The organism is Paenibacillus sp. FSL H3-0302, assembly GCF_037982245.1.
Lineage (GTDB): Bacteria > Bacillota > Bacilli > Paenibacillales > Paenibacillaceae > Paenibacillus_AQ > Paenibacillus_AQ odorifer.
Window position 1 is genome coordinate 3,690,971 of record NZ_CP150284.1, and the last position, 57,671, is coordinate 3,748,641.

Below are 57,671 nucleotides of genomic sequence, written 5' to 3' on the forward strand. Positions count from 1 at the left end.
ATTGAATTCTGCCTTCCACTCTGGGTTATACGGGACAACCTCTATAACTTTCGTCTTCTCAGCGATGATCAAACACCTCCCGGGTATAATAAAAGGTACTGTAATCCGTTTCTAGCTAGTCTCTGGTATATCCTCTTTCTCGATCACTCTATATACGATCCATATGCATAAAGCGGCTACAACTAGCGTTCCCCCCATTAAGCAGACACCACTCCAGCCCCAATGCTGCCATGCAAAACTTCCCAGCGTGGATCCAATCGCTCCACCTGTAAAAGTGCTGACCATAAAAACAGTATTAATACGACTGCGAGCCGCTGGTTCAAGTGCATATATCCGTGTTTGGTTACTGACCTGTGACCCCTGTACCCCAAGATCCAGAATAATAACTCCAGCAATCAAACTCCAGATCGTAAATCCGGCTAAACCAAAAAATCCGTAAGCAATTAAGGTAATTAATAGTAGGATTCCTACAATCTTTTTAGGAGCAATTCTGTCTGCTAACCTCCCGATAAATGGAGCACCAGCAGCACCTGCTACACCAATAAGACCAAACAATCCTGTAATAGAGCTACTGTAGTGATAAGGTTCTCCTTCCAGAAAGAAAGCTAGAGAAGTCCAGAACACACTAAAGCCGCCAAACATGCAGGCCCCAATTAAAGATGACTCACGAAGCGTCGAATATCTGCGAATCAGTTGCCCCATTGATTTCAGCAGATCTGAGTACGAGGAATTATTGTCTGGTTTCGTTGCCGGGATTAGCCGATAAAGAATAAGGGATAACAATAACATGACTACTGCGGCAATCCAGTACATCGCTCTCCAGCCAAACATATCCCCTATAATTCCGGATATTGTTCTTGCTAGCAAAATACCAAAAAACAATCCGCTCATTACAGTGCCTATAACCTTCCCCCGCTCCTCCGGTAAAGCTAACTCAGCCGAGAGAGGAATGATGACCTGCGGCACCACCGTAGTTATGCCGATAGCAAAGCTGGCGATATACATCCAAGTGAGGTTTTGTGCGGTAGCGAAACCAATTAGTGACAGTGATACAGCAATAAGAAGTCCTGATATCAGTGTTCTGCGTTCACGAATGTCACCTAGTGGAACAAAAAATAACATTCCCAGCGCGTAGCCGATTTGAGTAAGCATCGATACATATCCCACTGCGTTAGAGGAAGCATTAAATGTGCGTCCTATCTCAGCTAGGAGCGGCTGATTATAATACATATTTGCCACGCTTAGTCCTGATGCAATGGCTAGAATTAGGATGAATTGCTTAGATAGACCTTCTCCTACACGAACAGCAGCGCCTGTGATAGATTGTGTCATGAAATTATGTGCCTCCGTTCACGTATGCTGCTTCAAACAGCGAGCTTTATTTTCCCTAATATATTATAACAGCCAATGTCAACCTTCCTTCTTCAATAGATTAATGATTAGTAAAGGAAAAAATATAAATATCTGCATAAGTACAATTTATAGTAAAATATATAAATCTGAGCTAGGAGTGGATGGACGTGCACCAGAACGAACGAATCATAAACAAATTACAAACGAATCCCTTAAAGAATGTAAGCTTGTTAAAAATGTTAAACTCCTTCCACGAAGTCATGGAAACACATCTAGTTGAGCATGGTGATCAGTGGGGTATTGTATTACTTCTTCCAGCCACAGCATACGCATATGATCATAGGGTATATCCTCAAGCGGATTACATCGTATTTTTGGATTACAGCTGCCCCGATATATTTCCAGCTTTACTACCACTGCTCCCAGCACAGGCGAAGCTTGTTTTTAAACTACAGGATGTGAAGTACCAAGAGGCACTGTCTGCGCATTTTTCTTTAGAAAAAACTCGGGGGTTTTTCTCTTACAGCACAACTGAGGGGTTAAGGTATAGTAAGGACAAAGAGGTGTCAATCAATCATTCATTTGACGACAGACTACTTCCACTTTGGGCTGCTAACCATTACAATAAGGAAGAAATTGAGGAATATTTCCAAAAAGGAGCGTTTTCCGTTTCAATCTTTCAGGGCGACAATCCGGTTAGTACCTGCCTAGCGTTCCGAAATGAAGAGCAGATTTGGGAAATCGGCGCTGTTCATACTTTAGAAGCATTTCAAAGATACGGATACGCGAAAATGGTAGTTCGCACAGCCATACAAGAAACGTTAGAACGAGGCTTTATTCCACGCTATCACGTCCTTGAAAGAAATCAAGCGTCCATTCGTCTAGCTGAATCTATTGGACTTGTCCCTTGTGTGCAGCTAGAGCACTGGATTAACTACATTCAATAACAAACTCTATTGGAGGTGATTTTAATGAGCTATCCACCAAACGACAATTTGAACTATTATCAGCCTCCACCCCCTCCGGCACCGACGAATGGCAAATCAATCGCTGGTTTTGTCTTGGGAATCCTCTCTATTGTTGTGCCTTATATTGGTTTTCTGTTAGGAATTATTGCGATTATTCTATCCGCCTTATCGCTGAAGGAAATCCGTAATCGTTATGAACAAGGCAAAGGCCTAGCGATTGCAGGCCTGGTATGTGGAATTGTGGGCACGCTGATGTACGCAATTATTATATTATTCGTCGTTGTGTTTGTTTTTGCAGCTTCTACTTACTAACCACGAAAAGGATCTCAATAGCCATCATCGGCTGCTGAGATCCTTTTCGAGTTAACACGCTATCAAGTGAACCCTTCATTCAGTCGTGGAACCAAAATCGGTGATTTTAAGCTTAACATCAAAGGTCAATGGCATCCGAATAAATTCCTCGTCCCAATGATCCTTGATCTTTTTCCAAACCTGCGGTTTTTCTATGCTGAACCAATTTCCGAACCCTGCCACATCTACTTTATAGGTGGAATGCATTTTGTGAATAAGAGCATTGATTTTTTCGGTTAATCTCTCCTCGAATATCTTCTCCAATTCTTTGAAATAGGCAACTTCCGCGGAATGCTCATTATCATCCCAATTCTCAATAAGACGTCCATCAGACTCAATGGCTACATGAATAGAGAACTTCTCATCCGCAGTCTCCTTCAGCGTAATCTTGCTCTTAACTGATTTAATTTCATAAGTAATCGCTTCATTCAACTGATTATAGGTTTTAATGCTCCCACCTTTTATGTCCCCTTTGATCCAGGCTATACTCTCCACATCCTGTTGATCAATATTGCCAATCCACTGTCCTGTGTCTCCCTTGATAATACCTGCTCCGGAAAATTCCACCTCACCCTGTGCCTCCACGATGTTTTGTAAAACAAAGCTTTGCCTGGAGTACATAAGTGCATCTAGATTAGACAACGTTATGCCCTTCATAACTTTACTGGTTCTGAAGTGGTTATGAATCATGTCTGCCAGACGAAAAGATGGAATCTCCTCCGAGGTTGTTTTAAGTGTGTCGGACGCAGGCCCTTGGCTAAGAAATATAAGACAGCTAGGGCGGATATCATTATCTCGCAGTAAAAAGTCCATTAGCCGTCTGATCTTCTCCTGTTGCACCAGTTTCTCAGATATGACAACAACCTTGAGGTGATGACCTATAATCGGACGGTTCTTACGTATTGAGATTTGGCGGAATATCTCAAGCAGAGAATCCCCTGTCTCAGAAATATTGTGATAATGAGTTTTGGGTGTTGCGCCATCTTTGCCAGTGTTTCCGAGTATTTTTTCAGGCACAATTTGTACCGTAGCCGTCAATTTATTTTTCTTAAAATAGCTTCCTCCGAGTTCCTCAAACTCCCGTTCGACTCCTTTCGGCTCCCCCTTGTCAAGCGCCAATCCCGTATAAACACTCAAGTCTTCAATCTCCTTACTGCTCCAGCAGCCAGACTGCGTAAGCAGAATCACGATTACCAATAGTAGGCGAATACCCCGCTGTCTAAACATTCTGCTTGAGTCCTTTCTTCCTAATGATTAATACAATCGACAATAACAGTGGCAGCATTATAAAGATCAGCACACCCATATAGCCAATCGCATCACCAAGACTAAAGACATCATTGATGCGCTGAGGGATCATCGTACAGATGAAGATGATGGGCATTAAAGCGAACATAACCGGATGGATCTTTAGGTGGAATACCTGGGAGATGCCAAGTGATGCATTAAAGAAAAAGCTGCAAAAATTACAGAACATCTGCATCAGCCAAATGACGAGCAACGGAAATTCAAATCGTTCAAAAAAGAACCCTGATATTTCAAAGCTCCGTACCAAATCTATCGTAGGCCAGGTGCTGGTGATTACAGAATTGATGGATAGGCCGCCGATAACCATCACAACAGTAACCAGATACAGTACCAGCGGGATACTTAAACCGACCATCATTCCTTTGACCGCTTGCTGCGGATGTTCCATAAAGGCCGTCATTGTCATCACAACCTCACAACCGGTAAAGATCAGGATGCTCGACTTCATGCCTCGGATCACCGGCATCAGCCCTTCACTCAAAAAAGGACGTAAATGCTGGATATCAAATATTCTGGCACTTAAGATATAACAAATAATCAGGATAAAAATACTGATCGGAAATACAATCTGAAACACGCGGGCCATGGAATTAATCCCACCATAGACCAAATAAGTGCCCACCCAGATGAACGGCATTACAATTGCCCAGATCGGAGTTCCTTCCAGAAGAAAGAACAATGTTACTTCCGCCAGAACGCGGATTTCGAAACCCGCAATCACAATAAAGTAAAGAATCAATATTGTACTCATTACACTGCCTGGAAGATTCCCAACAATTCTTTTAGAATACTGAAAGACAGTCTTCCCTGGAAATTGCTGGCTAAGCTTCACCATAACCAATATGACCAAAGATACGATGACACCTCCCAGCACTACTGAAATCCAGGCATCGGGAGTTTGCACAGCCTTAACAACATTTCTGGGCAAAGTCAAAATTCCCGCACCTAGCATTGAATTGGTCAAGATTATAGAGGCCTGCGAGGTTGTGATCTTATCATCAGTTCGTTTAAACACTGTGGTCTCCCCTCTGCTCCTGCTAAGAATACATTCTCTAGGACCTGCGCTTTTTCTTCTGGGTCTTCAGCATCTCCGGTCTTCGCTTCATGATCGATAACGGTGCACGAACGAACAAATCCTTCCAGTCACTTAAGCGGAAAGGGGAAATAGGGGTGACGTAAGGAACTCCAAAGCTTGAAAGCCGAGTCAGATGACTGCAAATAAGCAGGAAGAAAAGGATGGTTCCGAACATGCCCAGGACCGCCGCAAATAACATGCCTGCGAATCGTAAGATCCGGAGAGTAATTCCCGCACTGTACATCGGTATGGAAAACGAAGAGATCGCTGTCACGGCTACAACAATTACCAGAAACGGACTCACAATACCAGCCTGTACCGCGGCATCTCCAATGATTAGACCTCCGACAATCCCCATTGCCGGACCTATGGGCTTCGGCAGCCGGATCCCAGCTTCACGCAAGATTTCAATGGAAATTTCCAGAATCAACACTTCAATTAATGCAGGAAAGGGTACACCTTGGCGTGTTTCGATAATGGAGATCGCCAGTTGTGTAGGAATCAGTCCCGGATGAAAAGAGATAAAGGAAATATACAGCGCCGGAGCCAACAGAGCCAGAAATGATGCGCAAAACCGGAGTATCCGCAAAAGTGTACCCGGAATCCAGCGCTCATAATAATCCTCAGGAGACTGCAAAAGCATACTGAACGTCACTGGAACAACGAGTGCAAACGGTGTGCCATCCAGCAAAATCGCGACTCTTCCCTCTAACAAGGAAGCAATTACCCGATCGGGTCTTTCCGTATTCTGTGTCTGCTGAAACGGGCTTAAATAATCATCCTCGATCAACTGTTCCACATAGCCGGATTCCAGAATAAAGTCCATATCAATTTTGGAGATACGTTCCTTCACTTCCTGGAGCAGATCAGGATTTACAATGTTTTTCATATAAGCGATAACCAGGTTCTTCTTGATTTCGCTGCCTACTTCAACCATTTTCATTTCTAGATTCTTATTAAGCCCTTGGCGCCGCAGCATAGAGGTATTCTCACTAAGCACCTCGGTAAAGCCAATCCGAGGCCCACGCAGTAAAGCCTCCGAGGTTGGCTCAGTAATCGCGCGCACGGATCCATGCGGAGAACCCACCAGCAACATCTCACGCATGCCTTCGACAATCAGCGCAGTGTATCCGAATAGGACAAACTCCTGCAGTTGGTCTAAATCCTTGGCTTCACTAAGCTGAGCTAAGGGGAGCATATTCTGTTTCAAGTAGTTGTATATTCCTTCTGAAGCCTGCGTTTCGCCGGCATACATCAGATTCTGCAGCACCTGCTGATTGATTAGCTCCTCGTGCTGCATCCCCTCTACATAGACCAATGCGGCACGTGCCTGTACACCTTTAACTGAGAATTCACGAAAATGTACATCACTGTTTTCCCCCAACGCCGTTTTTATCGCTGTCAGGTCGGCATCATAGTCCTGGGTAAAAGCAGTAGACACAGGAGGCTGCGGATTTACTTCCCGATTGTCATTCTTCTTCAGTTCCGCATCCTGTGATTTGGCCTCTGTTTCCTTGGAGCGTCCGCTTCCAACATAAAAATACAAATGCCTGTAAAGATAAAAAATCCCTACGGGAAAGAGCAGCGTAATCGCCGCCTGCATAAAAATTGTCCAGTCCGGAATATAAGAGACTATTTTAGGCCACATCGCAATCATCCTCTATAGGAATCTGTTAGTACTATTCTCCTTCCACCCTATTCTTATGCAACATTTGAAACTTAAGGAAAGTTCATATATCAGCATTGGTCCGGACATAACAAAACGCCCGCATAAGCGGACGTCTGCAATTTAGAGTATTTTCAACAGGTACTGCTTAAGGTTAATTAGGTTGCTGCCACTGCTTTAAAACTTCAATCAGACCCGGGACATCTAATCCATCCAAGGAAAAAGCTTTGCGCAGCAGCTCATGCGGTATGAACTCATCGTATTTTCCGAGGTAGGGTGCTTCATCTGGGGATAACAATGATAATGGATCTGTGGCAGCCATACTTTCGGCAATGATCTCTGCTTCCAGCGTTTCTGCATCTGTTTTACCCGCAACGACCATATAATAAGGTTCCATGGGAACGATAGAACGCAGTCCCAGAGAGCTCTTCAGGTTGTTCTTCAGAAGGCGCTCCAGCGTACGGAATTGCCGACTACCGGCCCAGGGCAGAATAAACATGGAATCTCCACCCGCCGGCATAACGGACCGCACAAGCATTCCGCTTTCCTTCGCTAAACGACGGGCTCGTTCGAGCCGCGCAGCCGCACTCGGAGCTAAATACGGATACAATGAAGTGGCTCCTAAGATTTCACGGATCTTATTCATAATGCGTGTATGTACATCCCCACCCGCACCAAGCCACAACGTATCTACTTTGCCGCGTGAGGTTTTCACATAAACGGCTTTATGGCGATTATCCACCTCTTCTACCTTCCAAAGCTTACCTGCCAGAGTAAAACAGTAGCCTGGTGGTGGAACCGTTGTGATCGATCCGATTTCCTCAGTCCCGTTATAGACCACATGCTCTTCATCATCTTTGAAGACCGCGTAGAAGCGGAAGTTATTCACGATCTTCTCTCCCGCCATCCCGATGATCAAGCTGCCTTCGTCCATCTTCTCAATTTGTCCCATGCCTAACATATAGGTCATGAAAATATCATAATCAGTAGGATCTATGGTTTTAAACGAAGGCAAACTCAGAACCGCTTCTTTTAAATCATCCGGTTCGGCCTCACCCATACTTTTCAAAATGCTCATCGTCTGATGGTACAGCAGTCCAACTGGCAGCTGACGCACGACCAGGGGTTCCACCCATTTCTCGCGCACATATAGCTCAATTACCGCTATCGCTCGAAGCAGTGTCCACGGCATCCGCGCCGGAAGCTGAGCTTCCTCGTCCTCTTCCTCGGGCGTGACAAAGATCATCTCGGATGCAGCGTCTCCACGCCTGCCCGAGCGGCCTAACCGCTGCACAAAGCTTGCGCAGCTATAGGGAGCGCCGACCTGTAGCACTCGCTCCAGCTCGCCCAGATCAATACCCAGCTCCAGCGTCAATGTCGCTGCGGCAACAGCCGGTCCGGTGCCTTGCCGCAGCGCGGCTTCCGTCTCTTCACGCAGCATCGCGGAGATGCTGCCATGGTGAACGTGAAATACATCCCGTTCACCACGCTTCGCGGCCGTTCTCCGCATCTCTAGGGTCGCCGTCTCCGCATCTGAACGGCTGTTGGTGAAGATCAACGCCTTCTTCAGATGCGTATGATCATAAATAAAATCGTAATAAGACTGCTTCGCACGTTCTAAATGCTCCGCCTGCACCTCATCCCGTGCATCCGGGAAAGAGAAATGCTCCACACTTAAACGGAGCTTACGCCCGCCTTGTGGAGCGGACACTTCAACGCTCTCCCGCGTGCCCGCCGCCAGCCACTCTGAGACAGAAGCGTAGTCACTCAGCGTAGCTGATAGACCGATTCTGCGAGGATGACATCCCGCCATTCGTGAGATTCTCGCCAGCTGGCTTAACACCTGGATCCCCCGGTCAGCTCCCATAAAGGCATGCACCTCGTCAATGACAATAAAACGTAGATCATGGAACAACGCTGGTATAGCATTCGGGCGGTTCATCAACAATCCTTCAAGCGATTCAGGGGTGATTTGCAGCACGCCTGAAGGATTCTGCACCAGTTTTGTTTTATCGGCTTGTGGTACATCTCCATGCCAGTGCCACACCGGAATGTTGCCTTCACGAAGCAAATCATTCAAACGTGTAAATTGATCGTTGATCAAAGCTTTCAAAGGGGCGATATACAAAATGCCAACCGAACCGGAAGGACGTTCATACAGCTCAGTAAGCGCAGGGAAAAAAGCTGCCTCTGTCTTACCTGAAGCGGTACCTGAGGCAATCAGCAGATGATGCGGGGTATCAAAAAGCACCCGGCAGGCATCCACCTGTGCCTCACGCAAAGTCTCCCAGCGGTTCTTATAAATAAACTCTTTAATGAAGGGAGCCAGCCTATAGAACGGATTATCACTCATAATTCAAACTCCGCCAGGAATCCATCCAGTTCATTTTGCTCAGTCTCAGCTGGCTTAGCCGTTTTTTCGCCCACTAGCTGTTCAAAAGTAATCTCCGGATGCTGGTGGAGCGTATGCAGCAGATCCATGAAATCACGAACTACCTCCCGTGGAGTCAAGAGTTCTTCAGCCCCTAATCTTCCAACCGCTTCCTCCATAAAATGAACCAATTGTTCCTGTGATAAACGCGCTTCATAACCATAATGTAGGGCGTGAATCTCTTTAAGCTTTTGCAGCAGTACCAGAATTTCCTCGTGTGATAACATGTCCAGTGCAATGATAGGTCCAGTATAATTGTTCAGACCCGCCGCCCCGTACCGGCCAGCAACCAATCGCGATCGCAGTGCCTCATAACTAAATAATCCACGCCGTCCATCTTCCACAAATTGCGGTGTTCCCCCTATAAAAATCCCAAGGTTCTCTGCCTTCCCCTGCATCGTATCATTGAACATGGTAAGCAGCTTTTCATAGTTGCTCTGGCGGGAAATACTGTTCGTAATTTTATAGAGATTGACACCTTCATCAATAAACAGCAGCAGACCTTTATAGCCTATAGCCGCAGTAAATTCCGCCCAAAGCTTCATATAGTCATACCAATTATCATCATCAATAATTACGCCAACTCCAAGCGCTTTGCGGGCTTCTGTCCGAGTTGCAAATTCTCCTCGCAACCAGCGAAGCGAATCCTGTTTCTGGTCATCATCGGCCAGCTTGTGTGCATTCCAATAAGAGGCGAGCACTTTGGCAAAATCAAAACCATGCACCAAACCACGCATTTCAGAGGCTACAGCGTAAATTCGCTTCTCTACTTCTTCACCAAGCTGAGGGTGATCAGGCCCATATTCCTTCTCCTGCATCACGGACTGCTGTAGCGTAATAATCCATTTCTGCAGGATGATCTCCAATGCTCCACCATCTGGACGTGTGCGGGTCGATAAATGGCTCATTAGCTCCCGGTAAGTCGCTAGGCCTTGTCCTTTAGTTCCTACTAACCTACGCTCAGGGGACAGGTCAGCATCTGCTACTACAAAATCCCGATCCATCGCGTAATTACGGATCATCTGAAGCAGAAAGCTTTTACCGCTGCCGAATTTGCCTGTAATCAGCTTAAAAGCTGCTCCACCCTCTGCAATGTTCTCCATATCTCTTAATATGGCTTCAATCTCCGGCCGACGGCCAACGGCTATGTGCTCTAGTCCGATACGCGGAACAACACCAGCCGTCAACGAATTGACTAGCGCAGTTGTCATTCGTTTAGGTATTTTTAATTCACTCATCCAAAGTTCACCTCATTAAATATTGCGCAGCATAGAGATATATTCCTCAACAATGTCTTCCCCCTCAATGATCAGATCACCAAGAATGTCCATTGCGATTTCATTAATCTCATCAATTAGAAGCTCTGACATCGTGCCATTAGCAGCTGCCAGCTTCAGTAAAGCTTGACTTCCATCCTCATCCAAAAGAGCAAGCAGTGCTTCCCGTTGTAGTGGACTTAAAGCATTGGCAAACTGTTCTGCCTCCGATCCTATGCTAACCGCTTGAGCTTCTTCAATCACCTCTACAGGCAACAATTCTTCCTTACTATCTTGTATTGGATCGATTTCACCGATAGTTGCTTCGAGCTCGCTAGCCTCGTAATCTTGCTCGTCCATATTCTCAACCGTAAGCATCGTCCGTACAATTTCAGAATCACTTTGCAGGCGTTCTAGCTTCTCAGGATCTATGACGACTGTCGGCCCTTTGTCTTCCTGTGTCTCTTTAAGGTACTCACGCTTTAGAAAACGAGTGATCAAATCGTCCATATCGGCATCTACATTAATACCTTTAAGTCGTCCGCGGTAGCCCATCAGTTCCCGGAGTTTATTCTCAGTCAGACGAAATAGCCTTGTAATCAGACTGCGAAGTGGTGGAGATTTACTAATACGTACAACCGGTATAAGAACAGAATAGCCATATAATGAAATATCATATACGGCACTTCGGAATAAATAACGCTCCCGCATCACCGCTGGTCCAGGCGGAAACATTTCAACTAGATTGGAGCCGTGTTTCCGGGTGACATAAGCATTAATTAACGCCACGACCTGCGGAATGTATTGTTCAAGAGCCTCATTGCCTTCTCCGATGTAGAACTTGGATTTACTAATATCATAGTCCGACATTGCCGTTAATACTGCGAAGGTTAGCTGCTCAGGAGCAGTCGTCAGTCCTCTCATTAATTCAAGCTCCGCCAGATCCCCAGCAAGACCACGTGAACGAGCCACAATGATAGAAAGCGGGACATCCAAATGATGTACAAAAGAGAAGTCCGCGATCCAGCCGCCAAGATATTGATCCAAACGTTTATAACTTTCCCGGTAAGCTTCCCAGATCAGATTTAGCTGCCTATAGCCATCATTAGGGTCAGTCCACCCCACGCCATTAATAAGCTCATATACATGCAGAAAAATATAAGAAAGATCTGTTTTCAGATATCTGCCTTGTCTAACTTCATTCCGCCAATAAAAATACCATCTGCTTTGCGTGCCTGTCATATGGCCATATGTAGGCCAGTAACTCTTAAAAGGAACAAAAAGCGCTGAGTCCTCAGTTTTTTCAACTAATTCCTTCGCTCTTGTTACGAACTGCCCTTCGGTGGTAGTCACAGGCTCCGGCGTTTCCATCTCTGTATCCCAAAGCTGCAGCTGTAATGAAGGTTCAGGGGTTGAATTTGTTTTGCCATTATTCTTAGAAGATGACTTAGGCAGCGCAGGTTCAGGGGAATTTCGCGGTGGAATCGGTACATTTTGTTCCGTACTTTCCCAGACTAATTCTGTGAAATGCGGTTGCTTCCTATCATTACTCATGTGCGATCGCTCCGTCCTTATAAATAAGGATTAATGTAAAAAAACGGTCCTGTTCACAACTGTGAAGGAACCGTTTTGTTCTTACGTGAATAGTGGTCATCCATAAGGACGACAACATCGTTTCTTCTTGATATTTTAGCATTGTTGATAGATTAACATCAAGTATGTAATGCAGAATCACACTTTAGAGAAGCTCGGTTCCCTTTGTTTCTTTGCCAAGGAACAATACCGCTAATGCACCGATAATAATCGTTACAAAAAATAGCATAAAGATCGAGCCAATCGCCATAGATTTACCTACTAGAACCCCTACCAGCAAAGGTGCGATAATGCCCCCAATCCGGCCAAAGGAAGTTGCTAAACCAGCGCCTGTGGAACGAATAGCCGTTGGATACAGCTCTGGTGTATAAGCATACATGCCACCCCAAGCGCCAAGATTGAAGAAGGATAAACAAATTCCGGCAGCCATCAGCATGCCTTCAGTAGTCGCATTTCCGAACCATGCAGCGCTAACTGCAGTGAACAGCATATAGATGACTAGGACAAATTTACGTCCGAACTTTTCAATAAAGTAAGCGGCAGTAAAATATCCAGGCAGCTGAGCGAGCGTCATAATAAGCACATACTCGAAGCTTTTGACCAAGCTGAAGCCTTTAAGTACCATAACTGTAGGCAGCCATAGAAACATGCCATAATACGAGAACACCACCGTAAACCATAAAATCCACAACATAATTGTAGAACGGCGATATTCTGGCGACCATACGGTAGCGATTCGTTTCTTTAAGGAAACGGGTGCCTTTTTAATCTCAGCAAATTTCGGTGAATCATCAATCGCCCGTCTTAGATATAAAGCGTAGAGTGCAGGTACAGCCCCAATTCCGAAAGCTATACGCCAGCCATAATCAGGGATAATGAAGAACGCGATTAATGCCGAAGCAATCCAACCGACTGCCCAAAAGCTCTCCAAAAGCACAACCGCACGGCCTCTCTCCTGAGCAGGCATGCTCTCTGAGACCAAGGTAGAAGCGACAGGCAGCTCTCCGCCAAGACCAAACCCAGCAATAAAACGAAGCACACAGAGGATCGCAAAGCCTGTTGCAAATGCAGATAATCCGCTTGCCGCCGAGAAAATAAGGAGTGTCCACAGCAATACCGGTTTACGGCCAAAGCGGTCTGCTAATATCCCTGCCGCTGCAGCACCTACTGCCATACCGACGGAATTAATACTAGTCAATATACCGATCTGCTCCGGTCCCAGATTCCAATCCTTAGCTAAAGCTGCTACAACAAAAGAAATCATTCCGACGTCCATCGCATCGAACATCCAGCTCAAGCCAGCGCTGAAGAGTAATTTCCTTTGTTTCGGATTCCGCAGCAGTGTCATTTGATTCACTTCGAAGCCCCCTTATTTCAACCTGTTAACCAATAAACTTACTTTTGATTGTTTCACTTATACATTTTAAAATTGAAGTGCTCAAAAATCAAGAAATAAAGCAGCATTAAAGTATTGCCTAGCCAGCGATTGAAAATAACAGGTCTGCACAGAAATTGTGGCGATAAGCAGCATATTACGAACGGATTCTCTCTGCGCTCTCGACAAATGTGTCAGCCGGTTAATTACACGATCTATAGAGCTTTTTAACGAGGTATCTTCTTTCCAAGAGAACTCCTTGTGCAACACTTGATCTACTTTACATTGCGTCTGAATCGATGGATTGCTTTTGATCTCCTCAAAAAGCCCTGCATAGGCGTAATACAGCTTGGCCGGTTCAATTAGATCATCATCATCCCGATCCGGCTTTAGGAACATTAGCTGGAACAGTTGGCGGATACTTTCAAAGTTAAGAGCGGATTTGAGATCATCGATAATAAACAAAAGCGCCGCCTGATTAACCGAATATTTCTTTCCTTCTTTAGGCGAACCGAGATATTCCTTGAAGTCGCGCTTGACCCAATTTTGCATAGCTGTGACGGTCAATGTGGAATACTCTATAAGATGGCCCAATGAAGCAATTTCACCAAGTGAAAAGCCTTTTACATGGCCGCCTTTAATGATCTTTTGTAATATGGGTGGAACATTGGTTGATAAAAAAGCGGGCAACGAAGTCCCCTTTTGTAATTCTTCACGGTGAAACTTTGCCCATGCCTCTTGGAGGATATTCAGCGGTTTCCGGTCTGACAATCCGGTCAATGAGAGCAGTAGACTGGACATCTCCACACGAGTCAATGCAAATGATTCCATATCTGTTTCCCTCCACCATTTGATATTTTACTGAAAAGTTCGTAGAATAGTTCATAAGAACTCATAATAATAAGTATAACCTATTTTAGGAACGAAAGGGATGGTAAAGATTATATGGGTATAGGACTTAGTTTGACGTTGGTGGTTATTTTGATTATTTTAACCGCTTTTTTTGTAGCAACAGAATTTGCATTGGTGAGACTTAGAGGTAGCCAGATCAGTCAAATGGTGCTTGACGGAAAGAAGAATGCCTTGGCAGTACAGAAGGTATCCGCTAATCTCGATGGCTATTTATCCGCTTGTCAGCTCGGGATTACCATCACTGCGCTGGGTATTGGTGCACTGGCAGAGCCTGCATTCGAACAGTTATTGCTTCCTATTTTCGACTGGGCCAATATCAGTTCTAGTGTGAGTCACCCTCTTGCGTTTTTACTCGCATTCATCATTGCAACATTCTTGCACGTCGTTGTCGGAGAACTTGCTCCGAAGACGGCAGCTATAAACATTCCGGAAAAAATCGGTCAAATTACTTCACCGCTGATTATTTGGTTCTACAGAATTTTGTACCCTCTCATTTGGTTCATGAACGGTTCCGCTAATATGCTTGTTCGTCTTTTTGGGATGAAACCAGCTAGTGAGCATGGAGACGCGCATAGTGAAGATGAGATTCGTTTGATCCTGTCCGAGAGTTACGAAAGCGGGAAAATCAATAAAGCCGAATATGGCTATGTTAACCGAATCTTTACTTTTGATGAGATGCTCGCCAAAGAAATCATGGTTCCGCGAACCGATATGGTATGTCTTTTCACCAATCATTCGTTGAAAGAAAATTTCGAAATTATCCGCAAGGAGCAATATACTCGTTTCCCTGTGGCACAAGGCAGCAAGGATAATATTATCGGAATGATCAACACGAAACAGCTCTATTTGCAGTATGATAACAATCCTGATTTTGATTTCCATAGCTTAATTCAACCCGTACTGACAGTATCTGAGGTGACACCGGTCAAGAATCTTCTAACTCGTATGCAGTTGGAGCGTGTGCATATTGCCTTGCTGCTTGATGAATATGGCGGAACATCCGGTCTCATCACGATTGAAGATATTTTGGAAGAAATCGTTGGTGAAATCCGTGACGAGTTTGACGGTGATGAACGCAGAGAAGTCGAAAAAATAAGCGATACTAACTATCTGTTCGACGGTAAGGTATCTCTGTTAGAGGTCAAGGATCTTACAGGGCTTGATTTCGAAGATGAAGAAGTGACCACAGTTGGAGGCTGGGTATACAGTCATATCGCAGATCCAGCCATTGGCAAAAGTATTGTTCGTGACCATGTAACATTGACCATCCGCGAGATGAACAGATACCGTGTCCGCAAGGTTGAAGTTGTTATCGAACAATCAAGCAACACTGAATCATCATAAATCACGAAATCATAACCTTTATTCATAAAAAAAAGGATAGGGTCATCAGATTAAATCTGACACTCTATCCTTTTTTCTTTTTGGAGAATTTTGCTCATATAATACTCATCCACCCACTCACCATCGACAATAAGAGATTTCCGCTTCGTCCCTTCGATTTCAAACCCGCTCTTGGTATACAGCCCCAAAGCAGCTTGATTATGGGTCATGACGGATAACTCAAGACGAACAATCCCATTGTTCATAGCCCAGATGTCCATCTCCCGGAACAGGCCAGCCCCAATCCCATTCCCCTGATATTGTTTCTGAATCCCAATCACTATGTACGCGCTATGTCTATTGCGTCTAACACTTCCACCTCTAACAGACAAGTAACCTGCCAAATGATCGTCAACCTCTGCCCCTATAAGAATTGAAGTTTCTGCTGCCAGAAAGCTTTCGAGCATTTCTTTGACCTGACAAAGACTAGCTTGTCTTTCATCCGGTTCCAATAACATAAATTTGGACTCTTGGTCTAACTGATGCTGAAGTCGAAGCAGTTCACCTGCATCCTCCGGCACCAGTTCTCTAAGTGTAACCATCATATCATCACTTCCAATCGTAAATAACTATAAATACTTCTTGAATACCTTACTGGAGCTGCTATCATAACCAAGAATTTCGTAGAAACGATGCGCTTCTTCTCTCTTTGCAGCACTTGATAACATAATCTTAAGGGCTCCCTTGGAGATTGCTACATTCTCGGCATGTCTCATTAGCATTGCGCCATACCCTTTTCCTCGTACTTTTTCAGCCACAATGACTCTTTCTATGACAGCAAAGGGCCTATCGTCACACAAAGCATCCATACAAAAATGAAGATGTAACGACCCGACAATTGTTTCTTGTTCTTCGCACACATATAGAAAACTCTCCGGATGATCTGCGATCTGCTTCAGCCGCTCAGGAGATACATGAATAGCTGGATGCTCAGGCAGCAAAATCCGATAAAGTTCTTCAATGAAGGTAGCGTCTTCGGGCACTGCTTCTCTTATCATTCGTCTACTCCCTTCTATACAACGATTAACAACGACAGACCATGATCACATTTCCATCGGGATCTTTAAAATTAAACCAATGATCATGCTCAATATCCGTGAGAATCTCTCCTCCGTTGGCCTTTACATAATCATAAGCAGCATCAATATCCTCGGTGTTAAGATGAAACGAAGGGATGTTTAGAACAGATTCAGCGGTGTAAATCTTACTGTCCAAAACGATGCCCGGTCCCTGCATAGGGACTACATATAAATGACCGAATAATACCTCTCCATCTAATGGGAGTCCAAGCAATTGGCAATACCATTGTTTTGATTTCTCAATATCCTTTACCGGAATAAAAACAGCACCAATCTGATTCAGAATCGGACTTATCATCATTAAGAAAGCCTCCTCTTTTAAGTTGACGGATAGGGTGTTATTCTAGAATAATTCGATAAAATATGTCAATTACCTCCCTCCATTTAGGGAAGGGCTGGTAAGTTGTGTTATAATTCTGTGAGCATTACTCCAATATCACGTACGTCAGGAGAATTACATTGGCTAACCTGAACTTCGGTGGTTTTAAAATGACCCCGCCCAAAGTTTTATCACTAGGATTCTTAATCCTTATCACTGCCGGGACTTTTCTGCTTAGTCTCCCGGTCTCCTCAACATCCGGACAAATATCCTTTATCGATGCCTTGTTTATGGCGACTTCAGCCACTTGTGTAACAGGCCTTGCGGTCATTGATACGGGGACTCAGCTAACTACCTTCGGACAAGTTGTTCTACTCATTTTATTTCAAATCGGAGGATTAGGCTTTGTAACGATGGCTACTTTGATTACCTTGGTCCTTAATAAACGGATATCCTTGAAAGAGCGAATCCTTTTGCAAGAATCCATGAACCAAAATTCGATGCAGGGAATTGTACTCTTAATCCGTAGAGTCCTGATCTATTCTCTTGTTATTCAGCTGTCGGGGGCCGTGTTGTTTGCTGGAAGGTTTATGATGGATATGCCCTTTGGGAAAGCAGCATATTATGGGATTTTTCACAGTATATCTATCTTTAATAATGCAGGCTTTGATCTGTTCGGAGATATTCATGGGCCGTTTAGCGGACTTACTCGTTTTGTAAATGATCCCATTGTTAACTTCACCTCAATGAGTCTCATATTTCTTGGAGGGATTGGTTTTATCGTTCTGTCTGATCTTATGGACTTTCCTAAACGCAGAAGACTCACTCTTCATTCAAAGGTTGTTCTATGGACTTCTCTTATATTGATTGTTATTGGTGCGGGGCTGTTTTTTTTACTGGAGTTTAATTCTACGCTGAAGCCCTTGAGTGCAAGCGGAAAGTTTTGGGCGACCTTTTTACAAGCGGTAACTCCGCGATCTGGTGGTGTCACCACCATTGAAGTTCCACTTTTACGGCAATCCACACAATTTCTAATGATTCTATTGATGTTTATCGGAGCTGCACCTGGGTCGACGGGTGGAGGTATCAAGATCACTACATTCGCCGTACTGGTTACTGCAGTAGCTGCGCGATTACGGGGGAAAGAAGATATTGTAATGTTTCGCCACCGGATCGCTAAAGAAAATGTATATAGAGCCCTCACCATCACATTAATGTCTCTTATGCTGCTTGTCATCGCTACGATGTTATTATCCTTAACCGAGAGCGCTGAATTTCTAACTGTACTTTTTGAAGCTGTATCTGCTTTTGGAACCTCAGGCTTATCTATGGGCCTTACTCCGGAACTGACTACGGCAGGAAAGGTTCTAGTAATTATCCTGATGTTTATGGGCCGGACCGGACCACTTACACTTGCTTATGCTTTGAAACCAAAAGGTAGTAAAGAACTGTACCGTTACCCAGAAGGTAAGATAACGATTGGATAATCATGATATGGCCAGCGGCTACCAGATAATGCCGCTGGCGTCATATCAATAAAAGTATTATTCTTCCACGATTTCTTGTTGATCAAGTGCAGCATCCAGCAACTGATTGTACACATCATCGTTATTCTCCAGCAATGCATCCGTTTCTAAGAACTGTTCCTCGCTCCCAGGCTCACCCGCAAAGCTTAGACTGTAATCCCATTCCGTTCCTCTTGTACTGAAGAAAGTAATTTCATATGGAGCCTTATGATTTTCGAGAGTGAATACAGTCCTCCCTACATAACTTTTATCTTCTTTACGGCTCATTTCAGCACTTACGATCTCTAAATTCATCCACTATCTTCCTTCCTATCATCAAATCAGCTACCCTTTCAGTATATCATTGAAATGAATGTAATTCCTTCTCTTTGCACTGTAAATTCCACGTAATTGACTTTTTTCATCCGGCGGTTAATAATTTAGTACAATGCTTGTAAAGTACTAAACTATTAGTAAATGGAGGAAATTACAATGACTGATTTTCAGGCTAAGCTTAGTAAATATGCAGATTTAGCTGTACAAATAGGTGTTAATGTTCAACCCGGGCAAATTCTAGTGGTGAATGCACCGATTCTTGCCGCTGATTTCGTACGTCTAATTACCGCTAAGGCATATGCTATCGGAGCAAGTTTAGTTAAGGTGAACTGGAGTGATGCAAGCATTACACGCCAACAGTTTGAACACGCTGCACCAGAGGTATTCACTCAGCCTCCTACTTGGTACGCAGGTGAAATGACTGAATTCGCCGAAAAAGGTGCGGCTATCCTTAACGTGATCGCTGAAGATCCTGATGCACTTAAAGGTATTGATCCAGTACGTATCTCCAATTTCCAAAAAGTTCGCGGAGCTGCCCTCACCAAATATCGTGAAATGCAAATGTCCGACAAAGTGAGCTGGAGTATTGTAGCTGTTCCTTGTCAAGCTTGGGCGGATAAAGTATTCCCTGAGGTTCCAACCGAAGAACGTGTAGATAAACTCTGGGAAGCCATTTTCCACACCGTGCGTCTTGACCGTGAAGATCCAGTAGCTGCATGGCAGGAGCATCTTGACACCTTGGAGCAAAAAGCGAATGTACTCAATGCAAAAAAATATAAAAAGCTGCATTACATAGCACCTGGCACTGACCTTAGCATCGAGCTTCCTGAAGGCCATATCTGGGCACAAGGAGACAGCATTAATGCAAAAGGTCATTCTTTTGTAGCCAATATGCCTACCGAAGAAGTCTTCACTGCACCACTAAAGACTGGTGTTAATGGCACTGTAAGAAGTACAAAGCCACTTAGTCATGGCGGCAACATCATCGATGGCTTCTCTATTAGCTTTGAGAACGGCCGTATTATAAGTGTTACTGCTGAGCAAGGTCAAGAAGCGCTAGAGCACCTCATTAGCATGGATGAAGGAGCGAAATACTTAGGGGAGGTTGCCTTGGTTCCTCATAAATCCCCTATTTCTGAATCCAACATTCTTTATTACAACACATTGTTTGACGAAAATGCTTCTAATCACCTTGCTATAGGTATGGCTTATGCCTTCTGTTTAGAAGGCGGTAAAGACATGAATCCAGAGCAGTTAATTGAGCATGGCCTCAACAATAGTGTAACCCATGTGGATTTCATGATCGGGTCAGCTGAGATGAACATTTACGGGATAACTGCTGATGGAACTGAAGAACCTGTCTTCCTGAATGGAAACTGGGCGTTCTAATTTAAGCACACAAGAGATACAGGATATTGGGAGGAATAGAAACTATGTTGGATTTCAAGCAAAAGCTGGAGAATTACGCATTGCTGGCCGTGAAGATTGGCGTTAATATTCAACCGGGTCAGACACTCGTTGTGAATGCAGATATTGTATCCGCAGAGCTTGTGCGACTTGTGGTTCGTAAAGCCTATGAAGCCGGCGCGAGACTTGTAAAGGTAAATTATAGTGATGAAGTTGTATTACGTACACGTTATGATCTTGCTCCATCCGATTCCTTCCTGGAGCCGCCGCAGTGGCAAGCCGATGAATTAGAGGATCTTGCTAAAAAGGGAGCCGCATTTCTAACCATTATCTCCGCTGACCCAGATCTTTTAAAAGGCGTTGAACCGGGAAGAATTGCCGATAATCAACGTATCTCTGGGCAGACCCTAGCACCTTATCGTGAGTACTTAATGGGGAATCATGCGAGCTGGAGCGGCCTTGCCTTCCCATCAGCCTCTTGGGCAGCAAAAGTGTTTCCTGACGCTCCATCAGAGCAGCAGGTTGAACTATTATGGGACGCCATCTTTAAAGCCACACGTGCGGATCAGGAAGATCCTATTGAAGCATGGAGCCGCCATTTAGATGGACTCAAAACTCGTTGCGCTTCCTTGAATGAAAGTAAGTTTCGCAAGCTGCACTATACAGCACCTGGTACAGATTTAACTATTGAGTTGCCGGAAGGACACATCTGGTGTCAGGCAGGAGCTGTGAACGGTAAGGGCGTCCCTTTCCTAGCCAACATTCCAACGGAAGAAGTGTTTACTGCCCCTCTGAAGTCTGGTATTAATGGTAAAGTGAGCAGCACTAAGCCACTTAGCTACGGCGGCAATCTAATCAATAACTTCACGCTGACCTTTGAGAACGGTAAAGTGATTGATTTTACTGCTGAAGAAGGCGCAGAAACTCTGGCATCACTAATCGCACTGGATGAAGGCTCTTCCTATCTTGGTGAAGTTGCTTTGGTGCCTTTCCACTCTCCGATTTCTGAGAGCGGTATTCTTTATTACACTACGTTGTATGATGAGAATGCCTCCTGTCATTTGGCTTTAGGTGCAGCTTATGCCTTCACAATTCAAGAAGGAATTACGATGACTAAAGAACAGCTGTTGGAAAAAGGAATGAATCAAAGCCATACCCATGTTGACTTTATGATGGGCTCACCTGAAATGAATATTGACGGAATTAACGATGATGGAACAACAGTACCTATCTTCCGTAATGGGGATTGGGCTTAAGGCTTAAACAACACCCGTTAGATCCTAGATAGAACCAACTTCAAACAACCCGCTTAGCTCTCTAATTAGAGAGTAAGCGGGTTGTTTTTGTTTTAACAGCAACATTTCAGGTGGTAAAATGCCCAAATTTGAATAAAAGTTCAATATTTGTTCACACTATTGTTGATTTCCGTTCACAAATATGTCACAATACAGTTAAGGATTGAATTTCCAAGGAGGGGATTATCATGTTGAGAGACCCAGTATCCAAAGAAGTTGACAGCCTCGAAGAAGAACAGCTAGAAATTCAACCACCGGTAGATTCAAGAATTGTTGCATCTAATGCTATTAAATACACTGCCTATGTTATGCTGCTTTTTGGATTCTTGTATTTCCTGATTGCTTACTTGGCGCCTATGTTGGAACCTTAATGTGATGGATATAATTTTATTGGAAAACGCTTACGGTTAATCACTCTCTATGGAGCAGTGATTAACCGTTTTTATTAATTCCATGAGAATGCTTTGTTTGTCCAAGCTATTGCTGTTGGCGACCATACCCCGTTCATCTTCGTTTGTATCCAAGCTATGGCCTCTTCTCTATCCCCTTCAAAAGCGGATAAACCGTTATCTGACATCCAGTGACTGACCGTCTCGAACGAGGTGCTGCTCCAGCCATTTACTTCACCTTCATCATTCAGGCGTTGCTTGATGCCTGAGATCACCATATCTAACGATCCTTGAAGCTCAGTAACCGCGTTATCGAAGGCTGTTTTCTTTTCTTTTGCCTTCATATCAGCCTCTGCCCGAAGTTTACGTGTATCAATGCCTTCATGTTCACGAACAATCTGCAGTAAGGTCACAGCTTCTTTACTAGCCAACCCATCCTTATACCGCTCTTCAATAGATTTGGTACTGCCTACTGCTGCTACAAATGCCGGAAACCACTCCCTTGAGACCAAAATAGCCTTTTTCTTAATAAACTTTCCGTATCCTGCAAGACCCTCACCTGGAAACTGCGCACGCCATGACCACGGATCTAAATCTGTTCCAGTATGCCAATTCTCGGGCTTAGTTAAGCCGTTTAAAGACGGGTGCCCGGGAATCAGCGCAGCAAGCGGTAAAATCCCCAATTTCGCAATAATCTCTGCTGTTTCCCCATAAGTGGTGACACTACCTTGTTCGTATTCCTGACCCATTTGTTCATCATCTCCTAGATCTAATTTAATCTGATTTCATATTTCCAATTCCGGTTATAAAAGTGCTAATCAAGCGGGTTAGACTCTCGTTAGTATCGAGCGCCATACCAAATCCACCCTTTTGATCCAATGAGGCGAATCCATGTAGAATACTCCGTAATCCCCTTACGGCATGAAGTTCTCCTTCTTCACCTAATTGATAACTCTTCATCACCTGAATTATAAACTGCAAAATATGCTCACTAGCCGCTTCAAGCTCCGTGTTCTCCTGTTCAGGCGCTCGTAGTGTAGTCTCATACAAACCTGGTCTACTTCTAGCAAAATCCACATATGCTCGGCCCATCGCGTGTACAGCAGCATCTCCATTTAATCCCTCAGCTGCGTTCGACATGCATGTAAATAATAACTCTAAACCGTAAATGGCGAGCCCGGTCCGCAAATCCTGCAGGCCATTTATATGGTTATATAGTGACGGGGAACGAACACCTAGTTTAGCTGCTAGTGCAGCCAAGGTAACAGCTTCTATACCTTCAGCATCGGCAATTTCTGCTGCTCTAATCACTAGCGTGTGACGATCTAATCCTGCTCTAGGTGACATTTAATTACTCCTATCCTGAATCATTTGTGCCTTACGTATGGCTTTCTCCATCTCTTGCTTTGGCGCTTTAAGTAAGTTGCCGTGACCCACAGCAAGTAAAGCTGGAGATAACTCTAGAAGCTTAATCGCACTATTCAGAGCTTGAGCTTTATTCCATGTAGCCATTGCTGGAAAAGGAAACAGGGGGATGATGGTTCCAGCCACCGCAGTTCCCCGGAAGGTCTGAAGAGCATCCCCCACGATTACAGCACCGCTGCGTGAATCAAGGAAAGACATAGAGCCGGGGGTATGTCCTGGAGTGTGAATCGCTGATAATGAGCCAATGGTATCCCCTTCGTGGAGAAGGACATCTGGCTTGGTAGCTATCTTCTTCGGCACGCCTCCCTTAATAGGGGTTTGAGGTTCTCCTTCCCGAAGTGAACGATCTCCACGTAGTAATGCCGAATCTCGCTCAGAGATGTACACCTGAGCCTCTGGACGTTGCTTTTTCAGTCCATCCAGTGCCCCAATATGATCATCATGCGCATGCGTTAAGATTATGCGTGTAAGCTTCTTATTTAGCTTCGCTTCAGTCTCCATAATTCCTTTTAGACTAAATGGCATAGCCGCATCTATTAAAGTCAATCCATCATTTTCCTCAATAATGTAACAATTCACTGGAAAAAAATTAGGCATCCAAGTCAACTGCAATAAATGACCTTCACGTGTTACTCTCATCCTTACCCCTCCGATAAACTAATGGTATTAGCTTAAATATAAACTAATAACATTAGTTTTGCAAGAGGTGGTTATCTTTAATATTTAATATTTAATTCTCAATGTTCTTGTCAGCATTTTTGTTGGATTTATTAATTATGTACCACATCGCCCAAGTGACCCCTATGAAAAATACAACCGCCCCCACGAGAGTACTCGATATATTTTTTCTAATATCCACTTCTCCCGCTTCTCTAAAATCAAGCAAAAATGTTAGCGTGGCCCAAATAATCGTGCTGATAACTCCCGATATTAAATGAATCTTCTTAAACCGTTTGAGTTCTCCTTCCTTACTTGGCAGCAGGTATATCCCATCTTTGACACAACGAACGGTAACATACAAGCAACCTAACAGCATAATCCCAAAAGTATCAACCCAATATTTGATGTCCCACTCCAGGATAAATACTTTTACCAAAAGGCTAATCATAAATCCCACTAACACAATCAACAATCCGTGCGTACTAAACTTCTGAATTTCTGTGATAATTCGTTCGTCTTTAATCTTTGGCCCTTTCACAACTAATCCTCCCAAAAAATATCGTTTAATGACGTATCTAACGCCTTGCAGATGGCTATGCACAGCTTAATCGTTGGATTATAGTTACCAGCTTCAATCAGGCCGATCGTCTGCCGTGTAACCCCTACAACTTCCGCTAACTGTTCTTGGGAAAGATTCTTTTGGATCCTAGCCAGCTTCAACTTGATGTTTTTGTTCTCTCCCACTCCATAACCCCTTTTAATGTTTGTCATGCATTCCATTTTCCACCATTGTAATCTATATCGGTCATTATGTACATTATATATTGCATTTAATTGGTGGGATCAACGTTCGTTTGACTTTTGGATCGACGTGTCATATTAGGATCGACGTTTCTTATTAAGATCAACGTTTCATATTAGGATCCAGACTTCATTTTCCATTCCCTCTCCGTCAGGAAATACTTTCTCCCCACCGTTGGATCAAATGGTGAAGAGTGATTGTGATTGTAACTGAGTCCTTAGCCAGTCAGCTGCGATGCCTAACTCGCCGCCTTTGCTAGTATGTAAGCACACTTTTGCCAATGGCTCGGACTCAGATGACCTTATTTCTCCAATTCGCACTTTTTAGGCGAGCTATCGGACCCAATTGCAGCTATTTACTCAAAATCACACCAATTCTGCGACGTTACATGGTAATAAGAGCTATGCGGTCCGATACTTCTGCAAAATGACTTAAAAAGCTCAAATAGCTGTTATACGGTCCGTAACATACTGAGGGTCTTTAGTTAGTTTGGGTAGTTTAGGTTAGTTTGGAGTTAGTTCACTTATTCGCCGTTGCATCGGACTGAGGAGTCCTTATTTCGTAGATTTGCAGCTAATTGACGTGCTATCGGACCCAGTTGCAGCTATTTACTCATAACCACACCAATTCTGCACAGTTACAAGGTAATAAGAGCTATGCGGTCCGATAGATCGGCAAAATGACTCAAAAAGCTCAAATAGCTGCAATACAGTCCGTAACATACTGAGGGTCTTTAGTTAGTTTGGGTAGTTTGGGGTTAGTTCGCTTATTTGCCATGGCGTCGGACTGAGGAGTCCTTATTTCGTAGATTTGCAGCTAATTGACGTGCTATCGGACCCAGTTGCAGCTATTTACTCATAACCACACCAATTCTGCACAGTTACAAGGTAATAAGAGCTATGCGGTCCGATAGATCGGCAAAATGACTCAAAAAGCTCAAATAGCTGCAATACAGTCCGATACGGAGATCAGTAGGAAGCCCGCAGAAGGTCAATAGGAGATCACTATGAAGTAAGTAGAAGGTTGAGCCACATAAGCAGAGGACCGGCAGCGAAACGTGATCAGCACCCAGCAGCCCTTCCCCCCTCACCCGACTACGGCTAGTCTAAGCAACAAAAAAAAGCATCCCTAAGGATACTTTTGATAATTCGACGCTTATGATCTTTCGATGCTAATGATCTATCGATGTTTTTGATCTTTCGATCTTTCGATCTTTTTGATCTTTCGACGCTTTTTCGATCTTTTTGATCTTTCGCCGCTTTTAATATACGAATGCCTTCGACTTTCCTTATTCCACTACGCCATTCTCTGGATAGAAGTCTACGATCTTCAGCAGCTCCGAAGCGTCTGTGCGTGGACGGCTGTCAGGTACAGTCTCCGGATATCCGGCATGGATCATGGCTACAATTTTTTCGCCGGGCTTCACACCAATTTTAGTGCGGAATTCAGGGTTGTTGATGTATGGATCAGTCTTCCAAATCGTTCCTACACCTTGCTCCCAAGCTGCGAGCTGGAAGTTCTGTACAAGTGCAGACGCTGCTGCAAAATCCTCGTCCCACTCTCTCTGCCGAGGATCTTCAGGCATCACTACGATTACTGTTAATGGAATATTCGAGATATATTCTTTACGTTTAGCAGCCACTTCTGGATCAGCTATAGCACGTTTTACAAAAGCAAATGCAGATTCAGCTAGGAATTTCGAACCTTCCCCTTGAAAGGCAATAAATCTCCACGGCTCACGCACACCATGATTCGGTGCCCATACCGCTACATTTAATAATTCCTCTAAAAGGCCTTGTGGAAGTGGATCTTTTTTAAAAAGCTTAATCGAGCGTCGTTCTTTTATTATTTCGGCCACACTATTCTGTTGAGTCTGTTGAGATTGCGTCATAAGATCCACTCCCTAATATAGTAATAATGATAATCATTATCACAAATGATACAGCATCTTTCTGCCTTTTGCAAATAACAGGTAACCATTCGAATCACTGTTAATTTCATTTAAAAACAACCGATATACTTCGCAGAAACTTTCGGATGTTATTGTTTCTCTGCATATTAACTCTTGAATTCACAAAAAAACACCGTTCCTGAAGGAACGATGTTCACAGCTTCAGCCGAATCGGCCCATGATATATTCTTGCGTCATTTGATTCTCTGGATTGGTAAAGACTTTATCCGTCTTATCATATTCGACAAGGGAGCCTAGATAAAAGTATGCGGTATAATCAGAGATCCGAGCTGCCTGCTGCATATTATGTGTCACAATAACGATGCGAAGCTCTTCTTTCAACTCCTTGATTAGCTCCTCTACTTTACCTGTGGAGACCGGGTCTAGAGCTGATGCTGGTTCGTCCAAGAGCAGAATTTGCGGGTTAACCGACAACGCTCTAGCAATACAAAGACGCTGCTGTTGTCCACCGGAAAGTGCAAGCGCTGAATCTTTTAAACGATCCTTTACCTCATCCCACAATGCTGCTTTGCGAAGACTGCTCTCAACAATCTCATCAAGAGCCTTTTTACCTTTAATGCCGTGATACTTAGGTCCAAAAGCGATGTTATCGTAAATCGATTTATAGAACGGATTTGGCTTTTGCCATACCATCCCGATCTTCTGGCGCAGCTTAATCACATCCGTACCCGGAGCATTAATATCCACTCCATCAATCCAGATGCTTCCTTTTGTTTTTGAACCAGAAATTTCGTCATTCATCCGGTTCAAAGAACGAAGAAAGGTTGATTTACCGCAGCCGGATGGGCCGATCAGTGCAGTAACCGTATTTTCAGCAAATGGAAGGCTTATCCCCTTTACTGCCTCATATGTTCCGTAAAAAATACTCAGGTCTTCGGTTTGAAAAGATTCACGCACTGCTGTTGCCGACGTTCCCATCGATTACTCCTCCTACATCTCTACTTTAATTTGTATGATTAGTTCATTCTTTTTGAAGCTGTAAGCTTACGATAAATAAATCTTCCGAAATAACGTGCTGCCAGATTGAAGATTAACACCATAATTACAAGCACCGCCGAAGCTCCCGCAGCAATTTGTGCAGCGTCTGGAGCTAGACCTTCACTGTTGACCTTCCAAATGTGGACAGCCAGCGTTTCCGCTGGACGGAAGGGATTCAGTGGTGAATTCGCACTAAGTGGATTCCAGTTGGTGAAATCCAATCTTGGACTACTCATCCCTGCTGTGAACATCAAGGCAGCTGCTTCCCCAAAGACACGGCCAGCGGACAAGATAGTACCTGTAATAATTGTAGGTAATGCTACCGGAAACAACACCGAGGTAACAATTTTCCACTTGGACAATCCTAGTGCAAAACCAGCCTCTTTTTGTTGTTTTGGAACACTACGGAAAGCTTGCTCTGTAATCCGCACCATCAGCGGCAGATTAAAGACCGTCAATGCCAGCGCACCGGAGATTAAGGAGAAGCCCAGATTGAAATAGTTAACAATCAGCAATAGACCAAACAAGCCGACTACGATGGAAGGGAAAGATGACAATACTTCAACAATCAAGCGAATAAAGCCGGTAATCTTACCGGGACGAGCGTATTCCGCCATATAAATACCGGCACCCAGTCCAAGCGGAACTGTAATAATAAGTGTCAGTACCAACAGGAATAAGGAGTTAAATAGCTGCGGTCCGATCCCTCCACCTGCACGAATCTTTTGCGGTGCGGAGAAAAGAAAATCCCAACTGATATGGCTTAAGCCTCTAAAGAGGATATATCCCAAAAGTCCAAGTAGAATGGCAACGATGAGCATCGCGAAAAATACAATAAGACTGGTGGCAATTTTATTTACGGTTCTCGGCTTCAAATTTTATTTCTCCTTTCAAGCATTCTCACAAAGAAGACAAATACGAAAGTCATCAGCATGAGAACCAGTGCCATACTCCACAGTGCATTATTGTGAGGTGAGCCCATGGTCGTGTTCCCCATACCGAGTGTGATCACACTGGTCAAGGTAGAAGCTGACTCAAAGAGTGATTTTGGTACGAATGGCGCGTTCCCGATAACCATTTGTACAGCGAGTGCTTCACCGAAAGCACGAGCCATTCCCAATACAATCCCTGTCATTATGGCAGGAAAGGTTGTTGGAATAATCACCCGCGAAATCGTCTGCCACCGGGTGGCACCAAGCGCATAGGAAGATTCTTTTAAGTTTTGCGGCAATGAAGCCAGCGCGTCTGCAGCCACGCTTGTAATCGTCGGAAGAATCATTACCGAGAGCACAAGCGCGCCTGCAGCTACCCCGATGCCTTGGCCCGGCAGGTTGTTGCGTAGAAACGGTACAATTACACTTAATCCGATGAAACCATATACTACCGAAGGAATCCCTGCTAAAAGCTCAATAACAGGTTGAAGTAATTTTTTGCCCCACCCTGGAACAATCTCAGTCATAAATAACGCAGCGCATAAGCTAAGTGGACTAGCAATCAATGCGGCAAGCAAAGTAACCAGGAAGGAGCCCGAGATAAATGGAAAAGCTCCGAAGGAAGGCGTATCCGCTTCAGGCGACCACTTTGTACCGAAGAGAAATTCAGAAACTGTAGCATTGCCACTTGTGAAGGTTGAAATTCCTTTAGACGCTACAAAATATACCATCGATACAATGATTGTTATCAACAGTAATACACAGAAGGACATATAAGTACGTCCAACAAAATCTTCAATATGATGTTTTTCGAATCGTGAGTTCTTTAGTTTCACCCTCAATTGCTCCCTCTTTCTAAAGTGAAAAGAGAGGCAGATGTATCCGCCTCTAATCACTTGAGATTCTAATCAATAACATTGCCTAGAATTAAATTACTTAGCGGTAACAGTTCCTGCAACGTCGCGAACAACTTGCATTTTAACAGCTGGGATGTATCCAAGTTCAACAACTTCACCTGTTTGCACTTCGTCAGTTAAGAAAAAGTCGAGGAATGCTTTTACTGTTGCATTAGGTTCACCATTTGTGTACATATGCTCGTAAGCCCATACTGGGTATTTACCCGAAACAACATTGTCAACAGATGCTTCTACACCGTCAAGACTAAGTGTTTTAATGGAATCATCCAGGTAAGAAAGAGCAAGGTATCCGATTGCCCCTGGAGTTTCACCGATCATTTTCTTAACCGTACCGGAGGAATCTTCTTGAATCGAACCTGGGATATCTTCTGTTTTGGTTCCAAGTGCAAAGCTTTCAAAGGTAGCACGAGTACCGGAGCTGCCTGGACGGTTGATGATTTGGATTTTTTGATCCGCTCCGCCGACTTCAGACCAGTTAGTGATTTTACCAGTGAAAATGTCCACCAGTTGTTGTTTAGTTAAGCTATCCACACCAGCATCAGGATGAGATACTGCTGCGATCGCTACTACTGCTACTTGATGATCTACGAGTGCTGCTGCTTTTTCCGCATCTGCATCTTTTAATTTTTCTTCTGCGAATACGTCAGAGTTTCCGATATCTACTTGTTTCTCAACTACTTGAGTAAGACCAGTACCACTGCCACCGCCTTGAACTTGAATGTCCACGCCAGTGTTTTTATCCATGAAATTCTCTGCTACCAGCTCAACCAAGGGTTGTAATGCTGTTGAACCTGAAGCCAGAATCGAACCACTTATTTCAGCGCCGCCGCTTCCTTCGTTAGTTGCTGCAGCGTTTCCTCCTGTGTTGTTAGCCCCGCCGTTACCGCAAGCCGATAGTGCCAGTACGCTTGTTAAAGCCAAAGTCATGATCCATGATTTTTTGAATTGCATTGTTTTGTCTCCTCCTAAATGGTTTGTTAGCATGGCTCCCTGATCAGTTCATACCAAACTGGCTTCGAAAGCTTTAACATGGTGTTGTGGAGCTTGGCCCCCATATGCATGGTTACTGTAAAAGTTCATCAAACGCATATGTTATATGTTGTCCGGGACTTCTTGGCCCCTCTGACTCTTCTTATTCTAGAGCTCGTTCGTTAGAGAAACTTCTTATCTTTGTAAAGCGAACGAAAAAAATACCAATATAAAGTGTATATCTATATAGATATAATCTATAATGGAGATATAATTTATAATCCAACTTAGCATTATGTGGAGGAAAGTCATGAATATTATGAAATTGAACATCGTAGTTCTAATTGAAAAATATAAAAAAGTAACCGATGTAGCCGCAGAATTAGGCCTTAAACAACCTACTGTATCTTTTCATATGAAGAATCTGGAGGCTGAGCTCGGAACCCCTCTATTTCTTTACCGAAGCGGAAGAGTGCTGCTTACGGACGCTGGACGAGCCCTTTATCAATACGCCCTCAAAATCGTCTCTCTCACAGCAGAAGCTGAGCGCACAGTTAAACAATTTTCTTCCCCCTCAAAAGGAATATTAGAGCTGGAAGCCAGTTTTATTCCTGCAACTTATATTTTACCTAATGTGTTAATCCAATTCATGAAACTCTATCCGGGGATTAACAACTCTTTGACTGTTCAAAGCGATGCTTTGTTACGTGAGCGTCTCCGTAGTCGGGATATTCAGATGGCCATTTTACATACTGCGGATTGGCAGGACGAATCTTTTGATTTTCAGCTTATTGTCCGTGATGAACCTGTCCTAATTTTTGCAACTGGTCATCCATTTGAAGGCCTAGAGAAATTAACACCTGAACTAATTGCCAATGAGCCGTGGATTCAGCATGAGCAAGGATCTTGTTTACGAGGGTATGCCGATCAATGGGCACAATTCAATCAAATCCGTTTATGGAACCGATCCGAGTTGAATTCTTCAGAAGTGATTAAGCAGTTAGTTAGCGGGAGTGATTGTGTTGGTATATGTTCTAAAGCGGCGGTTAAAGCTGAGATTGAGCTAGGCAAGCTTAGCTATGCTAACCTGCCAGGGATTCTGCCTGAAAGCGGCGGGTTTGTGCTCGGCTGGCGTAAAGATCATATTTTAACACCGTTGCAGCAATCCTTTGTTGATATAGTAACGACTCTTAATCTTTAAAAAAGCAAGGTAGCTTCTAAAGCCGCAAACGGTTTTAGAAGCTACCTTGTTCATTTATTCTATAAAAGGAAACATTAATTTCTCATTTTCACTTAAATACATATTCTCCTTTGTGATGATCACGGAGCCTGTATCTATTATCCGTTCCACTTTCTCACCCTCAACAGCTTCAATCGCCGTCTTCACAGCTAAGTACCCCATATTAAAAGGCTTCTGCATTACCGTGCCAAGCAAGATCCCTTTTTCGAGGAGCTTCACCTCATTGCTAGAATTGTCGAACCCAAATAATTTCACTTTGTCCTGAAATCCCATATCCATAATCGCCTGCCCAGCACCTAGTGTAGAAGGTTCATTAAGACCTATTATCCCCTTTAGATTTGGCTCGTCCTTTAGTAAATCAACAGTTAACTGGTACGCTTTTCGCACGGAACCATCACTGTATAATGTAGGCTGCACATCATGAACTCCATTCTCTAAAAGGGCATCACGAGCCCCTCTTTCCCTCTCTATTGCTGTGGCAGAGCCTTGTACAAAGTTAACGATAGCGACTTTATCCTCTGGATCGATATATTTTCTTAACTCCTGCCCTGCCTTACGTCCTGCTTCATAATTATCTGTAGCAATAAAACTCTCTGATACACCACCGCTCAAGCCCGAATCTACAGTAATAAGTGTAATGCCAGCTGATTTGATCTTTTCCGCGATTGGAATGAGGCGATAATAATCTGTAGCAGATAAAATAATGGCGTCAGGCTTCTCCTTAATTGCTTGCTCCAGCAGTTCTATCTGTTGATCTACATCAAGCTCTGTATCCGTTCCAACCGTGCGAACCTCTGCGCCGAACTCCTTAGCCGCTGTTGCCACACCTTGTTTCATCACTTCCCAGAATTCAATACTGCTATCGATAGTCTTGGGTACATAAATAATGGTCCTTACCTTTGCGTCAAGCTCATTTGTAAACATACGATAGGCTAATAAACCCAAAGTAACAATGAAGAGCAGCAGCAGAGTATACAGGCCAATTTTTGACCGTAAAGCGCTCATTGACTCTCCTCCTCATAAATCACAGGTATTCGTAAAGTGGCCGTCGTTCCTTCCTCCATCTCGCTTGCAAAAGACAAACCGTATTTCACACCGAAATACAGCTGGATACGATGGTTCACATTCGCGACACCTACACCGCTGCCAGTCTTGAAATCTGATTTTTGCAGCAGTACCTTACCCATTTGCTCTTCATCCATCCCAATACCGTCATCAATGACCTGTACGATAATATCGTTCTGTTCTTGTCTTGCTCGGATCAGAATGTGCCCTTGCTCAGGATTATGTTTTATGCCGTGATAGATCGCATTTTCAACCAAAGGCTGAAGTACCATTTTTAAAATGCTGCTGGTTAGGATATCTTCTTGTACCTCTATGGAATAAGTGAATTTATTACGATAACGCATGTTCTGAATCGTTAAATAGTGCCGAATATGCTCTAATTCTTTGGCCAGCGGAATCAATTCCTCACCCTCACCAATTGTTGAACGAAGCAGCTTGGATAGAGATGAAGTCATCTCAACCACTTCCTCCATCTTTCCTGTCTCTGCCATCCAAATAATCGAATCAAGTGTATTGTACAAAAAGTGAGGTTTAATCTGCGCTTGCAGTGCCTTCAGTTCACTCACACGTTTCATCTCTTGCTCCAGAACGATCTGTCCCATTAACTCTTTAATCTTCATCATCATGAGATTAAACGTACGAGCAAGCTTGCCGATTTCATTCGTGCTCTCAATCTCCACGCGTATGTCGAACTCTCCACGTTCCGCTTTTTTCATATTCAGCTCCAAATTCTTCAGCGGTTTGGTCAGTGCGTAAGAGAGAAATATCGATATAGCCATAGCAAAAATCAAACTAATTGCTCCCCATAAGGCGGCGGTTCCTTGCATACGTTGCTTGTTCGCGACCAAATCATCCGGATAAGTGACTCCAACTATTTTCCAGCCAAAGCTGGTAGTGTCCACAGTGTACAGTTTCTGATCATTCCCCGTGTTAACCGTAACAGATCCACTCTTGATCCCAAGGACCGTCTCTAATTGTTCGAACTTGAGCTGGGAGTAGATCAACTGCTGTTGTGGATGATAGACAAGGCTACCTGCGGGATCGACGATAAAAACATAACCTCGTTTTCCCAGTTCGATTTGTTTACATAGATTATTAATTACACTGTAATTGAGATCTACGAGCAGTACACCTTGTTGATCCGCTTCCGTCATAGCATTCGCATTCGAGAGTTTTCGGCTGATCGAGACTACCCACCGGTATTCATCTTGAAAGATGTGCTGCACATGAGAGGAAGAAACTGCAACGTCAAGTTGATTCATAGCTTTTTGATACCAATCTTGAGCTATTAGTTCAGGAAGCGGTTTCAAAACAGCATGCTGTCGATCCGAAACGGTCATGCCATCTGAGCCTGCATATAATATAGAGGAAATATCCGAGCGGGACTGAACGACTGACCGGAGATAATGACTGGCAAGCAGTTTATTCTTAAGCGCCTCTTCTTCATCTAATTTCGAGCCTTTTATATATTTCTCTAAATCACTGCTAGTTAACACCAGAGCAGCTATGCTCTCCATATTACCAATGTAATTCTCGATATTTAGTTTTACTTGTTCTATTAATTGTGAAGTATAGGCTACAGAATTGCCCTTGACCGCGGCTGAGGACAGGCGATAGGAAGTATAACTCAGGACAATAGTTGTGCAGAGGATAAGAAGTGAAAAGGAGATTGCAATATTATTATGAATACTTCGGCTGCGGAAAAAGCGCTGTGATCTCATAGAGAGAGATTCTCCTTCTGCCGGTGTCGATATTCCTTCGGTGTGCTTCCTACATTACGTTTGAAAATAACACTAAAATACTGTGGATCAGCATAACCAACTCTGGCAGCGATATCATATGTCTTCAACTGTGTGACCGTAAGGAGTTCTTTTGCTTTTTCCAAACGGAGTCGAGTCAGATACTCTATAAATGTTTCACCGGTATGCTGTTTAAAAGTTGCACTGAAATAACTGATGCTCATAAAAATATGGCTGCACAGCTCATTGAGTGAAAAGCTGTCATTACAATAATTCTCGCGAATATAAGCTTCTGCGGCTTGCATCTGAGAAGTCCGAACCGTTGTTCTCTGTTCCGATAGTTTAAGTATCAGCGCATGGCAAGTCCTCTCCAGATAATGCCTTGCTTCATCTAACGTCTTAAGCGTAGCAACCTCTGCAAACATATTATGCGAAACAACTACTGTATTTGGGAAGCCGATGTCGACCACATAGTTCATCAAAGAAACCAGCAGCTGATAGATGCTGCTACGGCAGCCTTCTATAGAGGAGGTATTACTTTTAAGCTCCTGAAACCACTTCAACAGAATTTCCGATACAGCAGAAGCTTTACCTGTCTTTAAAGCGGATATAAATTGCTTTTCCCATGAGGTGAAATGCGCCTGATCCAATCCCTTCCCAAACTCAAGATCCTGTATGGAGATAACTTTATCTATGCCTAAAAGGTAACGATATTCTATGGAGGAGATCGCTTCTTGGAAGGATTGTGGAATTTGTTGCAAAGTATTATATTTTCTACCGATGCCTATGGTGGATGACAGCTTCAAATATTTATTTAAGCTACCCTGGACTTGCTCTGCAAGATGCTGCGTTGCTACTTCTACCGTCTCTAAATTGCCGGATAATATCGCAGCGATTTTTCCATCTCTCGTCTGGAATACCACTCCCTCTTGCTCTTTCTCCAGCTGCTCTTGAACAATGTTAAAGGCACCGAAACGCAGTAGCTCTGCATCAAAAGCTAGGTCCTGGCTTCGTTTCTCCAATTCTATATCTATAACGAGCGCAAGGTACACTTGACCCTGCAACGGAATATGAAAATAACTCAATTTATTCTCGATTTCTTCGCTTTTCATTCGAGTAGTTACCAGCTGCTCCAAGAATCGTTCCCGCAGCAATGGAAGACTCTGATTAAGTTGCATACGAAGCTTAACTAAATTCGCTTTTTGTAGATGCTCTTCATCTAAATCCTGCTTCATCTTACTTAGAAATTCAGCAAACTCACGTGCATTAATCGGTTTTAATAAGTACTCAGTCACCTTCAGTGTTATGGCCTGCTTCGCATATTCGAAGTCTTCATATCCAGTGACGATAATGACCTTCATATCCCGGTACCTATCCATCACAGCTCTGGCCAATCCCAGTCCATCCATAAAAGGCATACAAATATCAGTAATAATTACGTCAGGACGATGCTGCTCGATTGCTTCCAGTGCATCTCTGCCATTATCAAAATCACCAACCAGCTCAAACCCATATTTACTCCATGAGATCTTTTGTTTGATCCCTTCACGAACCTCATCTTCATCATCAACCAGAATTATCTTATACATCCAACACCTCCACAACTTTGAACTTATCAGCATAAGCATAATAGAGGCCGCCTGCGGGAGGCAACCTCTATCATTAAACTCTATTCGTATAGTAGAGGTTTGATCTCATCGGAATCCATATTGTTTTTATCATACCAGTGGAACCCCGTGTCGATGTTCTTTTCAACCGCTTCCCCTTTAATCGCTTGCACAGCTGCCTTCACAGCTTGATAGCCAATACCAATGGGGTCTTGTGTAACAGCACCAGCCACAACACCACTGCGGATAGCATCCATCAACTGCTTGCCAGAATCAAAGCCGACGACTACGATCTTACCATTCATTTGCAATTCATTAACTGCATTAGCCACACCTACAGCAGAGCCTTCATTAGAGCCATAGATTCCTTTCAGATCCGGATTTGCCTGCATCATCGCTTTCGCAAGGTCTGTGGACTTTAACTGATCTCCACCTCCATATTGCGGCTCTAACACTTGAATATCCGGATATTTTGCTTTCATTTGTTCCAAGAAGCCATCGCGACGCTGTTGCCCCGTGCTGCTCGTTTGGTCATGTATGACAAGGCCCACTTTACCTTTCTTGCCAATCAGTTCAGCCATTTTATCTGCGGCCAAAGCAGCTGCTGCTTTATTGTTAGTCGCTGCTGTTGCTACAGGGATATCACTGTCTACACCAGAGTCAAAGCCGATGACCGGAATCTTATTTTCCTTTGCCTTTTCTAGATAAGGAATCGCAGCTTTGCTGTCCAGTGCAGCAAGCGCAATTGCAGCTGGCTTCTTGTCGAGAGCGGTTTGCAGCATCTCAATTTGTTTATCCACCTGACTCTCATTTTCTGGACCTTCGAAGGTAATCTCAACATCAAATTCCTTAGCAGCTTTCTCCGCTCCTTGCTTCACCGCTTGCCAGAATTGATGCTGGAACCCTTTTGATATGACTGGAATGTATGGTTTGTCTGAACCGGATGCACTCTTGTTACTATCATTGTTGTTACATGCACTCAGCAATGTAGTGACTAATAATAGACAGGCAAGCATGATAAACCCTCTACGACGCAGTTTCATTTGAATCTTCCCCCTCGTCATTTGCTTTGTATATCACTCCGGATGGAGATCATACCAAGTTTATTGCTTACGGCGGCGTAGAATATCAGCGTAAACCGCAATAATGATTACAACACCGACAATGACCGTCCGCCATTCCTGAGCCACGGACATAATCTGCAAGCCATTCGTCAGCACACTCATAATCAGTGCGCCAATAATCGTGCCTAGAATAGAACCTACACCTCCACTTAAGGAAGTTCCGCCAATGACCACTGCCGCAATAGCCTCTAGTTCATAGCCAGTGCCCAGTGATGGCTGAGCTGAATTCAAACGTGATGCCATCAGAATACCTGCGATTCCACTAAAAATCCCTGTAATGGAATAGATAATAATCTTCCATTTGACTGTGTTCACACCTGATAAGCGAGTAGCTTCTTCATTACTGCCAAGCGCGAAGTTGTAACGCCCAATAATCGTCTTAGACAAGATTATGCTTGCGATCATACCGAGTAATAAGAAGATAACGATGGTGTTGGGTATACCAGGGATCATTTTACCCATGGCGATCTTGGCGAAGATCGGATCATCGTTGAAATAAATAGGTTTGGCTCCGGTGATGACAAGCGACAAGCCTTTGGTCACCATCATAATCGCCAGAGTGGCGATGAAGGGTGGAATGTTCATCTTCGCCACCATCAAACCGCTGATAAAGCCGCACAGTGCTCCAGCCAGAATCCCACCTACAATGCCTAACGGGACGGGCAGACCCCAGAAGGTAATAATGACTCCAACCATAACAGATGAGAAAGTCATTACAGTACCGAGAGCAAGGTCGATGCCGCCCGTAATAATAACAAAGGTAGCTCCAAGCGCTAATACTCCGATTACAGCTGTAGAAACTAGAATTCCGACAAGATTTGAGAATTGAAAAAAGTTGCTGGAGGATAAAGAAAATACGATGACCAATATGATCAGACTGGCAAATGCCAATAATTTTTGTTTGAATCCGGATTGCCCTCCCGTTTGCTTCATACCCGCTGGCTGACTAATCTCTTTATCCGCGATCTTCATAGTCCTGACACCTCCGGTTAACTCTTGAACAGTTATGAACGTTTCGTCGCATATTTCATAATCGCCTCCTGCGATGCTTCTTCTGCGGGGAGTTCTCCTGTTATACGCCCTTCACTCATAATGATAATCCGGTGGCTCATTCTTAGAATCTCAGGAAGATCTGAAGAAATGATAATGATCGCCTTCCCTTCGCTCGCAAGCTGATCCAGCAGCTTATAAATTTCACTTTTCGCGCCTACATCAATACCTCGTGTGGGCTCATCGAAGATGAGTACATCACAGTCTCTAGTCAACCACTTGCCGATGACCACTTTCTGTTGATTACCTCCGGACAGAAACTTAACCTTTTGACCTACACTTGGAGTTTTGGTGGCTAGCGCTTCAACATGCTGCTCCGCTGAGCTTCGCATCTCCCGCTCCTTCATCCAGCCAAATGAATTACGGAATTTATAAAAGGAGGCAATCGCATTATTCATGCTGATATCCATATCCACAAGCAATCCGAAACGTTTGCGGTCTTCGGACAAATACCCAATACCATGCTGTACCGCTTGATGTGGCTGACGTATCCGAACCGATTTTCCATGGAGCATAATTTCACCCTCATCGATGGGATCGGCACCAAATACGGCACGTACAACCTCGGTACGTCCAGCTCCCATTAAACCAGCGAAGCCCAAAATCTCACCTTTATACAGATGAAAGCTAATATCCTTGAACGCATGCCCTCTAGAAAGCTTCCGAACTTCTAAGACAACTTGCTGAGTCTGTTTCGCAATCGTTGGTTTCGACGTTTGATATAATTCACGTCCAACCATCATGCTGATGATCTGATCAATCGTTATTGAATCGGTACGAACGGTATCTACATAACAACCATCACGCATTACTGTAATGCGGTCTGTAATTCGCTTCAATTCATCCATGCGGTGAGAGATATAAATAATTCCCACACCTTTATCTCGTAGCTGCTCAATCATTCGAAATAACTCGTTAATTTCTGTATCTGTTAACGCGGCGGTTGGTTCATCCATGATCAATACCTCGGCTTGGAAAGACAAGGCTTTAGCGATTTCAACCATTTGCTGATTAGCAACGGTCAGGTCTGATACCAAAACTCTGGGATCCAGCTTCAGATTCATTTGATCAAACAGTACCTGAACTTTTCGGTTCATCTCCACATCATCAACGAACCATTTCAGACCTTTTCGCGGCTCTCGTCCAATGTAAATGTTCTGGGCGACCGTAAGATGAGGCATTAAATTCAATTCCTGATGGATGATACTAATTCCAAGCTCCTGTGCTTCACGGGTATTAACAATCTCCACTTCATTTCCCTTGTACCACATTTGACCAGCATCCTTGGAATAGACACCTGTCGCAATCTTCATAAGGGTAGACTTGCCAGCGCCATTTTCTCCTACTAACGCATGAACTTCCCCACGCTTCAGCTCAAATTGACATTCATTCAAAGCATGAACACCTGGGAAAAACTTGTTGATTCCCTCCATACGAAGCAACACTTCGTTCATTTTGATATCCACCTCAAATTCTTTGAGAATGCCTTAACCCTTAAAGTAATCGCTTTCAATCCGGAATGTAAAATCATTGTATTCCCTATAAGTTGCCATTGTAATGGAATAATCTCCGTAAAAAAGTTTAAAATTTTATGTTTTACATACAAAAAAAGCTGAACCGAGAGCACCTCAGTTCAGCACAAATGTTATACCCTAAAAATCACATGTCAGCGAACCCTCCTAAAGGCTTGCGCCATTTCCAGCCACCAATGTGAAGGTCTTAGGAATTCCCTTATCATACACGTCGGAAGATAGATTAGGTTCTTCTACTAATTGGCGGATCACTAGTCCGCTATTAGCTGCTGCGGTTACAATTTCTCCGAGTGTCCAGCGGCGCCAATACACAACACTATGCTCTTGTTCACCTGCTGGTTTACCTGTGGAAGGCAAATACTTGGAATAGGATACCTTCTTCTCTTCCAATGATGAGTCAAAATAATCTCCGTTTACTTTGTGTTTGCGTACCTTCGCAGTAGATCCCTTCGAGGAAATAAGCTTGGTCGTTACCGGATGAAAATCGCGGAGTACAAATACGCCTCCAGGAGATAGCAATCGGCGAGCTGTTTCCATGAATAGTGTAAGGTTGGTAAAGTAATGAACAATGCCTAACTCTGCAAAGACGATGTCATATGAACCATCAAGGACGTCTTCTGGCAGCTTAAGAATATCTGAGACGATATAGGTTAGTGGTACCCCTGCTTCTTGGGCAAGATCAGCCGCATATCGCGCATTGGCTTCCGAGAAGTCAGCAACCGTTACTTCCGCACCTAGTAATGAGAGTGCCACGGCCTTCATCCCGTTTGAGCCCATTAAATTCATCATTTTCTTACTCTTCACCTCTCCAAAAAAAGAAAGGAGCGGGTGAAGCTTTGCACTTGGTTCCTTTATTAATTTTGCAGCTGCTTCTGACGGTGTACCAAACCGAGTTACCCAAGCGGTATAAGTATCTTCGTTCCAAAGCTCTTCGCTTGTTGGCACAGCGTTTTTTTCTGCCTGATTATTTGAATATTGATTCTGCTCTTCCATCCATTGCTACCCCTTTATGTGTAAAATATCTGTTATGAAGCATTCTGAATGGCATCAGCCATCCGGATAGTTTTCCTTCTTCCCGCGTACAAATATACTGCGAGGCCAATCATAACGAGCAGCCCACCTGCCCATTGTAAGGTTGTTAGCTGTTCACCCAAGAGTAAATACGCTAAGATACTGGCACCCACTGGTTCTCCTAAAATGTTCATTGAAACCGTAGTCGCGGATACATATTGTAGTAACCAATTAAACAAAATATGGCCAAACACCGTTGGCACCACTGCTAACAATACAAAGATTCCCCATTCCTTGGCCGGATAATTAAAAAAGGAAATCCCCATGAACAGATTGTATACGGCAAACACGCCAGCGGCTGATAAGAAGACAATCAAGCTATATAAATAAGAGGGCATGCGCACCACAAGCTTTTGACCGATCAGCATATGTACAGCTACCGCGACAGTGCCTCCGACCGATAATAGATCACCTTTTAGATTATCTGCAGAGATTCCAATATCACCCCAGCCGATAAACACGACACCGCCAATCGCAATGCCAAGCCCTAGAATAGCGGACAGAGCTGTCTTTTCCTTATACAAAAAATAAACACCCAGCATAATGAATACAGGCTCCAGGGCCATGATCATTGTTGAACTAGCTACCGAAGTATACTTTAATGATCCCATCCATAGCAAAAAGTGCAGCGCAAGCATTGCGCCTGAGAGGATGAGCATTAGCCAGTCTTTTTTACGAAGAGCAAAAGCAGCTCCACTATAGGGTCTTGCAAAAGGCAGCATCAGCAGTGAGGTAAATAATAATCTGTACATGCCTTGTATAGATGCAGGTGCATCAGACCATTTAATAAAAATGGCGGAAAAAGAGATGGCCACAATCCCTATCAACATTAATAGTGGAATCGGAAGTGGCGGTTTTTTAAGTTTCACATGTTACGCGTCCTTTCAATATCTTAAGTCACTTATGTTAATTTAACGCAGACCGTGAAAAAATGCATCTATTTTCATAAGATTTCACTAAAAAAAGCACAAGCAATGTCATTTCTGACGAAAGCTCATGCTTCTTAAAAGGCTACGGCTTCAGAACAACCTTGATGCAATCCTCTTTTTTCTCACTAAAAACGTCATAGCCATGCTCCGCTTTACTAATTGGCAGGCGATGCGTAATGATATCTGTAGGATCAAATTTATTTTCTTTAATCATCTTATACAGCAACGGCATATAGTGAATCACCGGCGCTTGTCCCATTTTTAAAGTAATGTTGCGTTCAAATAGATGACCCAAAGGGAACATATTGTAATTAAGCCCATAAACTCCCACAAGCTGAATAGTTCCGAATTTACGTACGATATCCGAGGCCATTCTAAATGCACTGAGTGAGCCTCCCTGTAGCTTCAGAGTGGTTTCCACTTTCTCCAAAGCAGATATTTTGGCATCTAAACCTACACAGTCAATAACCACATCTGCGCCCCCACGAGTGATCTCCTTCAAATGAGCCCCAATGTCCTTGATCTCTTCGAAATTATAAACTTCAACATTATTGGTCAGCTTCGCATGTTGCAATCGGTAGCCGATATGGTCAACAGCAATGACTCTAGAGGCACCTTTGATCCAAGCAAACTTTTGAGTTAGCAGTCCAACGGGCCCGCAGCCGAGAACAATGACTGTATCTCCCGGCTTCACTCCCGCGCTTTCTACTCCCCACCAAGCAGTAGGAACGATATCCGATAAGAAAAGAAGCCGCTCATCTTCCATTTCTGCATCCTCCGGAACGACAAAAGGACCAAAATTACCATAAGGTACCCGCAGCAATTCAGCTTGTCCGCCTGCAAAACCGCCATAAGTATCGGAATAACCAAGATAACCGCCTGTGTCCTTGGCGTCATTAGCATTGTCGCATTGGCTCTCCATCTCATGCTGGCAGAAAAAACACTGCCCACAGGCGACATTAAAGGGGATGATGACTCGGTCACCTTTTTTGACTTTAGTTACGTCAGGTCCCACTTCCTCAACAATCCCCATTGGCTCATGACCAATAACATAATCATCATGCATACCTGGAATTTCCCCGTTATAAATGTGCAGATCCGAGCCACAAATCGCCGTAGTGGTAATCCGAACGAGGATGTCATCTTTTTTCTCAAGCTTCGGATCAGCTACTTCTTTAACTTTCACTTTTTTCTTCCCTTGGTAGGTTAGTGCTTTCATGCTGTTAATCCGCTCCTTTGGAGATGGTCTAGAGATATAATTTTCATGCCTTTCTATGTTATATCCCTAAGCCCTAACCTCTTATCCATGAAGAAGCGGAGAATACATCATTAGTGCGTAATTATCAGTTACAGCTTCATCTCCAATTAGATCTCCAGAGCGTGTATATACTTTTCGACTGATCTTGTTACTGCGTATATATCCGCCCCAAGGCTCTAGACTAATCCTATGATCACTTTCGTATACTTCATAATCATAAAACGCCTGCTCATTGCATCTCCACTCCCCGTGTAAATGGCTATCGTCCAGCCAGAGCTTTAGTTGATACGTTTGAGCGGTGTTATTTTTTAATTGAAGATCCAAATAGTTATAAGAACAAGTCGCCCCGCTTCCAAAAGGTTGCGTACGTTGTTCATCTGGAAATACATCATAACTATGACGATGCCGTTCCATAACGGTAAGTGGCGTATGCAGTGCCATCCAATAGATCAGATTAGACAACTGGCATAAGCCTCCTCCAACCCCGGAATGAAAACCACCATAATGCAGCACCATACCCTGCAGATACCCTTTTCGCTTAGTGGGCTTACCAATACTTCTCCAGTAGGAAAAAGTCTCCCCCGGGTGCACAACAAGTCCATCCAGCTTCGCAATTGCCAGCCGTAAGTTAGTTATTTTATTGTATTGAAGCACCATATCTACATTCCGAAGACTTCTTAATAACGGGGTAGCATGAGTCATAGCTGCATAAGATAATGTTTCATCCGTACGCTGCCTCGCTATTTTGCTTCGTCCAGTGCACCATTTCAAATATCTTTTCCAAATAAAATATCGTTTGCCAGCAAACAATCTAAGGCGAGAACGCTGAATAGGCTTCATGGCAGCCTGGGGTGTATTCATCTAGAACTGAACCTCGCTTTCAGCTCGTAACTGGGCGAATCTACCTCCAATTATCGCATTATGATGCTTAACGATCTCCCTACTACTCAGAACCCCATTATCAAAGGTGCTATGAGCGTCTGAGACCAGTACACTTTTATATCCCATGCTGTATGCGCGTCTTATTGTCGTATCCAGACAGAATTCACTTTGCATCCCACAGATCACCAGATCCGTGATCCCGAGCTTTTGGAGTTCATCTTGCAGTTCCGTTCGGTGAAAAGCATCCCAAGTAGGCTTCTCAACGATAACTTCGCCTTCCTGCGGTGTGATGCGGTGACTGATCTGCCAAGTGGGTGTACCTTTTGTGTACTCCTCATCTTCGGTATGTTGAATATACACAATAGGAGTACCTGCTAATCGAGCTTTTTGCTGAAGGGAGACAATCCTTTCCATCACACCCTCTTCATCGTACAGCTTTAGATCATAGGAGAACATGGCTTCTTGAACATCGATAATTAATAATGCTGTTGATTGTTCCAAATGAATAACCTCCAAGAGCTTTTTTCAAAATCATACCAGAAACTGGGACAGACTATCTACCTGCTAGAAGTTACAAATGTTAAAACTAAAAACCGAGTATCTGTAAGCAGATACCCGGACGATTTCATCAATCATTTATTTGCCACGCTTATTATGCCAGATCAATGCATGCAGCTGTGGAAGTACACGAACCTTGTTCATATCCGAATCCACGATTACTTTATTAAACAACCACTCCAGCCTTCCCAGAAGTCGAGCAGAAATGTTGCCCTCTTCCGTGACATCATCATTACCAGGCTGCAGAAAGAGCTGCACATTCGGATATCGCTGGTGAACGTTTTTCGCATAATCAAAATCCTTATCATCAAACACTACGACCTTCAAGCTATGCGTAGAACGACCCAGTTTCTCCATCTTACTCATGATGTTATCTAGCATTTCCCAATTCGTTGTCATTCCTGAGCTTGGGGGTTTAGGACTGATTGTCAGCACATCCACGTCATTGAACCAATCCTGCCATTTACTCCCCTGAGTTTCTATCGCTGCTTTTATTCCACGCTCATGAAGCAGTTTGATGAAGGTACCCATTCCTTCACCAATCAAGGCAGGATTACCGCCTGAAATCGTAACACAGTCGAAATTATCTCCAGCTAATGCCAATAATTCATTTATGATTTCTTCTGCTTCCATCATGCGAACCTTATTCTTAGCCGTACCATCCCAAGTAAAAGCGGAGTCACACCAGCCGCAACGATAATCGCAGCCATAGGTGCGGACAAACATTGTCTTCACTCCAATTACCGCACCTTCGCCTTGAATAGTTGGACCGAACATTTCAATGACAGGAATCTTACTCACAGTCACAGCCTCCATACAAACGGTAGGATGGCCCTTCATCCGGAACATCTTCAGCCAGCACCTCTGCCCAAGAGGTTGGAGTCTCCCATAGCTTTACCGAGTACAAAGGCAACCCTGCTTGCTTAAGCTTGTAGGCAATATATGAAGACATATTCTCTACTGTGGTGCGGAAAGACAATAAGGCTACTTTGGAGCCCGTATTCGTTAACGTCTCTAACACAGGTTCATTTCCCATGGCAAGAAAAGCGTGATCTAAACGATCTACAAGGCTTTGTTGTACTGTCATTTTGATATCGCTGAAATCAATGACGAAACCTTCATCCGAGTGGCCTTCCGCGGCCATAGGTTTGCCCTTAAGCACTACTTCGAGCTTATAAGTATGTCCGTGCAGGTTGCTGCATTTCCCTTTGTGTCCCACTAACTGGTGTGCCGCATCGAACGTAAATATTTTGCAGACTGAAACCTCGTTAAGCATTAAGAACCGGCCTCCATTCTCTCCGCCTCATATTGCTCAAGACCACGCTGACGCAATAGACAGGCTGGACAAGTACCGCAGCCACTGCCAATAATACCGTTGTAACAGGTCAGTGTGTGTTCGCGAACATAATCAAAATACCCCAGTTCATCGGCCATTTTCCACGTTTCTTTTTTATCCAGCCACATTAGGGGAGTGTGGATCGCAAACTCATAGTCCATAGATAAGTTCAACGTAACATTCAATGATTTCACAAAAACATCACGGCAGTCCGGATAACCGCTAAAGTCCGTTTGGCAAACCCCAGTGACGATATGGGAGTACCCCAGTTGTTTAGCTAATATTGCGGCAAAAGATAAAAACAACAAATTCCGTCCATCAACGAAAGTACTTGGAAGCTCATCTCCTTCACCAGCCACGATATCTATATCCTGACGGGTAAGTGCATTGGGTGCCAGCTGATTGAGCAGCCCCAGATCAAGAATATGCTGTTTTACATTAAACTTAGCTGCTATCTCTGTTGCAACTTCGATTTCAGCCGCATGACGTTGATTATAGTTGAAAGTAACTACCTGCACTTCCTCATACTGCTGCAATGCCCAAACCAGGCAAGTGGTGCTATCTTGTCCGCCGCTGAATACGACGAGTGCTTTTTTGTTCATATGAATCTCTCCTTATCACAAGTTGGAATTTAGCGGTTGTCCACTTTTTCTGGATAGAGGTCGTGATTGATTAAGCGGTGTTCCGCCATCGCCTCATACTTCGTACCCGGTCTTCCATAGTTGCAATAAGGATCAATTGAAATGCCTCCGCGCGGAGTGAACTTGCCCCATACCTCAATGTAACGCGGATCCATCAGTGAGATCAGATCATTCATAATAATGTTGACACAGTCCTCATGAAAATCACCATGGTTGCGGAAGCTAAACAGATACAGCTTTAATGATTTGGACTCCACCATTTTTTGTTCAGGAATATACGAAATATACAGCGTGGCAAAATCCGGCTGACCCGTTACAGGACACAAGCTAGTGAACTCAGGGCAGTTGAATTTAACAAAATAATCACGCCCGGGATGTTTGTTATCAAACACCTCCAGAATGTCTGGATCATAACCAAACTTGTACTGTGTTCCCTGATTACCAAGCAAAGTAACTTCTTGCATTTCCTCTTTCAATCTTCCTTCTGACACGACAAAAAACCCCTCTCTTTTCCTTCGGCCTTGGCCGGTAATGGAAAGAAGAACGAGATTTCGAAAACTTGGCTCCACTAAGAAGAAACGGAAGCAACGTCCGGATAAAGGACAGCAACCGCTTGTACTGTTTAATATATTCTTAGTTTTTTATAGAGGGAGTTCGCGAACCTCTCCTGCACAACTTTAGCGCAGACTTCTTCTTAAAGCATATTGCGTCTTGAACTATACCATGGGTAGCCCGCTCCTGACAAGTTCTACTCTTTACTGTTACCTTATATAGATCAACAAATAACTCCAGGTTACCGCGGATAGATCTGCGTATGTAGAGTTTATGAAGTTCAAAAACAATGCCAATTTGTTCGTGAATTTCTTTTTTAATCACATGAATTATTCATACAGTTAATTAATATGTGGCAAAAAAAAGGATTCAAATCCTAAGAAAAGGGTAACTTATTCATAATAATCTTCGAGCTAAGGGTGGGAGCATTTTATGGAACAAAGTATACAGCAGCTTATGGATTGGCTTAACAATCATTTGAATGAAACAATCGCTATTGAAAAGAAAGAACTTCGTGATTTGGATAAAGTTCATTTCAATTTAGAGTCCGTAGATTTCCGGAGTGCAGACGACGTAATTGATGAATATCTTGGAAGTGCACTGATATTAAGAGGTTTTGGCAGCACACTTAACGCCGATGGTGAACTGGTATCCCTGCCACAATCCACTTATGATTTAGCTGTTGAAGGTCTTCAAATCGTAGACTTAGCCGACCGCAAGGCAGAAATAACTACGGACAGAGCTAATTACACCCTTTCAGTAGATTAAACGAACATGATTATGATAAGCAAAAAGAGCCCACAGCGATCTGCGGGCTCTTTTTGCTTATCATTTATTCTTCTCCAATGATCTCCACTTCCGTTTCCAGCTCTACACCGAATTTATCCTTCACAGTCGCTCTTACATGGTGGATTAGCCCGATGTAATCACTGGCTGTTGCATTATCTGCATTCACAATAAATCCCGCATGCTTCTTGGATACCTCAGCACCGCCGATTCTTGTACCCTGTAAGCCGCTCTCTTGAATTAACTGACCTGCAAAACGGCCTGGAGGCCGCTTAAATACACTCCCACAGGATGGATACTCAAGCGGTTGCTTCGATTCACGTAAATAAGTTAGTTCATCCATTTTTGCCTTGATCGTTAAAACATCACCGGAAGTCATAGCAAATTTGGCCTCAAGTACAATATACTCACCGCTTGCGAATACACTTTTTCTGTATCCCCATTGCAGCTCATCTCCTTGCAGAGTTACCAATTGCCCGTTCTTATTTATAGCTAGTGCACTATGCAGGACATCTTTGATCTCACCGCCATAAGCACCTGCGTTCATATAGAGCGCTCCACCAACTGTTCCTGGAATGCCACAGGCGAACTCAAGACCCGTAAGCTCCTTATCACGCGCATATCTGGAAACATCAATTATTTTGGCACCACATTGCGCATATAAGAGATTGTCGCGAATTCCCATTTCGGTAAGTCCTGCTGTTTGCAGAACGATTCCACGTACCCCTCCATCACGGATAATCACATTGGAGCCATTCCCAAGTACCGTAAGGGTTATCCCATTTTGTTCTGCATATGTAACGATCTTTTGAATTTCATCATAAGTAGCTGGTGCAGCCAAAATATCAGCTTTGCCGCCCATTTTAGTGTACACGTGATCTTTTAAATTCTCATGACTTTTCACTATTCCTGCGGTCATTAGCTGCTCTAGATCATCTTGAATTTTGTCAATATTCATGTTTTCATGCTCCTTTAACCATGTATAAATGATGGTCCTTGATCTATTTTAAAGAGTTATTATGAAATTGTAGGCAACCACAACTGTAACAACGAACAGGCTCCCTTGTCAATGACGGGAGCCTGTTCGTTGTATGTTTTTAGATGATAATTACACAGCTTTATAGGCAGCAAGCTCGTAAGGAAGACACAGTGGCACACCCGTACGTGGATCCGGAACGATATCCGCTTCAATTCCAAACACTTCCCGCAATACATCTGGTGTCATAACCTCAGTAGGTGAGCCTTCGCTAACCACAGTACCGGACTTAATCGCTACCATATGCTGCGCATAACGAGTAGCATGATTCAAATCATGCACGACCATGATAATGGTACGGCCTTCTTCCTCATTCAGCTTTTGCAAAAGTTGAAGAACTTCGAGCTGATGCGCCATATCTAGGAACGTTGTAGGCTCGTCAAGGAATAAAATATCTGTTTCTTGAGCCAACGCCATAGCGATCCAAGCGCGTTGACGTTGTCCACCAGAGAGACGGTCAATAGGGCGATCATGAAAAGATTCCATGCCCGTAACAGAGATGGCGTTGGAGATGATGTTGCGATCCTCTGCAGTCATCGTGCCAAATCCTTTTTGATGAGGGAAACGACCGTAGCTGACCAGCTCAGATACCGTCAGACCGTCAGGAGCCGTTGGGTTCTGCGGTAGAATCGCTAGCTGACGAGCAACCTCTTTAGTTGAAAAGTTATGGATCGATTTGCCGTCCAGCATTACGGTGCCACTCTTCGGCTTCATAATCCGGGCCATCGTTTTGAGGATTGTAGATTTACCGGAGCCGTTAGCGCCCACTAGTGCGGTGATTTTCCCCGTAGGGATAGACAAGTTCAATCCCTTAACTATAGTAGCCTCAGCATACCCAATACTTAATTCTTCTGTATTCAAACGTTCTGACATGATCTACAACTCCCTTAAAAGTTTTATGGAGCTATGCTCCTAAGTATGAACTAATTTACGCTTTCGACTTGGCGAGTAAATATAAAAAGTAAGGTGCGCCAATAATCGCAACCACAATGCCAGTAGGAACTTCGGCAGGTTGCAATACCCATCTACCAATGGTATCAGCGGTAATCATAAGAAGCGCCCCTGTCAAAGCACTAGCAGGTAATAACACCTGATGACGGGGTCCCACCAGCCTGCGAGCCAGATGTGGTGCTATCAGGCCGACGAAGCCAATACCTCCGCTTACCGCGACGCAGGAGCCGGCAAGCGCTACGGCTGTTACCAGAAGGAGAATACGTTCCTTCTCCACACGCATTCCTAGACCTAATGAAGTATGGTCCCCTAGATTCAATACATTTAGAACCCGGGCTTTATAGAAGGCGAACGGTAACAGAATCGCGATCCAAGGCAGCAAAGCAAGGACGAATCTCCAATCCCCACCCCATATTTTCCCGGCGATCCAAGTAGCTACAAATTGATAATTATTAGGATCAAGCCTAAGTGCCATTACAAGCTGGCAAGCATTGATTCCTGCAGCGACCGCAATCCCGATAAGGATCAGCCTTGTAGGAGACAGACCATCTGCCTTCCGGTAGGCAAGAATATAGATTAAAGCTGCGGTCAGGCCAGCCCCACCAAGCGCTAGGAGAGGCAAGACAAATACCGGAGCTGCTGTTGTAGCCGGAAAAAACGAGATAAAAATGATTACCGCAAAACCTGCACCAGCACTTATGCCCAGCGTAGCCGGTTCTGCGAGTGCATTACGTGCGAGACTTTGTAGAATACAGCCCGATACTGCAAAGCCCGCTCCAACTAACAATGAAATTACGATGCGGGGTAATCTGAAATCAAATAAAATAAGCTTTTGCTGATGTGTTCCATCACCCATGAGTGTATGTAATACCTCTAGTGGGGATAGACGCATAAACCCTGTATTCATACTGACTATAAACACAACGACGATCAGTATAGCAAGGAGCACTAACACCGTTAAGGCGCGTGTGCGGCGTTCTTTTTCATCTGGAGTAAGGGTTAATTTGGGCATTACAGCTCCCCCTTCCGCTTACTCGCTAAATAAATAAAGAACGGTACGCCGATGATGGCAATTAAAGCTCCTAGCGGTGTCTCATAAGGTGCATTTATCATTCTTGCGGCAATATCTGCAAAGATAATCAATAAGCTCCCTAGAACTGCCGAGCAAGGGATAATCCAGCGGTAGTCCACTCCAACGAAATAACGTGTAACATGTGGAATAATTAGTCCTATAAAAGCAATCGGGCCAACCGTTGAAACCGCACTTCCAGCTAAGATAACCACAACAATCATACATGCCAATTGAACTAACCTTGTCCGCTGCCCCAGACCAACCGCAACTTCTCTTCCTAAGCTGAGCAATGTGACGGATCGTGATAACATCATCGCTGCAATTAAGGCTACGGCCACCCAAGGGAATATAATCTTGATCTGAGTCCAGCTAGCTCCACCCATCCCACCAGCTAACCAGAAGGCTATGTCCTGAGATAAGTTGAAAAGAATAGCTACTCCCTGACTAATAGCAACCAATAAAGCACTAACTGCCGAACCTGCTAATGTCAATCGCAAGGGGGTCAGGCCATTAAAAGAAAGCGAACCGATTCCGAATACGATAAAAGAGGCCACAGCGGCACCGATAAAGCAATACAACATTAGTGAAGTGAATGAGAGTGAGGGTGCAAAAGCAAATACTATGGCCAGCGCTACCCCTGCTCCTGCATTCAAACCTAACAGCCCTGAATCCGCAAGCGGGTTTCTTGTCATCCCCTGCATGATAGCCCCTGCTACTGCGAAGCAAGCACCGACTAAGGCGCCAGCAATAGCACGTGGAAATCGCAGTTCTCTAATCACCTGATGTTTTTGTAAATCTGGATTGAAATGAAATATAGCTTCCCATACCGTAGCTAACTTGATATCTGCCGCACCCACTGAGACCGAAAGTGCCAATCCGAAGGCAATGGCAGCAAGTCCAAAAATAAGAATACCAATGGCAGCTGCCGGTCGGGTATGTAGAGCTTTTTTGGGTTCATTTTTAATACGATTTGCGAAATCTGAGGGTGAAACCATGAGTCGTCTCCTTATTCAATAGTTACAATGGTTTATATGATAACAACAATCATTCTCATTATCGCAAAAATATTTATGTTGTACAATTGCAGGAACGATTTTTCCGTACTATGGGATTGGTTTATAAAAAAATGGTGCAGATCTTTGTATCCCGAGATACTTGATCTGCACGCCCTTCCCCACCGAAATGATCAGTCTCATTCATGGTGAATTACGACTTTTATTTCACAAGACTTTTTAGCACATCGTCAATGATTTTGCTGCCAGCGTTCGCCCCACTGTAAAGCCAACTGCTTGTTGAGCTCATTTCATGCACATTTCCAGCTTTTACAGCTGGGATGCCCTTCCAGATTGCACTATCTAGAATCTCCGAACCCTCAGTCTTATCACTATTTACAAGGAAAATATGATCTGCGGTCAGCTCAGAAAGCTTCTCTAGTGAGATCGGATTCCAAGTTGCTCTTGTTCCTACTGGGATCTCTGTTACTAAGTTAGGCAGCGTTACGCCAAGGTCTGTATATAATACAGCTCCACTGCTGCGGGTTTCGTCTACAATATAGAAGTTTTTTTGCACCAACCATAGAATCGCCGCGGACTCTTGTCCAATAGCTCCTGTAAGCTGTTCTTTCGCAGCCGCTGCTTTAACATCATAATCTTTGATGGCTTTTTCTGCTTCAGGGGTTTTGTTCAAAATCTCACCCATCTTGAGCAACGATTTGCGCCAATCTTGATTTAGTTCATCCCCAATTACATAAGTGGGTGCAATCTTATTCAACTGATCGTAAATCCCGTTCTGAACAGAAGACTCCGATGGGATGATAATAAGATCCGGAGCAAAGCTGGTTACAGCCTCTAACGGAAGGTCGTAACTAATTGTAGGAACATCCTTCAATTCAGTGGCCAGATAATCCTGAACGCCATTTGTAACTGACCATTGAGCTACTGGAGTTACACCCAGAGTTACCAAAGAGTCTTCCAAATATGAACCCAGAACGCGCTGTGGATTAGCCGGAATCGTTACTTTATGACCCATTGCATCTGTTAACGTCTTAGGTGCAGCAGGTGCCTCTGTAGATTCTGCTGTAGGCGCTGTTGTAGGCGCTGTTCCTGCATTTGATGAGCTTTCAGCATTATTATTACCACAAGCGGAAAGTATTAGCGTCATCACTATTAGTCCGCTCATCGTCACTTTCATGCTTCCTGATCTTTTTCTGTTAAGCCAAAACATTAAAAACCCTCCTATATGTAACTGCTTTGATATTCAAAGGTGACCTTTACCTCTGCTTCACTTTTAAATGATATTGATTCTCATTCTCTGTGTCAACATATAAATTTCAAATTCTGTGGATTTGCAACAATTTCCTTCATATAAAATACAAAAGAGGTTATATTCCGAACGTTCCGGATATAACCTCATCTTTAATCTTCTACTTATTTATTTAAATGATACGGGACAGTCGCTACTACAACGTCCTTTTGATTCATTAGATACGAGCGGATTAAAAAGCTGGTCTGATTATGAAGCACGGCTTGCCACCAATGTTTGGTAATAAACTGTGGAATCAGAATCGTGATGTGATCCGTCGCAGCGGTCTTCCACTCTACCGTATCGATAAACTTCACTAACGGACGAATGATACTACGATATCTGGAACGAAGTACAATCAGGCGTACACCTGGATTCCATTCCTCCCACCGTTGCTCCATCTTATGAATGTCTTCTTCATCAAAGCCTACATACACAGCAACAACATTATCTGTTAGAGACTTCGCATAGCTGATGGAATGTAATACAGCACGTGTAACCCCTGCTACAGGAACAACTACAGTACTTCCTTTAATTACAGGTTTATCCGTAGCCGGACATATACGCAGTTGATCCGCAGTGTTCAAATAGTGCTTATGAATACGGTGGAACACGAACATTACAGCAGGTAAGAAAATGAATGCCATCCATACGCTCGAGAATTTAGTAATGATAAATATAAGCGTAATCGTCAATGTAGTCAGCATACCGATGGTATTTACTACAAATCTTTTCACCCATCCAGCGGGTCTTGTTTTGATCCAATGCACCATCATCCCCAGTTGGGATAAGGTAAAAGGAATGAACACGCCTACCGCATATAGTGGAATCAAACCTTCCGTATTCCCATGGAATGCAGTCACAAGTATGATAGACATAACTCCTAGAAAAATAATGCCGTTTGAGAAGCCAAGGCGGTCACCACGGACCATAAATGCATGTGGCAGATATTTATCTTTTGCAAACATAAAGGCAAGCAGCGGAAACGCTGAATATGCTGTATTAGCTGCCAAGAACAAAATCACTGCTGTAATCCCTTGAATGAAAAAGTACAATCCGCCACGGCCAAAGGTCGATTCAGCGATCTGAGAGACAACCGTAGCCTTTTCATCTGGCACAATCCCATACCAATACGCCAGCACAGTGATTCCGGTAAACATAAAGCCAAGGATAAGTCCCATGATCATTAGCGTCTTGGCTGCATTCTTCTCAGCGGGTGCTTTAAAGTTTGGGATCGCATTAGATACGGCCTCAACCCCCGTTAGGGCTGAACAACCAGAGCTAAACGCTTTTAATAGTAGAAACAAACTTACATTAGATACGGCGCTGCCTATTTCAGGAACATTCGCATGCGCGCCACCCATTGCATATTTAACGATACCGGAGATAATCAGAACAACAATCGAAACCACAAACAAATACACTGGAATTGCGATAAATGAAGCCGATTCAGTCACTCCGCGAAGATTAATGATTGTTAATAAAACGATAACAGATACAGCGATGAGAACAGTATGATTATGAAGACTTGGAAAAGCCGATGTGATCGCATCCGTCCCTGCCGAGGCACTAACCGCTACGGTAAGAATGTAATCCACCAATAATGAACCCCCAGCGAGCAGCCCTGTCGGAATACCAAGATTACTCTTGGCTACGATATAAGCTCCGCCTCCTTGCGGATAAGCAAAAATCGTCTGCCGATAGGATAAAATCAGGATGGCCAGCAGGCCCAATACGGCTAATGCAATTGGCAGGGAATACCAGATGGCAGTAAACCCGGCAGCCACTAGTACAATCAGAATTTGTTCCGTTCCGTAGGCTACAGACGAGAGCGCATCAGAAGACAGAACAGCCAGTGCTTTAACCTTGGATAACTTTTCATGATCGAGTTCATTCGACTTCATCGGACGTCCGATCAATAGTCGTTTTACCTTGCTTACCATGGTGGATACAGTTCCTTTCTTTGGGAGCTGAAACGGAATTTCCGTGCGCTGTTTTCATCGGTGGATTTCATAAATGCAGACACAAAAATAAGCATACGGAAATGATCCGCATGCTTATGCATGGTCATTTTCCCACCTTGCTTACGAGGTTAGCTGGCGGATTCGGGCTGTGGTTATAGCCCTACGGTAGAGGTCTGTTCGACCCGGTTCCGATTCACCCCATTGGCATGAATGCCAAGTTTGGTTCCCCCGTTTTTCCTAAGAAAATTCAGCGCATATTCAACTTCTCACAAGGTCTAATATTAGTCTACAAAGTGCCTACAGTAAAGCGTTGAAAAAAATGAAAAAAGAATGAAAAAACATCCAATAAGCTCAAATATAGCGTCTTATTGGATGCTCTCTTTCATTATCTTCAATTATCCCTCTAGCCCGTGATTTTAATACCTTTTCAGCTTTTTTGTACCTTCCAAAGTAAAAACTAAAATCCTAAGCTCTCCTCAGCATCTACTTCAATCACTTCTTCTTCCCTACGTCCATACCAAAGAAGGAGACTTATTAGAGCAAACGCTATTAAAGCTAACAAAGGAATCGTTATAAATCCGAAGTAGTTCAAGTAATCTTTATTACAAGGAACACCAACTGTACAAGGTAGAACTTTACTTAACGCTGGAATCTTCTGTTCCGCATAATGATAGATTGAGATACTGCCACCAATCAAACTTAATGGAAGCACATAAGGAATGATGCGCTTATCTCCACGGAAAGTGGCAATTCCCAATAAAAATAACTGCGGATACATAAAAATCCGCTGAAACCAGCAAAGCTTACAAGGTTCATACTTCAAGACTTCACTTAAATACAAGCTACCAGCTACAGCAACCAAAGAGACGAACCAGGCCAGATAGAGGCAGTTACGCTTGCAAAAAGATAGGAATTTTGTCACTTTGCCTCCACTGCTTTTGCGGCGGTGTTAATTTCAGATGTAATCGCTTCAATATCGAAAGGTTCAGCCGTTTTCACTCCATTAATGTAGAGCGAAGGCGTAGTTGTCACGCCTGCGTCAGTTGCCAACTGAATGTCTTTCTTCAGCTCATCTGCATAAGTTTTCTCTTGGATGTCTTTACGCAACAGATCATAATCGATCGCTAATTTCTCTTTTTCAGCAAGGCTTACCAAGAAATCCTCAGTGGCCCATTCCACGCTCTCATCCCCTTGCTGCGCATACACAGCATCATAGAACTTCCAGAATTCATCCTTATTCTGATGGTATACAGACAATGCAGCTAGTGAAGCTGTCTCAGAGTCAGGACCAACAAAAGCCATATTTACAAAGTAAAGAGCTGCTTTTCCCTCGTTGACAAAATCTTGAACAATTTTCGGTTTCATGGAGCCAGCAAATTGGGAACAAGCTGGACATTTGAAATCACCAAATTCAACAAGCTTAACAGGTGCATCCTCATTACCAATCCTAGGTAGCTCACTGTAATTGAATTCTACCGGTTCTCCTGTAGAGACATTCTTTGCTGCATCTTTCGAAGCTAACATAAACAATCCAACAAAAATGATAACTACTACAGCTATTGAACTAATAACTAAAATTCTCGTTTTCTGCTTCTGTTGCTCCTGTTCTACCCGTCGTTTCTCTTGTTTGCTCAACTGGGGAACATTTGGACTTTTTTTAGGTTTACTCAAGGAGAATTCCTTTCTGTCCTCTAGGGACTAATGTAGTTTTTATCATATACATTTAAAATTATATAATTATTAATCTCTTTTTGGCAAACAGTATGGTCAAAAAAAACAGCGTAACTCCAAAAGGAGAAACGCTGCTCTTATTTTAAAAATATATAATTCCATTAAGCTCCAGCTTCTTCATTCAATAACTGTAACCGCAATAGCTTAATTCGAGAAATTCGCTTATTCTCAGTCTCTTCTACAATAAATAGATGATCATCAAATTCTACGGATTGCCCTTTTTGAGGTGGATTAACCTCCAATTTAGAATACAGCCAGCCGCCTATCGTATCGTAATCCTCAGTCTCCATATGAAGACCTAAAAGATCATTAATCTCTTCAATAAGCATCAAACCGTCAATGGAGTGTTCATCCTCGCCAAGCTTCTCAACACCGGGACGTTCCTCATCAAATTCATCCTGAATTTCTCCAACAATTTCCTCCATGATATCTTCCAGTGTCACCATTCCTGAAGTACCCCCATACTCATCGATCAATATGGCGATTTGTGTCTTCGCACGCTGCATAACTTTCAGCAAAGCACTAATCTGAATGGATTCCGGCACGGTCAATATTGGACGAATTAATTTCTGATAACTTTGTGGACGATC

The 57,671-nt window shown here is 43.7% G+C and carries 57 protein-coding genes and 2 riboswitches (2 of these 59 running past the window's edge); of the genes, 9 read left to right on the top strand and 48 right to left on the bottom strand.

The features are described 5' to 3' along the window. Both MHH50_RS16285 and MHH50_RS16290 read right to left on the bottom strand, forming a co-directional pair. Positions 1–66 carry the start of a GrpB family protein gene (locus MHH50_RS16285; protein WP_076184982.1) on the bottom strand. 459 nt of this gene lie to the left of the window's left edge, so only the first 66 of its 525 coding nucleotides appear in the window; the start codon lies at positions 64–66; its stop codon lies beyond the left edge, outside the window. A 45-nt stretch (positions 67–111) separates the two neighbouring features. Beyond that, positions 112–1,332 (bottom strand): MFS transporter, encoded by a 1,221-nt coding sequence (locus tag MHH50_RS16290; protein WP_076126637.1) that lies wholly within the window; start codon positions 1,330–1,332, stop codon positions 112–114. Between the two features lie 281 nt (positions 1,333–1,613). Between MHH50_RS16290 and MHH50_RS16295 the strand changes: the two genes are divergently transcribed. Together MHH50_RS16295 and MHH50_RS16300 are read left to right on the top strand one after the other, a co-directional pair. Beyond that, on the top strand, positions 1,614–2,300 hold the full coding sequence (locus tag MHH50_RS16295) for a GNAT family N-acetyltransferase (protein ID WP_175620034.1): 687 nt from the start codon (positions 1,614–1,616) through the stop codon (positions 2,298–2,300). Positions 2,301–2,324: 24 nt separating this feature from the next. Next, positions 2,325–2,633, top strand: coding sequence for a DUF4190 domain-containing protein (locus MHH50_RS16300; RefSeq protein WP_036676925.1), 309 nt, complete (start codon positions 2,325–2,327; stop codon positions 2,631–2,633). A gap of 75 nt (positions 2,634–2,708) precedes the next feature. On the opposite strand, the gene MHH50_RS16305 is transcribed toward MHH50_RS16300, so the two are convergent. From MHH50_RS16305 to MHH50_RS16340, 8 genes are all read right to left on the bottom strand, one after another. Beyond that, positions 2,709–3,899: a Ger(x)C family spore germination protein gene (locus tag MHH50_RS16305; RefSeq protein ID WP_076281760.1), complete on the bottom strand. Its 1,191-nt coding sequence runs from the start codon at positions 3,897–3,899 to the stop codon at positions 2,709–2,711. Further along, positions 3,892–4,995, bottom strand: a complete 1,104-nt coding sequence (locus MHH50_RS16310; protein WP_076280404.1) for a GerAB/ArcD/ProY family transporter — start codon at positions 4,993–4,995, stop codon at positions 3,892–3,894. The genes MHH50_RS16305 and MHH50_RS16310 overlap by 8 nt, the downstream gene beginning before the upstream one ends. A gap of 37 nt (positions 4,996–5,032) precedes the next feature. After that, a complete protein-coding gene (locus MHH50_RS16315; protein WP_340033139.1) occupies positions 5,033–6,703 on the bottom strand; it encodes a spore germination protein in 1,671 nt (556 codons plus the stop codon). 172 nt (positions 6,704–6,875) lie between these two features. Beyond that, positions 6,876–9,074: a DEAD/DEAH box helicase gene (locus tag MHH50_RS16320; protein ID WP_340033140.1), complete on the bottom strand. Its 2,199-nt coding sequence runs from the start codon at positions 9,072–9,074 to the stop codon at positions 6,876–6,878. After that, a complete protein-coding gene (locus MHH50_RS16325) occupies positions 9,071–10,390 on the bottom strand; it encodes an ATP-binding protein (protein WP_076126647.1) in 1,320 nt (439 codons plus the stop codon). Before MHH50_RS16325 ends, MHH50_RS16320 begins: the two co-directional genes overlap by 4 nt. 15 nt (positions 10,391–10,405) lie before the next feature. Next, entirely contained in the window at positions 10,406–11,962 is a 1,557-nt protein-coding gene (locus MHH50_RS16330) for a TerB N-terminal domain-containing protein (protein WP_076281758.1), read from the bottom strand. Between the two features lie 184 nt (positions 11,963–12,146). Continuing rightward, positions 12,147–13,358, bottom strand: a complete 1,212-nt coding sequence (locus MHH50_RS16335) for an MFS transporter (protein WP_094900681.1) — start codon at positions 13,356–13,358, stop codon at positions 12,147–12,149. 81 nt (positions 13,359–13,439) lie between these two features. Beyond that, the gene (locus MHH50_RS16340) at positions 13,440–14,207 is read right to left on the bottom strand and encodes a DUF1836 domain-containing protein (RefSeq protein ID WP_036676915.1); all 768 of its coding nucleotides are present in this window, start codon (positions 14,205–14,207) and stop codon (positions 13,440–13,442) included. A gap of 114 nt (positions 14,208–14,321) precedes the next feature. On the opposite strand from MHH50_RS16340, the gene MHH50_RS16345 reads away from it, so the two are divergent. Next, entirely contained in the window at positions 14,322–15,632 is a 1,311-nt protein-coding gene (locus tag MHH50_RS16345) for a hemolysin family protein (protein ID WP_076126650.1), read from the top strand. A gap of 50 nt (positions 15,633–15,682) precedes the next feature. Here MHH50_RS16345 and MHH50_RS16350 read toward each other — a convergent pair whose 3' ends face one another. The 3 genes from MHH50_RS16350 to MHH50_RS16360 are packed head-to-tail and all read right to left on the bottom strand — an operon-like array spanning position 15,683 to position 17,048. Then, positions 15,683–16,216 carry a GNAT family N-acetyltransferase gene (locus tag MHH50_RS16350; RefSeq protein WP_076126651.1) on the bottom strand — a complete coding sequence of 178 codons (534 nt, stop codon included), beginning with the start codon at positions 16,214–16,216 and terminating at the stop codon, positions 15,683–15,685. Between the two features lie 24 nt (positions 16,217–16,240). Next, entirely contained in the window at positions 16,241–16,669 is a 429-nt protein-coding gene (locus tag MHH50_RS16355) for a GNAT family N-acetyltransferase (RefSeq protein WP_076184843.1), read from the bottom strand. Positions 16,670–16,694: 25 nt separating this feature from the next. After that, the gene (locus tag MHH50_RS16360) at positions 16,695–17,048 is read right to left on the bottom strand and encodes a VOC family protein (RefSeq protein WP_036677380.1); all 354 of its coding nucleotides are present in this window, start codon (positions 17,046–17,048) and stop codon (positions 16,695–16,697) included. A 191-nt stretch (positions 17,049–17,239) separates the two neighbouring features. Between MHH50_RS16360 and MHH50_RS16365 the strand changes: the two genes are divergently transcribed. Next, on the top strand, positions 17,240–18,556 hold the full coding sequence (locus MHH50_RS16365; protein WP_076184980.1) for a TrkH family potassium uptake protein: 1,317 nt from the start codon (positions 17,240–17,242) through the stop codon (positions 18,554–18,556). A 57-nt stretch (positions 18,557–18,613) separates the two neighbouring features. On the opposite strand, the gene MHH50_RS16370 is transcribed toward MHH50_RS16365, so the two are convergent. Further along, complete coding sequence (locus tag MHH50_RS16370) at positions 18,614–18,889, bottom strand: hypothetical protein (RefSeq protein WP_076280402.1); 276 nt, start codon at positions 18,887–18,889, stop codon at positions 18,614–18,616. Between the two features lie 177 nt (positions 18,890–19,066). Between MHH50_RS16370 and MHH50_RS16375 the strand changes: the two genes are divergently transcribed. From MHH50_RS16375 to MHH50_RS16385, 3 genes are all read left to right on the top strand, one after another. Continuing rightward, the gene (locus MHH50_RS16375) at positions 19,067–20,299 is read left to right on the top strand and encodes an aminopeptidase (RefSeq protein WP_340033141.1); all 1,233 of its coding nucleotides are present in this window, start codon (positions 19,067–19,069) and stop codon (positions 20,297–20,299) included. Between the two features lie 44 nt (positions 20,300–20,343). Next, positions 20,344–21,573, top strand: coding sequence for an aminopeptidase (locus MHH50_RS16380; RefSeq protein WP_076126659.1), 1,230 nt, complete (start codon positions 20,344–20,346; stop codon positions 21,571–21,573). A gap of 227 nt (positions 21,574–21,800) precedes the next feature. Then, a complete protein-coding gene (locus MHH50_RS16385) occupies positions 21,801–21,983 on the top strand; it encodes a hypothetical protein (protein WP_076126661.1) in 183 nt (60 codons plus the stop codon). A 74-nt stretch (positions 21,984–22,057) separates the two neighbouring features. On the opposite strand, the gene MHH50_RS16390 is transcribed toward MHH50_RS16385, so the two are convergent. From MHH50_RS16390 to MHH50_RS16435, 10 genes are all read right to left on the bottom strand, one after another. Next, entirely contained in the window at positions 22,058–22,750 is a 693-nt protein-coding gene (locus tag MHH50_RS16390; protein WP_340033142.1) for a hypothetical protein, read from the bottom strand. A 25-nt stretch (positions 22,751–22,775) separates the two neighbouring features. Continuing rightward, positions 22,776–23,348 carry a WHG domain-containing protein gene (locus tag MHH50_RS16395; RefSeq protein ID WP_340033143.1) on the bottom strand — a complete coding sequence of 191 codons (573 nt, stop codon included), beginning with the start codon at positions 23,346–23,348 and terminating at the stop codon, positions 22,776–22,778. Beyond that, positions 23,349–24,065, bottom strand: a complete 717-nt coding sequence (locus MHH50_RS16400; RefSeq protein ID WP_076277593.1) for an MBL fold metallo-hydrolase — start codon at positions 24,063–24,065, stop codon at positions 23,349–23,351. 91 nt (positions 24,066–24,156) lie between these two features. Next, positions 24,157–24,624, bottom strand: a complete 468-nt coding sequence (locus MHH50_RS16405) for a DUF6773 family protein (RefSeq protein WP_076126667.1) — start codon at positions 24,622–24,624, stop codon at positions 24,157–24,159. A gap of 2 nt (positions 24,625–24,626) precedes the next feature. Continuing rightward, positions 24,627–24,830 carry a helix-turn-helix transcriptional regulator gene (locus tag MHH50_RS16410; protein ID WP_036676881.1) on the bottom strand — a complete coding sequence of 68 codons (204 nt, stop codon included), beginning with the start codon at positions 24,828–24,830 and terminating at the stop codon, positions 24,627–24,629. A gap of 1,346 nt (positions 24,831–26,176) precedes the next feature. After that, complete coding sequence (locus tag MHH50_RS16415) at positions 26,177–26,779, bottom strand: nitroreductase (protein ID WP_076099095.1); 603 nt, start codon at positions 26,777–26,779, stop codon at positions 26,177–26,179. A gap of 222 nt (positions 26,780–27,001) precedes the next feature. Then, on the bottom strand, positions 27,002–27,778 hold the full coding sequence (gene pstB / locus MHH50_RS16420; protein ID WP_036687516.1) for a phosphate ABC transporter ATP-binding protein PstB: 777 nt from the start codon (positions 27,776–27,778) through the stop codon (positions 27,002–27,004). A 38-nt stretch (positions 27,779–27,816) separates the two neighbouring features. Then, positions 27,817–28,713 (bottom strand): phosphate ABC transporter permease PstA, encoded by an 897-nt coding sequence (gene pstA, locus MHH50_RS16425; RefSeq protein ID WP_036687518.1) that lies wholly within the window; start codon positions 28,711–28,713, stop codon positions 27,817–27,819. Then, on the bottom strand, positions 28,710–29,612 hold the full coding sequence (gene pstC / locus MHH50_RS16430; protein ID WP_036687519.1) for a phosphate ABC transporter permease subunit PstC: 903 nt from the start codon (positions 29,610–29,612) through the stop codon (positions 28,710–28,712). Before pstC ends, pstA begins: the two co-directional genes overlap by 4 nt. Positions 29,613–29,702: 90 nt before the next feature. Then, positions 29,703–30,638, bottom strand: a complete 936-nt coding sequence (locus tag MHH50_RS16435; protein ID WP_340033144.1) for a phosphate ABC transporter substrate-binding protein PstS family protein — start codon at positions 30,636–30,638, stop codon at positions 29,703–29,705. Positions 30,639–30,966: 328 nt separating this feature from the next. On the opposite strand from MHH50_RS16435, the gene MHH50_RS16440 reads away from it, so the two are divergent. After that, complete coding sequence (locus MHH50_RS16440; RefSeq protein WP_340033145.1) at positions 30,967–31,857, top strand: LysR family transcriptional regulator; 891 nt, start codon at positions 30,967–30,969, stop codon at positions 31,855–31,857. Between the two features lie 54 nt (positions 31,858–31,911). On the opposite strand, the gene MHH50_RS16445 is transcribed toward MHH50_RS16440, so the two are convergent. The 15 genes from MHH50_RS16445 to queF all read right to left on the bottom strand — a co-directional run bounded on the left by MHH50_RS16445 (position 31,912) and on the right by queF (position 47,152). Continuing rightward, complete coding sequence (locus tag MHH50_RS16445; protein WP_076281750.1) at positions 31,912–32,901, bottom strand: substrate-binding domain-containing protein; 990 nt, start codon at positions 32,899–32,901, stop codon at positions 31,912–31,914. Further along, entirely contained in the window at positions 32,898–34,682 is a 1,785-nt protein-coding gene (locus MHH50_RS16450; RefSeq protein ID WP_340033146.1) for a sensor histidine kinase, read from the bottom strand. The genes MHH50_RS16445 and MHH50_RS16450 overlap by 4 nt, the downstream gene beginning before the upstream one ends. Further along, the gene (locus MHH50_RS16455) at positions 34,679–36,289 is read right to left on the bottom strand and encodes a response regulator (RefSeq protein WP_076281748.1); all 1,611 of its coding nucleotides are present in this window, start codon (positions 36,287–36,289) and stop codon (positions 34,679–34,681) included. The genes MHH50_RS16450 and MHH50_RS16455 overlap by 4 nt, the downstream gene beginning before the upstream one ends. A gap of 80 nt (positions 36,290–36,369) precedes the next feature. After that, on the bottom strand, positions 36,370–37,350 hold the full coding sequence (locus tag MHH50_RS16460) for an ABC transporter substrate-binding protein (RefSeq protein WP_076277598.1): 981 nt from the start codon (positions 37,348–37,350) through the stop codon (positions 36,370–36,372). Positions 37,351–37,410: 60 nt separating this feature from the next. Beyond that, positions 37,411–38,364 (bottom strand): ABC transporter permease, encoded by a 954-nt coding sequence (locus tag MHH50_RS16465; RefSeq protein ID WP_036687770.1) that lies wholly within the window; start codon positions 38,362–38,364, stop codon positions 37,411–37,413. Positions 38,365–38,435: 71 nt separating this feature from the next. Continuing rightward, positions 38,436–39,935, bottom strand: coding sequence for a sugar ABC transporter ATP-binding protein (locus tag MHH50_RS16470; protein ID WP_076302572.1), 1,500 nt, complete (start codon positions 39,933–39,935; stop codon positions 38,436–38,438). 225 nt (positions 39,936–40,160) lie between these two features. Then, positions 40,161–41,006, bottom strand: coding sequence for a class I SAM-dependent methyltransferase (locus tag MHH50_RS16475; RefSeq protein WP_076217755.1), 846 nt, complete (start codon positions 41,004–41,006; stop codon positions 40,161–40,163). Between the two features lie 32 nt (positions 41,007–41,038). Continuing rightward, a complete protein-coding gene (locus MHH50_RS16480) occupies positions 41,039–41,953 on the bottom strand; it encodes a DMT family transporter (RefSeq protein ID WP_175618917.1) in 915 nt (304 codons plus the stop codon). Positions 41,954–42,095: 142 nt separating this feature from the next. Then, positions 42,096–43,232, bottom strand: coding sequence for a zinc-dependent alcohol dehydrogenase (locus MHH50_RS16485; RefSeq protein ID WP_340033147.1), 1,137 nt, complete (start codon positions 43,230–43,232; stop codon positions 42,096–42,098). An 81-nt stretch (positions 43,233–43,313) separates the two neighbouring features. Next, positions 43,314–44,132, bottom strand: a complete 819-nt coding sequence (locus MHH50_RS16490) for a VanW family protein (protein WP_340033148.1) — start codon at positions 44,130–44,132, stop codon at positions 43,314–43,316. Continuing rightward, entirely contained in the window at positions 44,133–44,654 is a 522-nt protein-coding gene (locus MHH50_RS16495; protein ID WP_076126689.1) for a cysteine hydrolase family protein, read from the bottom strand. Between the two features lie 135 nt (positions 44,655–44,789). Beyond that, entirely contained in the window at positions 44,790–45,512 is a 723-nt protein-coding gene (gene queE / locus MHH50_RS16500) for a 7-carboxy-7-deazaguanine synthase QueE (protein ID WP_076279356.1), read from the bottom strand. Further along, positions 45,505–45,987, bottom strand: coding sequence for a 6-carboxytetrahydropterin synthase (locus MHH50_RS16505; protein ID WP_036687544.1), 483 nt, complete (start codon positions 45,985–45,987; stop codon positions 45,505–45,507). The genes queE and MHH50_RS16505 overlap by 8 nt, the downstream gene beginning before the upstream one ends. Continuing rightward, the gene (gene queC / locus MHH50_RS16510) at positions 45,987–46,649 is read right to left on the bottom strand and encodes a 7-cyano-7-deazaguanine synthase QueC (RefSeq protein WP_076138738.1); all 663 of its coding nucleotides are present in this window, start codon (positions 46,647–46,649) and stop codon (positions 45,987–45,989) included. The genes MHH50_RS16505 and queC overlap by 1 nt, the downstream gene beginning before the upstream one ends. 29 nt (positions 46,650–46,678) lie before the next feature. Then, positions 46,679–47,152 carry a preQ(1) synthase gene (gene queF / locus MHH50_RS16515; protein WP_036687775.1) on the bottom strand — a complete coding sequence of 158 codons (474 nt, stop codon included), beginning with the start codon at positions 47,150–47,152 and terminating at the stop codon, positions 46,679–46,681. Positions 47,153–47,315: 163 nt separating this feature from the next. Beyond that, positions 47,316–47,359, bottom strand: a riboswitch (PreQ1 riboswitch). Positions 47,360–47,672: 313 nt separating this feature from the next. Between queF and MHH50_RS16520 the strand changes: the two genes are divergently transcribed. Next, a complete protein-coding gene (locus tag MHH50_RS16520) occupies positions 47,673–48,008 on the top strand; it encodes a hypothetical protein (RefSeq protein WP_036687547.1) in 336 nt (111 codons plus the stop codon). A 64-nt stretch (positions 48,009–48,072) separates the two neighbouring features. On the opposite strand, the gene murB is transcribed toward MHH50_RS16520, so the two are convergent. From murB to MHH50_RS16565, 9 genes are all read right to left on the bottom strand, one after another. Then, positions 48,073–48,984: a UDP-N-acetylmuramate dehydrogenase gene (murB, locus tag MHH50_RS16525; RefSeq protein WP_076304129.1), complete on the bottom strand. Its 912-nt coding sequence runs from the start codon at positions 48,982–48,984 to the stop codon at positions 48,073–48,075. A gap of 150 nt (positions 48,985–49,134) precedes the next feature. Next, positions 49,135–49,935 (bottom strand): ABC transporter ATP-binding protein, encoded by an 801-nt coding sequence (locus tag MHH50_RS16530; RefSeq protein WP_036687549.1) that lies wholly within the window; start codon positions 49,933–49,935, stop codon positions 49,135–49,137. Between the two features lie 55 nt (positions 49,936–49,990). After that, positions 49,991–51,025: an iron ABC transporter permease gene (locus tag MHH50_RS16535; RefSeq protein ID WP_076308311.1), complete on the bottom strand. Its 1,035-nt coding sequence runs from the start codon at positions 51,023–51,025 to the stop codon at positions 49,991–49,993. After that, positions 51,025–52,080 (bottom strand): iron ABC transporter permease, encoded by a 1,056-nt coding sequence (locus tag MHH50_RS16540; RefSeq protein WP_076217749.1) that lies wholly within the window; start codon positions 52,078–52,080, stop codon positions 51,025–51,027. Before MHH50_RS16540 ends, MHH50_RS16535 begins: the two co-directional genes overlap by 1 nt. Before the next feature lie 220 nt (positions 52,081–52,300). Then, positions 52,301–53,308, bottom strand: coding sequence for an iron-hydroxamate ABC transporter substrate-binding protein (locus tag MHH50_RS16545; RefSeq protein ID WP_081387190.1), 1,008 nt, complete (start codon positions 53,306–53,308; stop codon positions 52,301–52,303). Positions 53,309–53,511: 203 nt separating this feature from the next. Continuing rightward, positions 53,512–55,329: an APC family permease gene (locus tag MHH50_RS16550; protein ID WP_076126699.1), complete on the bottom strand. Its 1,818-nt coding sequence runs from the start codon at positions 55,327–55,329 to the stop codon at positions 53,512–53,514. 124 nt (positions 55,330–55,453) lie between these two features. After that, positions 55,454–55,613: riboswitch (cyclic di-AMP (ydaO/yuaA leader) on the bottom strand. Between the two features lie 194 nt (positions 55,614–55,807). Beyond that, positions 55,808–56,272 carry a disulfide oxidoreductase gene (locus MHH50_RS16555; protein ID WP_076126701.1) on the bottom strand — a complete coding sequence of 155 codons (465 nt, stop codon included), beginning with the start codon at positions 56,270–56,272 and terminating at the stop codon, positions 55,808–55,810. Continuing rightward, positions 56,269–56,985: a DsbA family protein gene (locus tag MHH50_RS16560; protein ID WP_076126808.1), complete on the bottom strand. Its 717-nt coding sequence runs from the start codon at positions 56,983–56,985 to the stop codon at positions 56,269–56,271. The genes MHH50_RS16555 and MHH50_RS16560 overlap by 4 nt, the downstream gene beginning before the upstream one ends. Before the next feature lie 197 nt (positions 56,986–57,182). After that, on the bottom strand, positions 57,183–57,671 hold the 3' end of the coding sequence (locus tag MHH50_RS16565; RefSeq protein WP_036687555.1) for a hemolysin family protein. The gene runs 828 nt beyond the window's last position; only the last 489 of its 1,317 coding nucleotides appear in the window; its start codon lies off the right edge, out of view — the gene reads right to left on this strand; the stop codon is at positions 57,183–57,185.

Coding starts and splice junctions, on each gene's coding strand:
- MHH50_RS16330 (WP_076281758.1), bottom strand. CDS start 11,962: ATGAGTAATGATAGGAAGCAACCGCATTTCACAGAATTAGTCTGGGAA.
- MHH50_RS16390 (WP_340033142.1), bottom strand. CDS start 22,750: ATGGGTCAGGAATACGAACAAGGTAGTGTCACCACTTATGGGGAAACA.
- MHH50_RS16355 (WP_076184843.1), bottom strand. CDS start 16,669: ATGATAAGAGAAGCAGTGCCCGAAGACGCTACCTTCATTGAAGAACTT.
- MHH50_RS16450 (WP_340033146.1), bottom strand. CDS start 34,682: ATGAGATCACAGCGCTTTTTCCGCAGCCGAAGTATTCATAATAATATT.
- queF (WP_036687775.1), bottom strand. CDS start 47,152: ATGCAAGAAGTTACTTTGCTTGGTAATCAGGGAACACAGTACAAGTTT.
- MHH50_RS16440 (WP_340033145.1), top strand. CDS start 30,967: ATGAATATTATGAAATTGAACATCGTAGTTCTAATTGAAAAATATAAA.
- MHH50_RS16455 (WP_076281748.1), bottom strand. CDS start 36,289: ATGTATAAGATAATTCTGGTTGATGATGAAGATGAGGTTCGTGAAGGG.
- MHH50_RS16545 (WP_081387190.1), bottom strand. CDS start 53,308: ATGTTTTGGCTTAACAGAAAAAGATCAGGAAGCATGAAAGTGACGATG.
- MHH50_RS16400 (WP_076277593.1), bottom strand. CDS start 24,065: ATGAGAGTAACACGTGAAGGTCATTTATTGCAGTTGACTTGGATGCCT.
- MHH50_RS16375 (WP_340033141.1), top strand. CDS start 19,067: ATGACTGATTTTCAGGCTAAGCTTAGTAAATATGCAGATTTAGCTGTA.
- MHH50_RS16345 (WP_076126650.1), top strand. CDS start 14,322: ATGGGTATAGGACTTAGTTTGACGTTGGTGGTTATTTTGATTATTTTA.
- pstB (WP_036687516.1), bottom strand. CDS start 27,778: ATGGGAACGTCGGCAACAGCAGTGCGTGAATCTTTTCAAACCGAAGAC.
- MHH50_RS16465 (WP_036687770.1), bottom strand. CDS start 38,364: ATGAAGCAAACGGGAGGGCAATCCGGATTCAAACAAAAATTATTGGCA.
- queC (WP_076138738.1), bottom strand. CDS start 46,649: ATGAACAAAAAAGCACTCGTCGTATTCAGCGGCGGACAAGATAGCACC.
- MHH50_RS16365 (WP_076184980.1), top strand. CDS start 17,240: ATGACCCCGCCCAAAGTTTTATCACTAGGATTCTTAATCCTTATCACT.
- MHH50_RS16320 (WP_340033140.1), bottom strand. CDS start 9,074: ATGAGTGATAATCCGTTCTATAGGCTGGCTCCCTTCATTAAAGAGTTT.
- MHH50_RS16550 (WP_076126699.1), bottom strand. CDS start 55,329: ATGGTAAGCAAGGTAAAACGACTATTGATCGGACGTCCGATGAAGTCG.
- MHH50_RS16300 (WP_036676925.1), top strand. CDS start 2,325: ATGAGCTATCCACCAAACGACAATTTGAACTATTATCAGCCTCCACCC.
- MHH50_RS16535 (WP_076308311.1), bottom strand. CDS start 51,025: ATGCCCAAATTAACCCTTACTCCAGATGAAAAAGAACGCCGCACACGC.
- MHH50_RS16445 (WP_076281750.1), bottom strand. CDS start 32,901: ATGAGCGCTTTACGGTCAAAAATTGGCCTGTATACTCTGCTGCTGCTC.
- MHH50_RS16485 (WP_340033147.1), bottom strand. CDS start 43,232: ATGAAAGCACTAACCTACCAAGGGAAGAAAAAAGTGAAAGTTAAAGAA.
- MHH50_RS16460 (WP_076277598.1), bottom strand. CDS start 37,350: ATGAAACTGCGTCGTAGAGGGTTTATCATGCTTGCCTGTCTATTATTA.
- MHH50_RS16505 (WP_036687544.1), bottom strand. CDS start 45,987: ATGCTTAACGAGGTTTCAGTCTGCAAAATATTTACGTTCGATGCGGCA.
- MHH50_RS16530 (WP_036687549.1), bottom strand. CDS start 49,935: ATGTCAGAACGTTTGAATACAGAAGAATTAAGTATTGGGTATGCTGAG.
- MHH50_RS16435 (WP_340033144.1), bottom strand. CDS start 30,638: ATGCAATTCAAAAAATCATGGATCATGACTTTGGCTTTAACAAGCGTA.
- MHH50_RS16470 (WP_076302572.1), bottom strand. CDS start 39,935: ATGAACGAAGTGTTGCTTCGTATGGAGGGAATCAACAAGTTTTTCCCA.
- MHH50_RS16325 (WP_076126647.1), bottom strand. CDS start 10,390: ATGAGTGAATTAAAAATACCTAAACGAATGACAACTGCGCTAGTCAAT.
- MHH50_RS16350 (WP_076126651.1), bottom strand. CDS start 16,216: ATGATGGTTACACTTAGAGAACTGGTGCCGGAGGATGCAGGTGAACTG.
- MHH50_RS16490 (WP_340033148.1), bottom strand. CDS start 44,132: ATGAATACACCCCAGGCTGCCATGAAGCCTATTCAGCGTTCTCGCCTT.
- MHH50_RS16395 (WP_340033143.1), bottom strand. CDS start 23,348: ATGTCACCTAGAGCAGGATTAGATCGTCACACGCTAGTGATTAGAGCA.
- MHH50_RS16380 (WP_076126659.1), top strand. CDS start 20,344: ATGTTGGATTTCAAGCAAAAGCTGGAGAATTACGCATTGCTGGCCGTG.
- MHH50_RS16315 (WP_340033139.1), bottom strand. CDS start 6,703: ATGTGGCCTAAAATAGTCTCTTATATTCCGGACTGGACAATTTTTATG.
- MHH50_RS16305 (WP_076281760.1), bottom strand. CDS start 3,899: ATGTTTAGACAGCGGGGTATTCGCCTACTATTGGTAATCGTGATTCTG.
- MHH50_RS16340 (WP_036676915.1), bottom strand. CDS start 14,207: ATGGAATCATTTGCATTGACTCGTGTGGAGATGTCCAGTCTACTGCTC.
- MHH50_RS16290 (WP_076126637.1), bottom strand. CDS start 1,332: ATGACACAATCTATCACAGGCGCTGCTGTTCGTGTAGGAGAAGGTCTA.
- MHH50_RS16415 (WP_076099095.1), bottom strand. CDS start 26,779: ATGACGCAATCTCAACAGACTCAACAGAATAGTGTGGCCGAAATAATA.
- MHH50_RS16475 (WP_076217755.1), bottom strand. CDS start 41,006: ATGGAAGAGCAGAATCAATATTCAAATAATCAGGCAGAAAAAAACGCT.
- MHH50_RS16520 (WP_036687547.1), top strand. CDS start 47,673: ATGGAACAAAGTATACAGCAGCTTATGGATTGGCTTAACAATCATTTG.
- MHH50_RS16370 (WP_076280402.1), bottom strand. CDS start 18,889: ATGAATTTAGAGATCGTAAGTGCTGAAATGAGCCGTAAAGAAGATAAA.
- MHH50_RS16360 (WP_036677380.1), bottom strand. CDS start 17,048: ATGATAAGTCCGATTCTGAATCAGATTGGTGCTGTTTTTATTCCGGTA.
- MHH50_RS16540 (WP_076217749.1), bottom strand. CDS start 52,080: ATGGTTTCACCCTCAGATTTCGCAAATCGTATTAAAAATGAACCCAAA.
- MHH50_RS16295 (WP_175620034.1), top strand. CDS start 1,614: ATGGAAACACATCTAGTTGAGCATGGTGATCAGTGGGGTATTGTATTA.
- MHH50_RS16385 (WP_076126661.1), top strand. CDS start 21,801: ATGTTGAGAGACCCAGTATCCAAAGAAGTTGACAGCCTCGAAGAAGAA.
- murB (WP_076304129.1), bottom strand. CDS start 48,984: ATGAATATTGACAAAATTCAAGATGATCTAGAGCAGCTAATGACCGCA.